Origin of the sequence: Providencia sp. PROV182 (assembly GCF_028480325.1) — a bacterium.
Classification (GTDB): Bacteria; Pseudomonadota; Gammaproteobacteria; order Enterobacterales; family Enterobacteriaceae; genus Providencia; species Providencia hangzhouensis.
Genome location: NZ_JAMPOL010000020.1, coordinates 1 through 57,671, shown reverse-complemented (window position 1 = coordinate 57,671; position 57,671 = coordinate 1). Strand labels below are relative to the sequence as shown.

General features: G+C 38.1%; 54 protein-coding genes and 4 tRNA genes. 35 read left to right on the top strand and 23 right to left on the bottom strand.

Annotation, left to right across the window (positions count from 1 at the left end; translation table 11 throughout):
• Window positions 1-526: 526 nt before the first annotated feature.
• Window positions 527-1,993, top strand: coding sequence for a dipeptide/tripeptide permease DtpA (dtpA, locus tag PR834_RS15955; protein ID WP_094961215.1), 1,467 nt, complete (start codon window positions 527-529; stop codon window positions 1,991-1,993).
• A gap of 75 nt (window positions 1,994-2,068) precedes the next feature.
• Here the strand turns inward: dtpA and glpX are convergent, their stop codons facing one another.
• On the bottom strand, window positions 2,069-3,046 hold the full coding sequence (gene glpX / locus PR834_RS15950; protein WP_377145956.1) for a class II fructose-bisphosphatase: 978 nt from the start codon (window positions 3,044-3,046) through the stop codon (window positions 2,069-2,071).
• A gap of 162 nt (window positions 3,047-3,208) precedes the next feature.
• Window positions 3,209-4,132, bottom strand: a complete 924-nt coding sequence (locus PR834_RS15945; RefSeq protein WP_272536773.1) for an AEC family transporter — start codon at window positions 4,130-4,132, stop codon at window positions 3,209-3,211.
• Window positions 4,133-4,717: 585 nt separating this feature from the next.
• Here PR834_RS15945 and PR834_RS15940 point away from each other — a divergent pair.
• The 17 genes from PR834_RS15940 (at window position 4,718) to fabV (ending at window position 20,452) form a co-directional block, all read left to right on the top strand.
• Window positions 4,718-7,591: a DUF2339 domain-containing protein gene (locus PR834_RS15940; RefSeq protein WP_272525624.1), complete on the top strand. Its 2,874-nt coding sequence runs from the start codon at window positions 4,718-4,720 to the stop codon at window positions 7,589-7,591.
• Window positions 7,588-9,075: a DUF3999 family protein gene (locus PR834_RS15935; RefSeq protein WP_272525625.1), complete on the top strand. Its 1,488-nt coding sequence runs from the start codon at window positions 7,588-7,590 to the stop codon at window positions 9,073-9,075. Before PR834_RS15940 ends, PR834_RS15935 begins: the two co-directional genes overlap by 4 nt.
• A 164-nt stretch (window positions 9,076-9,239) precedes the next feature.
• Window positions 9,240-9,512 (top strand): hypothetical protein, encoded by a 273-nt coding sequence (locus PR834_RS15930; RefSeq protein WP_148699127.1) that lies wholly within the window; start codon window positions 9,240-9,242, stop codon window positions 9,510-9,512.
• 74 nt (window positions 9,513-9,586) lie between these two features.
• Complete coding sequence (locus PR834_RS15925; protein ID WP_094961219.1) at window positions 9,587-10,000, top strand: GFA family protein; 414 nt, start codon at window positions 9,587-9,589, stop codon at window positions 9,998-10,000.
• Window positions 10,001-10,183: 183 nt separating this feature from the next.
• A complete protein-coding gene (psiE, locus tag PR834_RS15920; protein ID WP_172412229.1) occupies window positions 10,184-10,591 on the top strand; it encodes a phosphate-starvation-inducible protein PsiE in 408 nt (135 codons plus the stop codon).
• Between the two features lie 294 nt (window positions 10,592-10,885).
• On the top strand, window positions 10,886-12,439 hold the full coding sequence (locus PR834_RS15915) for an AbgT family transporter (protein ID WP_004263378.1): 1,554 nt from the start codon (window positions 10,886-10,888) through the stop codon (window positions 12,437-12,439).
• Window positions 12,440-12,502: 63 nt separating this feature from the next.
• Window positions 12,503-13,735, top strand: coding sequence for a peptidase T (pepT, locus tag PR834_RS15910; RefSeq protein WP_165880601.1), 1,233 nt, complete (start codon window positions 12,503-12,505; stop codon window positions 13,733-13,735).
• Window positions 13,736-13,930: 195 nt separating this feature from the next.
• Complete coding sequence (locus tag PR834_RS15905) at window positions 13,931-14,617, top strand: LuxR C-terminal-related transcriptional regulator (protein ID WP_262960441.1); 687 nt, start codon at window positions 13,931-13,933, stop codon at window positions 14,615-14,617.
• Window positions 14,584-16,416 (top strand): excinuclease ABC subunit UvrC, encoded by a 1,833-nt coding sequence (uvrC, locus tag PR834_RS15900; RefSeq protein ID WP_262960440.1) that lies wholly within the window; start codon window positions 14,584-14,586, stop codon window positions 16,414-16,416. The genes PR834_RS15905 and uvrC overlap by 34 nt, the downstream gene beginning before the upstream one ends.
• A gap of 57 nt (window positions 16,417-16,473) precedes the next feature.
• Window positions 16,474-17,022: a CDP-diacylglycerol--glycerol-3-phosphate 3-phosphatidyltransferase gene (pgsA, locus tag PR834_RS15895; RefSeq protein ID WP_004263394.1), complete on the top strand. Its 549-nt coding sequence runs from the start codon at window positions 16,474-16,476 to the stop codon at window positions 17,020-17,022.
• A gap of 166 nt (window positions 17,023-17,188) precedes the next feature.
• Window positions 17,189-17,264 (top strand) — tRNA-Gly (locus tag PR834_RS15890).
• Window positions 17,265-17,287: 23 nt separating this feature from the next.
• Window positions 17,288-17,361: transfer RNA gene (locus PR834_RS15885), tRNA-Cys, on the top strand.
• 7 nt (window positions 17,362-17,368) lie between these two features.
• Window positions 17,369-17,455 (top strand) — tRNA-Leu (locus PR834_RS15880).
• 126 nt (window positions 17,456-17,581) lie between these two features.
• Window positions 17,582-17,668 (top strand) — tRNA-Leu (locus tag PR834_RS15875).
• A 270-nt stretch (window positions 17,669-17,938) separates the two neighbouring features.
• A complete protein-coding gene (locus PR834_RS15870; protein ID WP_036958643.1) occupies window positions 17,939-18,091 on the top strand; it encodes a hypothetical protein in 153 nt (50 codons plus the stop codon).
• A 124-nt stretch (window positions 18,092-18,215) separates the two neighbouring features.
• On the top strand, window positions 18,216-18,776 hold the full coding sequence (locus tag PR834_RS15865) for a hypothetical protein (protein ID WP_004263412.1): 561 nt from the start codon (window positions 18,216-18,218) through the stop codon (window positions 18,774-18,776).
• A gap of 476 nt (window positions 18,777-19,252) precedes the next feature.
• The gene (fabV, locus tag PR834_RS15860; protein WP_004263421.1) at window positions 19,253-20,452 is read left to right on the top strand and encodes an enoyl-ACP reductase FabV; all 1,200 of its coding nucleotides are present in this window, start codon (window positions 19,253-19,255) and stop codon (window positions 20,450-20,452) included.
• 106 nt (window positions 20,453-20,558) lie between these two features.
• Here the strand turns inward: fabV and PR834_RS15855 are convergent, their stop codons facing one another.
• Window positions 20,559-21,116 (bottom strand): toxin-antitoxin system YwqK family antitoxin, encoded by a 558-nt coding sequence (locus PR834_RS15855; protein WP_196731601.1) that lies wholly within the window; start codon window positions 21,114-21,116, stop codon window positions 20,559-20,561.
• A 222-nt stretch (window positions 21,117-21,338) separates the two neighbouring features.
• Here PR834_RS15855 and PR834_RS15850 point away from each other — a divergent pair, with 222 nt between their 5' ends.
• Window positions 21,339-22,544, top strand: a complete 1,206-nt coding sequence (locus tag PR834_RS15850) for a nicotinamide mononucleotide deamidase-related protein YfaY (protein ID WP_272536772.1) — start codon at window positions 21,339-21,341, stop codon at window positions 22,542-22,544.
• 6 nt (window positions 22,545-22,550) lie between these two features.
• Window positions 22,551-23,324 (top strand): nucleotidyltransferase domain-containing protein, encoded by a 774-nt coding sequence (locus PR834_RS15845; RefSeq protein ID WP_181489597.1) that lies wholly within the window; start codon window positions 22,551-22,553, stop codon window positions 23,322-23,324.
• Between the two features lie 5 nt (window positions 23,325-23,329).
• On the opposite strand, the gene PR834_RS15840 is transcribed toward PR834_RS15845, so the two are convergent.
• Together PR834_RS15840 and PR834_RS15835 are read right to left on the bottom strand one after the other, a co-directional pair.
• The gene (locus PR834_RS15840) at window positions 23,330-23,761 is read right to left on the bottom strand and encodes a hypothetical protein (RefSeq protein WP_196725431.1); all 432 of its coding nucleotides are present in this window, start codon (window positions 23,759-23,761) and stop codon (window positions 23,330-23,332) included.
• A gap of 136 nt (window positions 23,762-23,897) precedes the next feature.
• On the bottom strand, window positions 23,898-24,323 hold the full coding sequence (locus PR834_RS15835; protein ID WP_004263436.1) for a universal stress protein: 426 nt from the start codon (window positions 24,321-24,323) through the stop codon (window positions 23,898-23,900).
• 334 nt (window positions 24,324-24,657) lie between these two features.
• Between PR834_RS15835 and PR834_RS15830 the strand changes: the two genes are divergently transcribed.
• On the top strand, window positions 24,658-24,864 hold the full coding sequence (locus PR834_RS15830) for a ParD-like family protein (protein ID WP_036958645.1): 207 nt from the start codon (window positions 24,658-24,660) through the stop codon (window positions 24,862-24,864).
• Complete coding sequence (map, locus tag PR834_RS15825; protein WP_004263445.1) at window positions 24,857-25,627, top strand: type I methionyl aminopeptidase; 771 nt, start codon at window positions 24,857-24,859, stop codon at window positions 25,625-25,627. Before PR834_RS15830 ends, map begins: the two co-directional genes overlap by 8 nt.
• A 68-nt stretch (window positions 25,628-25,695) precedes the next feature.
• Here the strand turns inward: map and PR834_RS15820 are convergent, their stop codons facing one another.
• The 5 genes from PR834_RS15820 to PR834_RS15800 form a co-directional block, all read right to left on the bottom strand.
• A complete protein-coding gene (locus PR834_RS15820) occupies window positions 25,696-26,127 on the bottom strand; it encodes a carboxymuconolactone decarboxylase family protein (RefSeq protein ID WP_004263450.1) in 432 nt (143 codons plus the stop codon).
• 105 nt (window positions 26,128-26,232) lie between these two features.
• Window positions 26,233-27,009, bottom strand: coding sequence for a DeoR/GlpR family DNA-binding transcription regulator (locus PR834_RS15815; RefSeq protein ID WP_036958646.1), 777 nt, complete (start codon window positions 27,007-27,009; stop codon window positions 26,233-26,235).
• Window positions 27,010-27,012: 3 nt separating this feature from the next.
• On the bottom strand, window positions 27,013-27,969 hold the full coding sequence (locus tag PR834_RS15810; protein WP_231135960.1) for a D-threonate 4-phosphate dehydrogenase: 957 nt from the start codon (window positions 27,967-27,969) through the stop codon (window positions 27,013-27,015).
• Window positions 27,970-27,985: 16 nt separating this feature from the next.
• Window positions 27,986-29,260, bottom strand: coding sequence for a D-threonate kinase (dtnK, locus tag PR834_RS15805; protein WP_004263457.1), 1,275 nt, complete (start codon window positions 29,258-29,260; stop codon window positions 27,986-27,988).
• Window positions 29,261-29,270: 10 nt separating this feature from the next.
• Window positions 29,271-30,224: a 2-keto-3-deoxygluconate permease 1 gene (locus tag PR834_RS15800; RefSeq protein WP_094961229.1), complete on the bottom strand. Its 954-nt coding sequence runs from the start codon at window positions 30,222-30,224 to the stop codon at window positions 29,271-29,273.
• Window positions 30,225-30,653: 429 nt separating this feature from the next.
• Between PR834_RS15800 and PR834_RS15795 the strand changes: the two genes are divergently transcribed.
• Window positions 30,654-31,598 (top strand): SPFH domain-containing protein, encoded by a 945-nt coding sequence (locus PR834_RS15795; protein ID WP_004263460.1) that lies wholly within the window; start codon window positions 30,654-30,656, stop codon window positions 31,596-31,598.
• Window positions 31,599-31,909: 311 nt separating this feature from the next.
• Here PR834_RS15795 and PR834_RS15790 read toward each other — a convergent pair whose 3' ends face one another.
• The 3 genes from PR834_RS15790 to PR834_RS15780 all read right to left on the bottom strand — a co-directional run bounded on the left by PR834_RS15790 (window position 31,910) and on the right by PR834_RS15780 (window position 34,666).
• Window positions 31,910-32,653, bottom strand: coding sequence for an ankyrin repeat domain-containing protein (locus tag PR834_RS15790; protein WP_172412226.1), 744 nt, complete (start codon window positions 32,651-32,653; stop codon window positions 31,910-31,912).
• Window positions 32,654-32,786: 133 nt separating this feature from the next.
• Window positions 32,787-33,995, bottom strand: coding sequence for an NAD(P)/FAD-dependent oxidoreductase (locus PR834_RS15785; protein ID WP_262960438.1), 1,209 nt, complete (start codon window positions 33,993-33,995; stop codon window positions 32,787-32,789).
• A gap of 128 nt (window positions 33,996-34,123) precedes the next feature.
• Window positions 34,124-34,666, bottom strand: a complete 543-nt coding sequence (locus tag PR834_RS15780; RefSeq protein ID WP_004263467.1) for an RrF2 family transcriptional regulator — start codon at window positions 34,664-34,666, stop codon at window positions 34,124-34,126.
• A 248-nt stretch (window positions 34,667-34,914) separates the two neighbouring features.
• Here PR834_RS15780 and PR834_RS15775 point away from each other — a divergent pair, with 248 nt between their 5' ends.
• On the top strand, window positions 34,915-35,397 hold the full coding sequence (locus PR834_RS15775; RefSeq protein ID WP_094961232.1) for a DUF523 domain-containing protein: 483 nt from the start codon (window positions 34,915-34,917) through the stop codon (window positions 35,395-35,397).
• Window positions 35,398-35,608: 211 nt separating this feature from the next.
• On the top strand, window positions 35,609-36,415 hold the full coding sequence (locus PR834_RS15770) for a bestrophin-like domain (RefSeq protein ID WP_004263474.1): 807 nt from the start codon (window positions 35,609-35,611) through the stop codon (window positions 36,413-36,415).
• A gap of 52 nt (window positions 36,416-36,467) precedes the next feature.
• Here the strand turns inward: PR834_RS15770 and PR834_RS15765 are convergent, their stop codons facing one another.
• Genes PR834_RS15765 through PR834_RS15755 form a run of 3 tightly spaced genes read right to left on the bottom strand, consistent with a single transcriptional unit; the run spans window position 36,468 to window position 38,492 of the window.
• Window positions 36,468-37,724, bottom strand: a complete 1,257-nt coding sequence (locus PR834_RS15765) for a PTS ascorbate transporter subunit IIC (protein WP_036958647.1) — start codon at window positions 37,722-37,724, stop codon at window positions 36,468-36,470.
• A gap of 11 nt (window positions 37,725-37,735) precedes the next feature.
• Window positions 37,736-38,023 (bottom strand): PTS sugar transporter subunit IIB, encoded by a 288-nt coding sequence (locus PR834_RS15760; RefSeq protein WP_004263481.1) that lies wholly within the window; start codon window positions 38,021-38,023, stop codon window positions 37,736-37,738.
• 22 nt (window positions 38,024-38,045) lie between these two features.
• A complete protein-coding gene (locus PR834_RS15755; RefSeq protein WP_004263485.1) occupies window positions 38,046-38,492 on the bottom strand; it encodes a PTS sugar transporter subunit IIA in 447 nt (148 codons plus the stop codon).
• A gap of 371 nt (window positions 38,493-38,863) precedes the next feature.
• Between PR834_RS15755 and PR834_RS15750 the strand changes: the two genes are divergently transcribed.
• Complete coding sequence (locus tag PR834_RS15750) at window positions 38,864-39,898, top strand: LacI family DNA-binding transcriptional regulator (protein ID WP_004263493.1); 1,035 nt, start codon at window positions 38,864-38,866, stop codon at window positions 39,896-39,898.
• Window positions 39,899-40,158: 260 nt separating this feature from the next.
• The gene (locus PR834_RS15745; RefSeq protein ID WP_272536771.1) at window positions 40,159-41,052 is read left to right on the top strand and encodes an endonuclease/exonuclease/phosphatase family protein; all 894 of its coding nucleotides are present in this window, start codon (window positions 40,159-40,161) and stop codon (window positions 41,050-41,052) included.
• A gap of 70 nt (window positions 41,053-41,122) precedes the next feature.
• On the opposite strand, the gene PR834_RS15740 is transcribed toward PR834_RS15745, so the two are convergent.
• The gene (locus PR834_RS15740) at window positions 41,123-41,410 is read right to left on the bottom strand and encodes a hypothetical protein (RefSeq protein WP_004263500.1); all 288 of its coding nucleotides are present in this window, start codon (window positions 41,408-41,410) and stop codon (window positions 41,123-41,125) included.
• A gap of 1,057 nt (window positions 41,411-42,467) precedes the next feature.
• On the opposite strand from PR834_RS15740, the gene PR834_RS15735 reads away from it, so the two are divergent.
• Entirely contained in the window at window positions 42,468-42,857 is a 390-nt protein-coding gene (locus PR834_RS15735; protein WP_004263505.1) for a hypothetical protein, read from the top strand.
• A 124-nt stretch (window positions 42,858-42,981) separates the two neighbouring features.
• Here PR834_RS15735 and PR834_RS15730 read toward each other — a convergent pair whose 3' ends face one another.
• Both PR834_RS15730 and PR834_RS15725 read right to left on the bottom strand, forming a co-directional pair.
• Window positions 42,982-44,610, bottom strand: a complete 1,629-nt coding sequence (locus PR834_RS15730; protein ID WP_272536770.1) for an FGGY-family carbohydrate kinase — start codon at window positions 44,608-44,610, stop codon at window positions 42,982-42,984.
• Between the two features lie 44 nt (window positions 44,611-44,654).
• On the bottom strand, window positions 44,655-45,383 hold the full coding sequence (locus PR834_RS15725) for an SDR family oxidoreductase (RefSeq protein ID WP_004263513.1): 729 nt from the start codon (window positions 45,381-45,383) through the stop codon (window positions 44,655-44,657).
• A 234-nt stretch (window positions 45,384-45,617) separates the two neighbouring features.
• Between PR834_RS15725 and PR834_RS15720 the strand changes: the two genes are divergently transcribed.
• Window positions 45,618-46,652, top strand: a complete 1,035-nt coding sequence (locus tag PR834_RS15720; protein WP_272536769.1) for a LacI family DNA-binding transcriptional regulator — start codon at window positions 45,618-45,620, stop codon at window positions 46,650-46,652.
• 48 nt (window positions 46,653-46,700) lie between these two features.
• On the opposite strand, the gene fetB is transcribed toward PR834_RS15720, so the two are convergent.
• Together fetB and fetA are read right to left on the bottom strand one after the other, a co-directional pair.
• Window positions 46,701-47,480 (bottom strand): iron efflux ABC transporter permease subunit FetB, encoded by a 780-nt coding sequence (gene fetB, locus PR834_RS15715; protein ID WP_094961238.1) that lies wholly within the window; start codon window positions 47,478-47,480, stop codon window positions 46,701-46,703.
• A 9-nt stretch (window positions 47,481-47,489) separates the two neighbouring features.
• On the bottom strand, window positions 47,490-48,143 hold the full coding sequence (gene fetA, locus PR834_RS15710) for an iron efflux ABC transporter ATP-binding subunit FetA (protein WP_112307456.1): 654 nt from the start codon (window positions 48,141-48,143) through the stop codon (window positions 47,490-47,492).
• A 466-nt stretch (window positions 48,144-48,609) separates the two neighbouring features.
• Here fetA and PR834_RS15705 point away from each other — a divergent pair, with 466 nt between their 5' ends.
• Window positions 48,610-49,371 carry an SDR family oxidoreductase gene (locus PR834_RS15705; RefSeq protein WP_272525630.1) on the top strand — a complete coding sequence of 254 codons (762 nt, stop codon included), beginning with the start codon at window positions 48,610-48,612 and terminating at the stop codon, window positions 49,369-49,371.
• A gap of 162 nt (window positions 49,372-49,533) precedes the next feature.
• Here PR834_RS15705 and tkt read toward each other — a convergent pair whose 3' ends face one another.
• Together tkt and rpiB are read right to left on the bottom strand one after the other, a co-directional pair.
• Window positions 49,534-51,543, bottom strand: coding sequence for a transketolase (tkt, locus tag PR834_RS15700; RefSeq protein ID WP_262960435.1), 2,010 nt, complete (start codon window positions 51,541-51,543; stop codon window positions 49,534-49,536).
• A 36-nt stretch (window positions 51,544-51,579) separates the two neighbouring features.
• The gene (gene rpiB, locus PR834_RS15695) at window positions 51,580-52,032 is read right to left on the bottom strand and encodes a ribose 5-phosphate isomerase B (protein ID WP_004263541.1); all 453 of its coding nucleotides are present in this window, start codon (window positions 52,030-52,032) and stop codon (window positions 51,580-51,582) included.
• 323 nt (window positions 52,033-52,355) lie between these two features.
• On the opposite strand from rpiB, the gene PR834_RS15690 reads away from it, so the two are divergent.
• From PR834_RS15690 to PR834_RS15670, 5 genes are all read left to right on the top strand, one after another.
• Window positions 52,356-53,468: an MDR/zinc-dependent alcohol dehydrogenase-like family protein gene (locus PR834_RS15690; protein WP_036958649.1), complete on the top strand. Its 1,113-nt coding sequence runs from the start codon at window positions 52,356-52,358 to the stop codon at window positions 53,466-53,468.
• Between the two features lie 129 nt (window positions 53,469-53,597).
• Window positions 53,598-54,869 carry an MFS transporter gene (locus PR834_RS15685; protein WP_004263544.1) on the top strand — a complete coding sequence of 424 codons (1,272 nt, stop codon included), beginning with the start codon at window positions 53,598-53,600 and terminating at the stop codon, window positions 54,867-54,869.
• Between the two features lie 11 nt (window positions 54,870-54,880).
• Complete coding sequence (locus PR834_RS15680) at window positions 54,881-55,882, top strand: dihydroxyacetone kinase subunit DhaK (RefSeq protein ID WP_094961242.1); 1,002 nt, start codon at window positions 54,881-54,883, stop codon at window positions 55,880-55,882.
• A gap of 10 nt (window positions 55,883-55,892) precedes the next feature.
• Window positions 55,893-56,546 carry a dihydroxyacetone kinase subunit DhaL gene (dhaL, locus tag PR834_RS15675; RefSeq protein WP_094961243.1) on the top strand — a complete coding sequence of 218 codons (654 nt, stop codon included), beginning with the start codon at window positions 55,893-55,895 and terminating at the stop codon, window positions 56,544-56,546.
• Window positions 56,547-56,705: 159 nt separating this feature from the next.
• Window positions 56,706-57,668: a sugar-binding transcriptional regulator gene (locus PR834_RS15670; RefSeq protein ID WP_004263559.1), complete on the top strand. Its 963-nt coding sequence runs from the start codon at window positions 56,706-56,708 to the stop codon at window positions 57,666-57,668.
• Window positions 57,669-57,671: the final 3 nt, after the last annotated feature.

Sequence of the window (57,671 nt, the reverse complement as noted above, 5' to 3'; positions counted from 1 at the left end):
AAGAAAAAAGTGCTCATTTGTTATGGATATTTTTAGTTTCCCATAATGCTTACAGCAATAAATCATAGGGTTATAAATAGGGCGTTATAGTTTCACTATAGAATAATATTCTTAACATTTAATAAACAAATGACTAATTAGTAATCGATAATAATTTGGCAATTTTGTAAAAAATTGAAGTAAATCACGATTAAATTCAATTCAAGTAGTAATTAATACTAGCTAATTCTTTAATTTTGGTGCATAAATAACGTATATGGCTTAATTGATTATTGGGTTCTTGGCGGGTTATCTGTCAGTTAATGTTGAATAAATAATCAAATATGCTTTAACTCATTGAATTTATGTTTGAGATCCATAAACAAGTCTACACACAGTTTTGTTTGTTTTGAGGTCAGGGAATGATACTCCTCCTACCAAAAGTGAATCTTTTCAACTTTGAATTCTTGAGATCATAACAATGCGAGAGCGCATAGAGCGTTCCGTGGTTTTTTTGCATATGTACAGGTTGTACTAGAGGTAACTTGTGTCCACAACAAATAACAAAGAGGAAGTTAGTCTTAACGCGTTTAAGCAACCTCGCTCATTCTATCTTATTTTTTCTATCGAGCTCTGGGAACGTTTTGGTTACTACGGTCTTCAAGGGATCCTTCCAATATACCTAAGCCAAGTGCTGGGTATGTCAGAAACAGAATCAATTACACTTTTCTCAGCGTTTGCAGCATTAGTTTATGGCTTTGTTGCAGTTGGCGGTTGGTTAGGGGATAAAGTCCTTGGAACAAAACGTGTCATTGTCCTTGGAACAATCACTCTGATTGCAGGGTATGCATTTGTTGCTTTCTCAGGGCATGATGTATCGATGGTCTATGTTGGTTTAGCAACCATTGCAGTTGGTAATGGTTTATTTAAAGCGAATCCATCATCACTCTTATCGACCTGCTATGAAAAAGATGACCCACGGTTAGACGGCGCATTTACCATGTATTATATGTCCGTTAATATTGGTTCATTCTTCTCAATGATTGCAACGCCATGGTTAGCAAAACATTATGGTTGGGATGTCGCGTTCTCTCTTAGTGTTGTGGGCCTGATTATCACATTGATTAACTTCTATATGTGTAAAAAATGGGTTTCTCAACATGGCTCAAAACCTGACTTTGCTCCTGTTGTTCTTTCAAGATTAGTTGCTACAGTAGCAGGGGTTATTGCATTAATCGCGATTTCTACATGGCTATTGCATAACCTCGGTATTGCTCGTACAGCATTAGCGATTATTTCTTTGGGTATTCTAGTTATCTTTATCAAAGAAACATTAGCACTGAAAGGTACGGCTCGCCGTCGAATGATTGTTGCATTAATTTTAATGCTTGAAGCGATAGTATTCTTCGTTCTTTATAGTCAAATGCCGACATCATTAAACTTTTTTGCATTACATAACGTAGAACATGAAGTTTTTGGTTTTTCTATTGAACCCGCACAATACCAAGCTCTGAATCCATTATGGATCATGATTGGAAGCCCAATTTTAGCCGCGATTTATAATAAAATGGGCGATAACTTACCAATGCCACATAAATTCGCGATTGGTATGTTGTTATGTTCTGCTGCATTCTTAGTTTTGCCATTAGGTGCAAAATTTGCAAATGAAGCGGGGATTGTTTCTGTTGAATGGCTGGTTATTTGTTACGGTTTCCAAAGTATTGGTGAGCTGATGATCTCAGGCCTTGGTCTTGCGATGGTAGCTCAGTTAGTTCCACAGCGTTTAATGGGCTTTATTATGGGCGCATGGTTCTTAACAAACTCAGCGGCCGCATTTATTGCAGGGTACGTTGCTTCAATGGCAGCAGCACCAGAAGGTGAACTTACCAGCAAAGTCGAATCTTTGGCTGTGTACAGTGACGTATTCTTGAAGATTGGTTTAGTGACTGGTGTGATTGCAATTTTGATGGTTTTAACCGCTCCGATGTTAAATCGTATGACTCTTGAGCGTTAATTTTCATCTTAAATCGCAGTAATCAAAAGGGCTAAAAAGCCCTTTTGATATATGTGACATACGGTAATAGACGTATTAATTAAAATAGCGATTATTAATCAGTTTTAGCGAGCGGTCACTACCATTGACCAAAATGGTATTTGAAATACGGCTGTACGCATCTATTGATACACCATCCATCAAGATGGTTGGTGTGATAGCTGTGGCGGCAAATATGACATCAGAAGTACTCACCATCTGGTCTAAAGATAGCACTTCACCAATTTCTAACCCCATTTGTTGACAGCGCAATATTTCTTGTGCCGCGAGTTGTTTATTTTCTTCGCTATCTCCTTTGGCTTTATCTCGCGAAATTAGTCTTGCTTGCATATCACCGCCTAAAGCACGAGCGATAGCTGCACTGATAATGCCTTCAGGAGCGCCGCCAGTTCCATACATCATATCAATGGGATGTTCAGGAAGGATAGTAAGTAATGAGGCGAGGACATCACCATCAGGGATGGTAATCACATTAGCACCAAAACTACGGATAGTTTTAATAATATGTTGATGGCGAGGTTTATCAAGTACTGCGATTGAAAGATTTGAAATGGGCTTATTAAGTGCAGAAGAAAGGAATTCTAAATTTTTTTCTAGGGGATTTGCCAGATGAACGGCCCCTTTAGCGGCAGCCCCAACAACAAGTTTTTCCATATACATATCAGGTGCTTGAAGTAGTGTTCCTGTTGGAGCCGCGGCAAGTACGGCAATGGCATTTTTTTCATTACATGCTACCATACGTGTTCCATCGATAGGATCTACCGCAATATCTAAGCCAATCGAACCTGACTTTTTGCCAACTTGTTCACCAATATATAACATGGGAGCGTCGTCGATTTCACCTTCACCAATGACAATTTTACCGTGAAAATCAATTTCATTTAGCCGATTTCTCATCGCTTCTACAGCGGCTTTATCTGCGGCGTTTTTATCTTGTTTTCCCACCCAATCGAAGGCAGCCACTGCTGCAACCTCGGTAACGGAAGCGATAGCAGAAGCTAACTCATCACTAATTTTCATTTTTTGTTCATATCCCAGATGTATAAAAGAAAAGTACTTATCACTATGATACGTTTTTTGTGATCTGTCTGGCAAATAATGGGTGATTAAATCATCAGAGAATTTGGCGCCATAATGAAATAGTCGCCTAAATATAGGCGACTATTTATTTGATAATTAAAGCATTTCGACGATAGTGATACCACCGATAATCGAAATTAAGGCAGCTAATGTACTTAATAACACGGTTCCTGCTGAGGTTTCAGTATAGGCTTGGTTGCTAATTGCCAATGCGGGAACTGCGGTCGCCGTGGGTAGTACACCAATGATAAACGCGGCTTTAAGTAAATCATCTTGTAAACCTAAGGCGAGTCCAGTGCCTAAAATGAGCGCGGCTTGAACAAAATTTTTAATAAAGACGTTAAATATAATTTCCTTACTAATTGTAAGTTTGATCCCTGAAAGGAGCAGACCAAGGAAGAATAGAGCGACTCCGCCCGCGGTTTTGCCCAATTCGTTTACCGAGTTTTGTAATATTTCAGGTAATTTAACACCTAAAATAGCTAGTATTGCGCCTAGAATAGGGAGAAAAACTAAGGGTTGAGCAATGGCTTTACCAACTGATTTTAAGATACTGTTACCTTGCCGTGATCCGCTGATCATTAATAGAGTAAATGGGATAATAATAACGGTATAAATCAGGTTACCTAATACCATAGCTATCAAGCCTGATGACCCGACAGTTGCAAGTAATACAGGTGGCCCACAGTAGGCCATATCAGGAAAAGACACCGATAATGCTTGCATAGCCGCATCTTTTTTAGTGTGGCGAAAAATAAACTTACCAAAAATAAAACCAATCACATACGTTGCAATTAGTCCTACGGCTAGCGCTAATAAATAGTCAATATTGAGTAATACTGAAGGCGGTGCTTGTGCGGCTGCAAGAAATAATGCAAACGGTAATGCTATTTTAACCACAAAGTCAGCAAAGGCTTGGGAATACTCTCGTTTGATAAATCCATATTTACCCGATAGCCAACCAACGGCTAATCCAAGAACTATGGGCCCTAAAGCGGCAAGTATAATGTGAATTAGCATTAAAAACTCTCCTGATATTTTTCGGTAGGTTTTGCTTTATAAAAATCAGTAAAATGACAGTTAATATTTTCCCTTGTGGTTACTTTTATTTAAATTAAAGAACATATGTTTTTAGCAATGTTTAATAAAGAAACTAATTAATGTAATTTTAAATAACTATAATCATTTAAGGATAGTAATTATTCAATTAATATATTGATGTTAAAGGTGTTGTATACATAACATAATAAAAATAATAGTACTAATAAAATTTTATTAGTACTATTATGAGTATCAAAAACAGAATATCAAAAAAATATAGGCGCTTAATCAATTGTTTGTTTTTTTATGAGCGAAATAGTCATTAAACGATGATTAAGGGTTTTCTTAGTTACTAAAATGACTAATGAGAGTATTAATAAATCATCAAAGAAAGGTATTGTTTCTTTTACCAGGAGTATACCTAAAGCAGGATGTAATGAATTATTTTGTAACAGTTTATTACATTTGGTTGGCAAGGGGATCAATGCTATCTACACTAGCAGTAATCACAGCCTTTATTTTCCAGATTCTAAATTGTGAATTTTTTTATGAGGAAACCTATTTGTGGACACTTGGATACTAATAGGACTTGTATTCGTTTTCCTGCTAGTGCTAGCTCCGATACTTGCTATCATTGCCATCAATCGAACAGGTCGGATGCAGTACCAAATTTCGCTGTTAAATCAGAAGGTTTCTTCATTAGAAGCCCAGCTTTTAAACGCTAAATACACGCCAAGTATATCTGTCGATAGTGTGACGTCTTCCCAATCAGGTTTAGATGAAATACAAAATACGCACATAGAGCAAGAGGGGAGCGAATCTCTTTCGGGTGTTGATGCTAAACAAGACAAACAGCAAGAAATTTCCTCAATGAGCCATGTGACTTGTCTGCCAGTTGAAAAAGAGCATGATTTATCGGATACAGAAAACTCGCCTCTCATGAGGGAACAAACTACCCATGAAAATTCCCTTAATCATCCTTTAAGTAATGAAAGTATCAATCCGAATAGGTTTGATAACACGCAAGCACAGCGAGTAGACGCAAATCGGTTTAATCAAAATAAACCTGAGACAAAGCAAAATACTGCCAGTGACGATAAATCAATATTCAATCATTTCTTTAGTTGGTTAATGAAAGGAAACCCGGTAGCTAAAATTGGTATCCTACTGTTATTCCTAGGTGTCGCATATTTGCTGAATTACAGTGTGCAAAATGAAATTATTTCACCTCAAATGCGTTTAATCTTCAGCGCAGTAGGGTGCTTAGCTTTATTAGGTACTGGCTGGTGGCTACGGAATAAAAAGGCATTATTTGGGTTGATTTTACAAGGGGGGGCAATTGGTTGCTTGTATATCACTATTTTTGCTGCCTTTAAACTGTATACGATGATGCCTTATGGGATGGCATTTGCCTTTATGTTACTTATTTGCGCGGCAAGTATTGCTTTGGCATTATTGCAACGCACAATTAGTTTAGCTGTTCTTGCATCGATAGGTGGGTATTTAGCACCTATATTGCTTTCGACTGGCGGTGGAAGCCATGTTGTTTTATTTTCTTATTATTTGATGTTATCAATTGGTATCTTAGTTATTAGTGTGTGGCAAGCTTGGCGACCTTTAAATTTAGTTGGTATGGTGATGACTTATGGTGTTGCCATTTTATGGGGGCTAGATAATTACCAGTCAGACTATTATTTATCTTGCCAACTTTTTATTATCGCTAATTTAGTGGTATTTAATGCCTTAACACAGCTATTCTCACTACGCTTTGAACATAGTAAGCAATTGGTTGTTGATAATACACTTCTATTTGTCCCTCCTTTTATCAGTATTGCACTTCAATTCTTTATTTCAGAAGGGGAAGGTTTACTGCCAGCCTTTATTTCACTGATAGTAGGTTTGTTATATCTGATTACTGGTTTACAAGTGCATAAACGCTATAAATCCGCTGGCAAGAATATGGCGTTAGCAAATATTATTATCGGTGCTGGGTTTATCACTTTAGCTATTCCATTAGCGCTAACATTTGAGTGGACCTCGATTATTTGGTCATTAGAAGGGTTGTTAATCCTCTGGTTCGGTTTACAGCAAAACCAGAAAAAAATGGCGGCTATCGGCTCGTTATTAATTGTTATTAGCGCAATCACTTTGTTAAGTGATTATCCTTATTTATATTGGAGTCGTAGTAGTACTTATATGGTTCCTGTGCTATTAATAGCCTGCTTTATGGCTGGTGGGCTTTTCCATATTCGACGTAAAGAAGACAGTAACTTTACTTTATTTAGTTATGGTTTCTTAATTATTGGTTTGGTGACTTGGTTGTGCTGGTTACCGTTATTTACTGATATTTTATCATGGAGCCGTGAGTCTGAAGGCTTTATTATTCTAGTCTTGGTTGTTATTTCAGTTTGGTTCTGGCGTTTATATGCTATCTATATTAATTGGGTACCTTTGCTACTTTGCCAGTCTATTCTATGGATTGCAGGTTATTATTATCTTGGTTTAGATTTCTTAAACGACCAAAACCCAATGGGGCGTGGTGAAGGTTCTCTCATATGGCCAGTTGTTTTAGGTAGTTCTATTTTATTTGTTATTCATGCATATAAGCTTCGTGACCGTTGGATGCAAAGAATACTCCATAGCGCCAATTTATGGCTAATTCTTGCGTTTATTGCCACTCAAGTGAATTGGTTCGTCTCCATTTTACCTTGGGGCATGCACGAAATGGGATATTTTATTTATGTCATGGCCATAACGCTAACTGTTATTGTTCTCTATTGGCTACAACAAAATAGAATGCCGCCGATGAAACGTAATGGACTGATTTATTGGTATTCGATGACTCCTGTTGCTATCGGGCTAATTATATTGTCCGGCTATGCTAATTTAGAAGATGGTAAATTGACATTTTGGAATTATATACCGCTAATCAATCCATTAGATGAAGCTGGGTTATTTAGTATCGCTACGTTAGTTTTAATACGTAAAGGGCTTTCTCAAAAAATACGTAAAGTAACAGCGGTTAACTTTTGGGTTTTACGTAGTTTGTTAGTAGTCACAATTGCACTTTCTGCTTATTGGTTTAACGGTATTTTAATTCGTGCAATAGCAGATTTTGCTGAGCTAAATTGGAACTATGACACACTTTATGATTCACGCTTAGTGCAAACTGTACTTTCTATCAGTTGGGCACTGGCTGCCTTAGTCTGTATTATTATTGCCTCTATTAAGAAAAATCGAATTTGGTGGTTTATGGGGGCTGGTATTTTTGCTTGTGTTATTGCCAAGTTATTCTTAATTGATATATACGGGCAAGGTGGTATTTCTCGTGCAATTTCTTTTATTGGTGTTGCATTATTAATTTTAATTGTTGGGTATTTTTCGCCATTACCACCAAAAGATACAAAAGGGAAAGTTGAAAAGGAGATACAACCATGAGTTTAATTAAAAATACAGGACTAGTAAGGTTCATTGCAGTCTTCTCATTGTCATTATTGTTTTCAAGTCATTTGAATGCAGAGGCAGTAGAAGAGGTTACTCCTTATAGTTTTTATCAAGGCTCAGAAATAAATGTGCTTGATTCATCGGCTCCTTTTTACTGGTTAGAGCTTCCCGTAAATGCGTATATGAACTCAGCGTACCCCAAAACGTTGCAAGATGTTCGAGTCTTTAATGGTACTGGTAATGAAATACCTTCAGTATTATTTTCAGATACGGAAAAATCCGTTTCAAATGAAAAGATCATTTTTACACCACAGCGTTTGGTCACTCAGGTTGATAGCGTTAACTCCCATGATGATGTGCGTAGAGAAAAGCAACATCTATTAGTAGAATCTATCCCTGGCAAAGTGAATAGAATTGAGTTGCCTAGTATGCAAGTTAAAGACAACGTGGCTTATCAGGCTTATTTATTAACGAAAAATCAAAGTCAAACTAAAGATACGCCAATTAAAAACCTAGTATTAGACTGGGCTAAAAGCGAGAAAGAATGGCAGGCAAAGGTATTTGTTTTTGCCAGTGACGACAAAGAAAATTGGCTAAATATAGCAACAAATCAGCCGATTATGAATTTGAAGTTAAATTCAGAAACTATTGCAAGCAATAATATTGAGTTATTAAATGGCAACTCAAAGGCATTGAATGCACCTTATCTTATGGCTGTAATAGTAAGTGGTCCAGATATTGTTATACCTGACTTATTAAAGGTCAATGCGACCTCTAGCGTGCTTAATTCAACTTATCGTCAAGAACTATTTCATTTTGAGATGACGAATGATGGTGTTTCAAAAGATCATATAATCTATCAATTACCAAGAGCACAGCCACTGAGTGAATTACAAATACAATTGCAACAATCAAACCGCGTGATCCCACTAAAAATAGAGTATTCATCTGATAGAGGTGAAAGCTGGAAATTACTCACTAACATTGTTGCATATAATCAAACAATAGATGGTGATTTAATCAGCAATCCGAGCACAGCGCTCTATGGTGAAATGGTAGGGAAAGTAAGAATCTCAGCCCTCAAAGGGAGTTGGGAAGATCAGCCACCAAGGCTAACGGGAAAACGAGATGCTTATAACCTTATTTTTAATTTGCAAGGTCCCGCTCCGTATTTACTTGTTTGGGGGAATAAACAAGCTAGTTTTGATGAATTGACCACAAGCCAGCTTGTAGGGAAACCAGATAGCGTTGATGAGTTAATGACAAATTATCCTCAGCTATTTCTTGATAATACAATCATTGAGTTGGGTGGTGTAGATAGGCTAACTATAACGGAAGTGGTTGACGGTAGTTTTAACTGGTTGACGATTACCTTATGGGTATTGTTATTTGTTGGAATATTAGTACTAATATATTTCTGCTGGTATTTGTTAAGAGAAGTCAATTCTACAGATAAGGCGAATCATGAAGAATTATAACTAGATATTGGTATTAACCAAATAGGGAATAGTACCCTATTTGGTTTCGATTTACGTCATTGACAGTTCTGACGTCTCTTTACTTAATCATGAGAACACTTACTTATAGCCTGTTTTTTCTGACAGGGATTTGCGCTAAAACAGTCATAACGGAATAGGAGATAATGATGAAAAAAACATTACTAGCTCGTATATTTATTATGATCGTTATTTTGACTGGCTTTTCAATAGCGGCTCAAGCTGCGAATAATACAGTATTAACAGAAATTATAGCGCACAATAAAGTAGCGTATGAGTATGTGTTACAAAATACAGATCAAAATGAAGCAGATATAGAGTTTGAACGGGAAGCGAAAGAACTTGATAGTTCTCAGTTGCGTAATATTGTTAACGATAAACGTTTTACTGGCCGACAATTCAGAATACATGAAAAGTAAGTCATATCTGAATTTTTTGCTGTAAACATGCGTATATTGAGTAATAAATCTACGACCTACATAAAGGAAATTCTATGCATCAAGGCCAATGTTTGTGTGGTTCTGTAAAAATCACAACAGCAAAAGATATTAGTCATGTCAGTGTATGCCATTGTGGAATGTGTCAAAAATGGAATGGCGGCCCTGGCTTTAGTGTTGATTGTGGTAACGATTTAATGGTAGAGGGGCAAGAGTCTGTGTCAATTTTTGCATCATCTCAATGGGGAGAACGTGCATTTTGTAAAAATTGTGGTTCACACCTTTTTTATCATTTACTCACACCTTCAACATATTATGCATCAGCAGCTTTATTTAAAGAGAGTAAAGATGCGCAAATGAGTATGCAAATTTACATAGATAGTAAGCCCAAATATTATAACTTTGTTGAAAGAACACCCATGTTGACAGAGAAAGATATTATGGAAATGATGTCCCCATCATCGGATTAAACTCTGTGGCTATAGATTTAATAGTAAGTAATAAGGAATGCAGTGGCAGTCGATCAGACTATATTTTTTGATTCTATTCGTTAAATTGACCTCTTATTTGTCATGCGGTCGACTTAAATTTGTTTTACAATTAAGGTAATGACTAGGTTTAGAAGTTGTTCAGAGGAATAACAAATGAATAGTATGAAAGGAATGCGTCATGCGAGTAATATCGCGTGGGTACTACAATGGATATTAAATATTGGCTTGATCTCACTCGCTGCCGTACTTGTATTCTTTTTAGCTAAAGAAACGGTGACAATGGCTTCATTAATGTTTGGTAGCTCAAAAGGGGCGACGGCCTATGAGTTGTTAGAAGGCATTGTCATTTATTTTTTATACTTTGAGTTTATTGCCTTAATAATAAAATATTTTATGTCGGGCTATCATTTCCCGTTAAGGTATTTTATCTATATTGGTATTACTGCGATTATTCGTTTAATTATCGTTGATCATAGTGACCCTATGACAACTTTGTTGCATGCAGGGGCGATTTTGGTACTAGTCGTTGCACTTTATATTGCAAATACTGAAAAATTAAAGCGTGAATAACATACATTAGTGTAATTTACTTGCATACAAAAAAAGTGTAATTATTATTCCTTTTTTTGTATGCGCAGACTCGAAGTCAAATACTTAAGTGATATACCCTGCATTTAAATCTATAAGTTAATAAAATTTAAGATATGTAATTTTTGGTAATTAAAATTAATATAAATAATTCTAATATTTTATTTTGTAACTGGTTTATCCTGTAAAAACTAATCACAAAAACATTTTACTTTTATATATAGGTTATTTACTGTTATAAAGTTTCTATTCTAATAACATAAGTAGCTTGTAAATATGACAACAAAAACACTTCCCAAGAAAAAAGGGTTCTTAAACCGTGTCGAGCGCATCGGTAATGTTATGCCTGATGTGACTATGCTGTTTGTGTACGCCCTGATTATATGTTGGTTTTTATCTTATCTGCTTTCTTTCGTAGATTTTAGTTATTACCATCCTATTTCAAAAGAAAAAATTGCTATAGTTAATATGTTTCAGTATGAGGAAATCATATTATTTATCACTGCGGCAGTTAAAAACTTCATTAATTTCCCTCCTCTTGGTATCACGATAGTGGCAACATTAGGTATTGGTATTGCTGAAAGCAGTGGTTTCATTAATACCGCATTGAAAAAAATGTTGTCGTTTATTTCACCAAGAATGTTAACGCCTACAGTGGTGTTTGTGGGGATTGTTTCTCATATTGCTTCAGATTCTGCCTATGTCATTTTAATGCCAGTTGCAGCAATGATGTTTTATGCGAGTGGTCGTCATCCATTAGCTGGGATTGCTGCTGCATTTGCAGGCTTAGCGGGGGGATTTACTGCAAGCTATACGCCATCAATTATTGACCCAATAATGCAAAGTTTTACGCAAGATGCTGCACAAATGCTAGCGCCGGGTTATAGCGTAAATGTTTTATGTAACTATTTCTTTAGTTTGGGTGGTACATTCGGGGTTATTTTTACCTGTTGGTTTATCACTGAGAAGATTGTTGAACCATGGCTAAATAAAAACTGCCCAATCAGTTCAAACGAAGTTGATACTGATTCTGAAAAAAATTTAGGTAAAATTACTGCTGCTGAGAATCGTGCTTTTCGTATTTCTGGTTTAGTACTAATTGCTTTAGGTATCGGATTATTTGCACTATTATGGCCAGAGAACTCTCCATTACGTGGGCCTGATGGTAGCTTAACTAGCCCTAAAGCACCTATCATGCAAATTGTTGTGCCTTTATTATTTATTTTCTTTGCTTTGCCAGGCATTGTTTATGGTTATATGACGAAATCTTTTACATCAACAAAAGATGTTGTCAAGGCAATGGAAAATATTACTAAGTCACTTATCCCATTTATTGTTTTTGCTTTTTTTGCTGCCCAATTTTTATATTCATTCCAACATTCTAATTTAGGCACATTATTAGCGCTTTCAGGGGCAGAGTTATTACGTACACTTGATATGCCATCTGGAATGACCGTTTTTGGCGTTATTCTATTAACGGCTATCTTAAATATTATGATTACTTCTGCGACATCAAAATGGGCAATTATGGCGCCAGTATTAGTGCCTATGCTAATGGCAGTCGGAATTTCACCTGAATTAACACAAGCGGCATTTCGTGTCAGCGACTCTGCAATGAATGTGAGCACACCGATGTTTCCGTTTTATCCGTTAATCCTGATGTATTGCCAGAAATACTATAAAAATGCAGGAATAGGAACATTGTGCTCAATGATGATCCCATTCACCGTTGGGCTATTAATTATTTTAACTTCAACATTATATTTATTCTGGGCTTTTGATATCCCAATTGGTTTCGACAGTGGTTACACATGGCATCCTGCACCATAAGTAGGGCCAATACCCTACCTATTAAATAGGTAGGGTAAATATAGTTAATGCAAGGAATATAAAATGAACGAATTAGGTAAGCAATTAGAGCAGCGTTTTTACCGCTATCTCGCTATTGAAAGCCAAAGTGACGCAGCAAGCACGGTTGTTCCAAGCACAGAAGGGCAACGTGAGCTGGCAAAATTATTAGCGCAAGAGCTTGAAAGTTATGGCTTGAAAGATGTTTATATCGATGACCATGCCATCTTATATGCAATGCGCCCAGGCAATAAGCCTTCAGCGCCAAAAATAGGTTTTGTGACTCATTTAGATACTGTTGATGTTGGGTTATCTCCCATCGTTAAGCCTCAAACCTTAAGATATGAAGGCAAAGATTTATGTTTAAATGAAAAAGAAAATATTTGGTTTAAATCAGATGAGCACCCTGAAGCTGCACCTTATATCGGTGAAGAGATTATTTTTAGTGATGGAACTAGCGTACTTGGCGCAGATAATAAAGCCGCTGTAACGGTTGTCATGGAATTAATGAATAAGCTGCAATATGCCGATTTTGATTGTGGGGATATCTATGTTGCGTTTGTACCCGACGAAGAAATTGGCCTACGCGGTTCTAAAATTATGGATTTATCCCGTTTTAACGTTGATTTTGCTTATACCATTGACTGTTGTGCTCTTGGTGAGGTTGTGTACGAAACGTTTAATGCTGCTTCTATTGAAGTTTCAATTAAAGGTATTACCGCACATCCTATGTCAGCTAAGAATGTATTATTGAATCCTATTCGTGTAGCTCATGATTTTATTGGTTGCTTTGATCGTTTTGATACCCCAGAACATACAGAGCATCGCGAAGGCTACTTTTATGTGACAGATTTAATAGCAAACCCTGATAATGCTAAAATTAAAATGGCGATCCGTGATTTTGACCGTCATAGTTTTTCAGCTCGAAAACGCTTTATAAAACAAGCGATTGAATTAATAAAAGCGCGTCATCCGCGTGCAAAAATTGAGTGCAACATTGTAGATGTGTATAGCAATATTAGCGACTCACTAGGAGATGACCGTACAGCGATTGATTTAATTTTTGATGCATTGAAAATTCAAGAGGTTGAACCTAAGGTGATCCCAATGCGCGGTGGTACGGATGGCTCTGCTTTATCAGCAAGAGGTATCTTAACCCCAAATTATTTTACTGGTGCACTTAATTTCCACTCATGTTTTGAGTTTTTACCAATCAGCTCTTTTGAGAAAAGCTACTTAGTATCAGAAACCATTTGTCGTTTAGTTGGAAAAAAATAACATATCATTTTATTCTTAATATAAAGGCCACTCAATAAGGTGGCCTTTAATTATTAATACCCATAATTCATTCATGTAAATTATAATTTAGTTATTTTTAATAAAACAAAAATAAATAAAAAAGTGTATATGACTTTTTTATTTATTCATTTATTATTTTTCACTATTAGGTTTAAAATCCAATAGGGGTATTAATTGATTAATATTATAATAATTGACGACAGTAATATTGCAATTCGTGGTTTTGAGGCTATTTTTTCACGTCAAATACGTTATAAAATTGTTGCTTCTTTTTCATCACTAGAACACGTGATTACATGGAATAGATGCCAAAAAGCAAATATGATTTTAATCAGTAGTGATAGTTTTCGTTATGACTCACTAAAAACAATCCAGACATTACGTCGAACTCAACCAGATGTTGGGATCATTATTTACAATGTAAGAAATAACCCTGCATTTTTTTTAAAAGCATTAGATATTGGCATTTTCGGTTTATTGAGTATCAATGTGACAGAAGAAGACATTATTGAAGCTATACAAATTGTAAGTGTTAAACGGAAAATTATATCGCCGGATATTGCCCAAGACCTTGCTCTACAGCGGTTAGTTTATAATAATCAACAAGATTTATATGATTTATTATCGGGGCGTGAGTTAGAAATCATGTTAATGATCACTCAGGGAATGCCTATAAAACGGGTAGCGGAGTCCCTTTCCTTAAGCCCTAAAACAGTAAATACCTATCGATATCGAATGTTTAGTAAACTTAATATCTGTAGTGATGTAGAATTAACTCATATAGCTATCAGTTATGGTTTAATCACAGCAAAACAGGGTTTACTCGAGTGTCAGAACAGTTCGAACCGAAAGCTTTCTTAAAAACAGTTACTAATCAACCTGGTGTATACCGTATGTATGACGCTGGGGAAACGGTTATATATGTAGGAAAGGCAAAGGATCTTAAGAAACGCTTAGCAAGTTATTTTCGTGAAAATGTGGGTAGCCGCAAAACAGAGCAGTTGGTAAAGCAAATCGCCTCTATTGATGTGACGGTGACTCATACTGAAACAGAAGCGCTATTACTTGAGCACAACTACATTAAGTTGTACCAGCCACGTTATAACGTATTGTTACGTGACGATAAATCTTATCCATATCTATTTTTAAGCAGTGAAACTCATCCTCGAATTTCGATGCACCGAGGGGCGAAACATGCTAAAGGCGAGTACTTCGGCCCTTTCCCGAGTTCTTATGCGGTAAGGGAAACATTAGCGTTAATGCAGAAGTTATTTCCGATACGTCAATGTGAAGATAGCATGTATCGAAATCGCTCAAGGCCTTGTTTACAATATCAAATTGGTCGTTGCTTAGGTCCCTGTGTTAAAGGGTTGGTTTCCGATGAAGACTATAATCAACAAGTGGAATATGTACGTTTATTTTTAACGGGTAAAGATAAACAAGTTTTGGCTGGTTTAGTTGACCGTATGGAAAAGGCAAGTTTAGAACTACGCTTTGAAGATGCAGCGCGTTTTAGAGATCAAATCCAAGCGGTAAGAGCTGTCACGGAAGAGCAATATGTATCTGGTGATAGCGATGACCTAGATGTTATTGGTGTTTCTTTTGAATCTGGTCTTGCTTGCGTGCATGTACTTTTTATTCGTCAAGGCAAAGTCCTTGGTAGTCGCAGTTATTTCCCTAAAATTCCAGCAGATACACAGCTTGAGGAAGTGGTTCAAACCTTCTTAGGTCAGTTTTATTTGCAAGGAAGTGAAAATAGAACTCTACCTGGCGAAATCTTATTAGATTTTGCATTAACAGAAAAAGAATTATTAGCTGAGTCTCTTTCTGAGATCGCGGGACGTAAAATTCATATTCAAAGTCAGCCACGTGGTGTGAGGGCTCGTTACTTAAAATTAGCGAGAACGAATGCATCAATTGCGCTTTCAACAAAATTAGCGCAACACTCGACGGTGCAACAACGTATGGAAGCACTAGCAAAAGTGGTTAATTTAGAAAACATCAATCGTATGGAGTGTTTTGATATTTCACATACGATGGGGGAGCAAACAGTCGCCTCTTGTGTTGTGTTTGATAAATCGGGCCCGGTGAAATCAGAGTATCGACGCTATAATATTACAGGGATCACCCCTGGAGACGATTACGCGGCTATGCATCAAGTTTTAACACGGCGTTATGGTAAACACATTGATGAAAGCAAAGTTCCTGACATTATCTTTATTGATGGGGGTAAAGGCCAATTAGGGCAGGCAAAGGAGGTGTTTAATTCACTAGAGGTTGATTGGGATAAAAAACACCCATTGCTGATTGGTGTTGCAAAGGGTAGCGACCGTAAAGCGGGGCTTGAAACCTTATTTTTAAAACCAGAAGGCGAAGGTTTTTCATTACCACCTGATTCCCCAGCTTTGCATGTAATCCAACACATCCGAGATGAATCACATAATCATGCGATTACGGGGCATCGACAACGACGAGCAAAAGTTAAAAGTACGAGTGCATTAGAGTCAATTGAGGGGGTTGGCCCGAAACGTCGGCAGATGTTGCTAAAATATATGGGCGGGTTACAACCTTTACGTAATGCAAGTATAGAAGAAATCGCAAAAGTGCCCTCGATCTCATACGCCCTTGCAGAAAAGATTTATAATGCATTGAAACAGTGAGTGTCTTAGGGCAACATATTCATAATATCCAACTTGGTCAAAAAGTTAGTGAGCGTGATGAAATTAAACATACCAACGTGGTTGACATTATTTCGCGTCATCCTAATACCGTTTTTTGTATTAGCCTTTTATCTCCCTGTTACTTGGGGGCCGTTTGCATGCGCGCTTATTTTTGTTATCGCAGCGGTAACTGATTGGTTTGATGGCTTTTTAGCAAGACTGTGGAAGCAGACTACAAAGTTTGGTGCTTTTTTAGATCCTGTTGCTGATAAAGTTATGGTTGCTACAGCGTTAGTGTTAGTCACTGAAAGTTACGATGTTTGGTATGTGACTTTGCCAGCAGCAACCATGATTGCACGTGAAATTATTATTTCTTCTTTACGTGAATGGATGGCAGAGATCGGAAAACGTAGCAGTGTGGCTGTTTCTTGGATTGGTAAATTTAAAACCACAGCTCAGATGATGTCACTGGTCGGTTTATTGTGGCGTCCAACGCCATTGATTGAAAACCTTTCAATCGCACTAATGTATGTTGCAGCTATCTTAACATTCTGGTCAATGTTCCAATATTTAAAGGCTGCATGGGGTGATTTGAGCGAAGCGTGATCGAAATGATTGAAAAAACAGCGAACGATCCAATTATTTCAATAATTGTATTGACTCGATAGGTGAAATCAGTAGAATGCAACGCATCGAACGGCAACATGGTTTACGAAAATAAATAAGTAAATCAGCCAGTTTGAAAAGCATAAGCTGAAAAGTGAAGCTTTACGCGGGAATAGCTCAGTTGGTAGAGCACGACCTTGCCAAGGTCGGGGTCGCGAGTTCGAGTCTCGTTTCCCGCTCCAAATTTCGAAAGAAATTCGGATAAGGCGCGTTAGCAAAGCGGTTATGCACCGGATTGCAAATCCGTGTAGCTCGGTTCGACTCCGGGACGCGCCTCCAAAATTTAGCCCAGGTGGTGAAATCGGTAGACACAAGGGATTTAAAATCCCTCGGCCTTTAGGCTGTGCGGGTTCAAGTCCCGCCCTGGGCACCATCTTAAAGTAATTGAACGCTATTAAGTGTTTTATTTTAAGTTAGCTAATCACAATGTGTTTTATTAAATGCATGGGTTAGTCGGGTAGATTAATAATTTATCCAATTTTTTGAGAAAGACAATTTAGCCCAGGTGGTGAAATCGGTAGACACAAGGGATTTAAAATCCCTCGGCCTTTAGGCTGTGCGGGTTCAAGTCCCGCCCTGGGCACCATCTCAATTTTAATCAGAAATGGTCAAAATTAGCAATTAACCACCTTTAGGTGGTTTTTTTGTATCTAACTCCCTTCAAATATTTAGTATCTGCTGAACTGACGTCGTTTAATTAGGTGTATTTATTCTTTATATTCAATGTGTTTCTTTTGAAATAGCATAAGTATTTTTTATTGTGTCAACTAACGCGAAATTCGTGTAAAAAACCGTAAGTCAGACCGTTCTGTTAGTGTTTTGTGTCACTATTCTGATTCTTAAAGAGGATCAGGCTATGTCTAACATGAAAACTGAAGTTGTAGTTGTACGATTAACTAAACATGAACGAGCGTTATTAGATACAGTAAAAACAAAACCGTTATTAGCAGATTGGTTGAAAGAAATTGCTATGGCAGAGGCTAAACAACAGGAGAACAAAGAAGAGTAAGGCAGCTTTAACGGTACAGAAATCAATCGAGTCATTTAATATGATGATAGAAAAGTTAATTTTTGATTAATTATTCATTTTTGATAGTATCAAATTAGATGACTTAATTGGAATTTGAGAAGTGATGATAAAAGGAATTTTGTTTACGTTAATACTCGTACTCGCTTCTGGCTGCACAACGAAAAAGCTAGATGCCCCTTATGGGTTTAAGTGGGGGCAAACCCCTGAAGATATAAAAAAATTACAGTTAAAAGGATTGCAATGTACTGAGTTTCAAGAAGGAGGTGCGTTATGTTCATCAGCAAACTCTCCTCAAATAGCAAATAAACTGTTTTTATTGATGTTTTCTCGGGAAAAAAATACTCTAATGCTCGTTTCCTCCCAAGGAAAAGATAGCCGTGACCAATCAGTCATTTTGGCTGAGTATGATGCGATTAACCAGAAAATGTTTGAAGTATATGGTTTGCCAAAGCAAACAATTGAACGCTATAAACGAAATGTTTATTTCTTAGATAAAATATCTGATGACGAAACAACACCATTTAAGCGGGTTTATGAGAAAGATGGCATGCAGATTATGGTCGGTATTGTTAGTAATGCCCATTTTCGCAAAATTCACAATAAAAAAGATATTGTTTACTCAGTGATGGTTATACATAATTTAATCCCCCCTAAGCCGCAATAAGCGGCTAGCAAATTATTTAGTACAGGTTATGGTTGTTTATTGTTTCTCTTGGTAATGGTTTTAGGCATATCCTTTACCTCTGGATGAGTTCTTTAATATCTTGCAGTATTTCCCAAATGCGTCATAGGGTTGCTCTGGGAACATGATGATACGTTCCTTAATCTCAACAGCAGATATTTAAAAAATTATATTTCAATGTCTTATATTTGCTGGGGTGATGAGTGCTATAATGACAGTCGCCTTGGCGTCACAAAAATATATGGTCATTATCCTAGAGAGAAAGCAACTAACCTTGAGCGAGAGTTAGATTTATTACGCCGTGTTATTGAAACTCTCAATGATTTAAAATAGGTAATTAGTGGGAAAGTAACCAATAAACTGGTCTGTTCACCCTATTTATTTTCACTCTGTCTTAAGTAAATGGATAATATCAGGTATATTAGACCCTGATTGTTAGCTACCAAGAAAAAATGACTATGATTATCAAACCTAAAATTCGTGGTTTTATCTGCACTACAGCTCATCCAGCAGGCTGTGAAGCCAATGTTCGTGAGCAAATTGCCTACGTGAAATCACGTGGCGAGCTGAAAAATGGCCCTAAGAAAGTTTTAGTTATTGGTGCATCCACCGGTTACGGTCTGGCTTCTCGTATCAACGCCGCATTTGGCAGCGGAGCCGCTACCATTGGTGTATTTTTTGAAAAACCAGGCAGTGAAAGTAAAACAGGTTCTGCGGGCTGGTACAATTCCGCCGGCTTTGACAAAGCAGCGAAAGAAGAAGGCCTGTATGCAAAAAGCATTAATGGTGATGCCTTTTCTGATGAATGCCGTCAAACCGTTATTGACTTGATTAAACAAGACTTAGGCCAAATTGATTTAGTGGTTTATTCACTGGCATCACCAGTGCGTAAAATGCCTGAAACAGGTGAAATTGTACGTTCAGCCTTGAAACCTATTGGTGAACCGTACAAATCTGTTGCGCTGGATACCAACAAAGATGTGTTGATTGAAGCTGTTGTTGAACCCGCCAATGAACAGGAAATCGCAGATACAGTGAAAGTCATGGGTGGCCAAGACTGGGAACTGTGGATGAATGCGTTAGATGAAGCGGGTGTTTTAGCCGATAACGCACAATCTGTGGCTTATTCTTATATTGGTACGGATTTAACATGGCCAATTTATTGGCATGGTACATTGGGTAAAGCAAAAGAAGATTTGGACCGTGCGGCTCATGCAATCAATCAAAAATTGCAAGCTAAGGGTGGGGCAGCGTATGTTGCTGTATTAAAATCTGTTGTAACACAGGCTTCCTCTGCAATTCCTGTCATGCCGTTATATATCTCTATTGTCTTTAAGATTATGAAAGAAAAAGGGATCCATGAAGGCTGTATTGAACAAATTCAACGCTTATTTGCCACTAAGTTATTCAATGACGCAGTGCCAGAGACCGATGAAAAACATCGTCTACGTTTAGATGATTGGGAATTGCGTGATGACGTACAAAACACATGCCGTGAAATTTGGCAGCAGCTTAATGATAACAACATCAATGAATTAACGGATTACCAAGGCTATAAAGCTGAGTTTCTCCGTCTGTTTGGCTTTGGCCTAAATGGTGTTGATTATGATGCTGATCTCAGCGGTGAAGTGAATTTTGAAGTGAAAGAGTTAATTTAGTTATATTCGTCTTCATTTTCAATTTATTAGAAACCCGCTACTTGCGGGTTTCTATTTTTAGCTATCTTTGTAAATCATACGCATCTGTTTTATCTTGTTAGTTGAATTATTGCAATACGGTAATTTCACCATCGCGGATGAGAGCTTTAGAAATAACCGTTCCATTTTCATCAAATTCGGTCACTATTCCAACGAGTTTTTCATTTTTAAATGTGCCCGTAATATTGGGTTTATTACTAGGTGTGTCGTGATAAATTATAAATGGCCCTGATAATTTACCTTGCAGTGTGTTGACTTCGATATCGTTACGGCCACTCTCATGGTAAGTGCGGACAGTTCCATGTACCTTGCAGTCTTTGAGTTCAATATGGGATTCAGGCTTGCCATTTTCATAGTAGGTTTTGATATATTTATCAAAACATCCTTTAGATACCCATGTTTTAAATTTTGGCTGACCATTATCGTACTCAACTTCAAATGCTCCTTCAGAAATACCTTTAGGTGCCTCTGTGGAAGGAAAGTCTATTCTTTTTAATTCACTTAAATCTCCAAATTTTGAATCTGAGTTTGAATTAGAATTTGGAGATCCTCCAAGTTGGCACCCAGAAACTAATAAAACTAAAGAAAATAATGCAACAGATCTAATTGGTTTTAGTTTGAACATGTAGCCTCTATTATTGCTGTGAAAAAATAATGGATTCAATTGCATATAAAACTATAGCCTTTTTATGACCATATAGGGTGAGAATTATCCTAAACCATTTATTTTTAATGAGTTCTGGATATTTTAAAAGGGGAACTCAGGTGAATAAAAATTGATGTTAGTCATCTTGATAATAAGGTAATTTAGTCAGTTAATGTGATTTATATAATCAGGGAGTCATAGATGTTAGTTGTTGAAATGTTGAGTACCGGCGATGAGGTTTTACACGGACAAATAATTGATACAAATGCCGCTTGGTTGGCAGACTGTTTTTTTCAACAAGGTCTTCCTTTGAGTAGCAGAATAACGGTTGGTGATAATTTAGATTGTTTAGTCGCTACTTTCCTTGAGCGTAGTTTATCTGCAGATATTCTCATTGTTAACGGCGGGCTTGGGCCAACAAGTGATGATTTAAGCGCCTTGGCGGCGGCTAAAGCTGCGGGAGTTCCATTAGTTGAACATTCTCAGTGGGTTGAAGTCATGGAGCGTTATTTTATTGCCAGAGGGCGGGTTATGCCTGAAACGAATCGTAAACAAGCACTACTCCCTGAAAATGCTGAATTAATTGATAACCCTGTAGGAACGGCTTGTGGCTTTTCTTTAGTCTTGAATGATTGTCTGATTTTTTTTACTCCTGGTGTTCCTTCTGAATTTAAGGTTATGGTGAATGAGCAAATTTTGCCAAGGTTACGAGCACATTTTACATTGCCAGAGCCACCAGTTTGTTTACGCCTAACCAGTTTTGGCCGTAGTGAAAGTAGTCTTGCGAAGCAATTTGATAGCTTACCTTTACCTGAAAACTGTGTTTTAGGCTATCGTTCTTCAATGCCTATTATTGAATTAAAGCTAACGGGACCTGCGTCACAAAAAGAATTGATGGAAAGAGATTGGCAATTAGTGAAGCAAGGAGTAGGGGACAACTTGATATTTGAAGGGACAGAAGGTTTAGCGCAAAAAATTGGCAAATCCCTAAGAGAAAGGAAATTACAAATAATAGTCAGTGAACAATTTAGCGCAGGGCTGTTAAGTTGGACATTAGATTCAGCGGGGATCGCTATTTCTTCCAGTCAAATTTTGCCATCTGACGTGGAACAAACATTGAAAATTTTAGCGCAAAGAGCTCAAAATATAGCAATTAATCATCCTCTATCTATTGGTTTAGTGGTTGGCGAATATAATGAGCAATATTTAAACGTTGCTCTATCAACACCAGATATGTGTTATGCGCAGAGAATTCATTATTTACCAAATAATCATTCACAGAAAGAAAAACAAGAAGTCAGTGTAATGTTAATATTAGATATGTTGTCTCGTTGGTTAAATGGTCGCGAGGTTATTGGCTACTATGAATGGTTAGTACAAACAGAAACACTTATTTTTGAGAGTTAGGTGGTTATGAAGTTAAAAGATTATAAGTATATTTCTGTTCCTGAAGAGAGGCCGTTTCAACCAGAATTTCAGTCAATAATAACAGAATCTATTTATTGGCTGAGTTGCATATTAAAAGACAAGCTCCATAGCATTTATGTGTATGGTAGTGTTGCAAAAGGCTGTGCGAAGCCACAGCAATCAGATTTGGATCTATGCATTGTATTATGTGGTGCCCTTACTCAATTAGAAACAACCAGATTGAATGAAATACAAGTTCAATTAACAGTTAATCACATTGAGGTAAGCAAAATTGATTTTGATATTGGTATTCTTACGGATGTGATGAGTGAGGTTAATCTATATAGTTGGGGATATTGGATTAAGCATCATTGCCGTTGCATTTATGGAGATGACTTAGCAACACATTTTAGCCAATTTGTTCCTTCGCGAGAAATAGCAGAAGCAGTTAATGGCGATTTTGTTAATGTATTGAATGGTTATATCGACCAAATTAATCATTGTCATGATGACTCTGAGCTAAAGTTATTATATCGGGCGGCATCGAGAAAGCTCATTCGTTCCACTAATATATTACGTTGGAAAAATGATAGTGACTGGCCAGAAACATTATTTGAATATATACAAAAATTCGTTCAATATTATCCAGAACGACAAAATGAAATAAATTATTTTTTACGTCAAAGTATAGAGCCTTTTGCTGATGAGGAATTTTTGAAATATTTAGCCCAGTTTATCAGCTGGTTGGATGTTGAGCATTCTAATGTTGTTAATAAATGAGCCAATTATGGCTCATCCGGTTGTAGTGCATCAATGATATAATTAATACTTGAAACGCCACTCTTACAAGCTTTGTTTTTTAAAACAGTCGGAGTTTTATCAATGGCCATTTTTACTGAAGATAATTGTTCGGTGTAGGTTTGTGCTCCAATAATCTCTGGATTATTATGTAAGTATTCAATAACTCCATCGACTTTTTGATAAAACTGGTCACACGAGTCGCCATCCGTTTCTAAGATTTTTAGTTCATTAAGAGAATTTGGAATAAGTTGTTTCGTATGCTGTTGTACTTGCTCGATATACTTTCCTGACTTTGCTTGCTCAACTATAGTCATCACCTGATTTTTCATATGTAAAAACGAGTAGATAACTGTAATTAAAGCGATAGCTAAAATTATATTGATACTAATACTGATCCAGAGTAAGTGTTTTTTCATTACATTCCTTGAGTGAAAAATAAATCTGCAATAGATAGATAGCTTAGTCGAGTGAATAATCCATGTATGTAAGATTAACACGAAAAAACAAGGTAACCCAATAATAGGCTACCTAGATTACTATAATTAATAGCGGCTATCGGACAGTCAAAACAGAAATTTTTGAATTTTGAATAACCATTGATGCTGTTGAACCTAAAAAGTATGTGGACATACCTGGGCGCCTTGACCCGATAACGATTAAATCAGCAGAAATTTCCTCTGCAACACGTAAGATTTCATCTCTTGGTGTCCCCATTAAAACTTGAGCACTGTATTTATCATTTGGAATATTAAATTCTTTAATTATTTCAGCGAGCTGCTTCGTGACGTTTTCTTGTTCACTATCCGCTTTTTCAGCAAAACCAAATCCCATTGTGGTATAGAAAGGAACAGTAGGAATAATTGCCAAAAAATGAATATGTGCTTTTTCATATTCAGCAAGGTATTGAATATGGGCCATAACTAAATGTGCTAAGCTTTTTTCTGTTATATCAATAGGAACTAAAATTTTATTATACATGTTTTTCTCCAGCTTTTATTTATTGAGCTCATGTTGTAATCGGATCATTAGTTTATTAATAGTACGGCAGTTAAACCAGCACATGGCCGAGTTAATCAAAATAATGCTAATTTACGTATAATCATTACATTCTTCGGAATTTATGATAGCGGATCAACGATTCAAATACTTTGACGGCGGAATCAACTTAATCAACTTAATCAACTTAAAGTAGTATTTATGGGCTGTTTTTCATGCGCTTTGTGCTATACAAAACGTGAATGCTTTGAATCATCATCTTCCTGTTATATGATCTATACATGATTTGTATACACATCATATTGTTGAGGTTGCTTTGGGTATCGTAAAAATTTCAGATGAATTGCATGATTATCTGCGCCATGCGAGCCAGGTTATGTCCCGTTCGATTAATTCACAGGCAGAGTTTTGGATTAAAATTGGTATGCAAGCTGAACTAAACCCGAATAAGACATTTACTATGTTAGTCAATGAAATGTTAGAAAAAGAGTCAATTGAATTAAAAGGAAAAGTTCATGAATAATATTACAATTAAAACAGCAGAAGAAATTGAACTGATGCGTGAGTCTGGACGACTTTTGGCTAGCGTTTTTAAGATGTTGGATTCATTTATTGTACCGGGTATTTCCACAATGGAGATTAATGATAAAGTTGAAAGCTATATCGTTAATGAATTACAAGCAAGGCCTGCTAGTAAAGGGCAATATGGCTACCAATATGTTTTGAATACATCGTTGAATGAAGTCGTTTGTCATGGTGTTCCAAAAACAGATGAAATTTTAAAAGCAAAAGACATCATTAACGTTGATATTACGCTAGAGAAAAATGGCTTTATCGCTGATTCAAGTAAAATGTATGTAATGCCAGAAGCTTCACCACTAGCACGTAAATTAGTTAAAGATACTTATGCTGCTATGTGGGAAGGAATAAAACAAGTTAAACCGGGTGCGACATTGGGTGATATTGGTTCCGCTATTCAACATTATGCGGAATCTAAAGGTTACAGTGTCGTACGCGAATATTGTGGGCATGGTATTGGCCGTGAAATGCATGAAGATCCGCAAGTTCTTCATTACGGCGTACGAGGGAAAGGGGTTGAATTAAAAGAAGGAATGACATTTACGATAGAGCCAATGATTAACCAGGGTGGGATGAAAATTAAAACAAAGAAAGATGGTTGGACGGTCGTAACAAGAGATAAAAAATTATCTGCTCAATCTGAACATACGGTATTAGTTACTAAAGATGGGTATGAAGTTTTAACATTACGTGATGAAGAAAAATAGTGTTAAAAGTAGAATTTACAAGCTTGCTGCCATAAAGGTAGCAAGCTTTTTTTTTATACAAATTTTTACTATTGTCTCAGTGCTATTGCTATACGGTTAAAGGCACTCATTAAACCAATAGCGATAGTTAAATCAGAAATTTGTTCATCAGAAAAATGGTGTTTTAATTCATTAAAGAGAGCATCTGATGTACCACTGGTAGCTATATTAACGACAGCTTCGGTCCAAGCTAATGCAGCGCGCTCTAATGAATTAAAATGATGACTAACCTGCCAGCCAGCGAGTGTGTCTATTTTTTTGTTACTGACACCATTTGAACGTAATGAGCTTGCATGCATATCTAGGCAAAATGCACAGCCATTGATTTGTGAAACTCTTAAATAAACAAGCTCTATTAGTTCTTTACCTAACCCGCTTTTATCCAATGCATTTTTGCATTCAATAAGCCCTTTATACGCTTCAGGTGATAAATTGTTATAAGCTAATCTCAGTTCGCTCATGGGGGTTCCTTACATATTTTGTTGTCAGATGAAATGTAATGTTTGGTGCGGTTTGGTTGGAAGGTTGAGCTACTTTATTTTATAAAGAAATCAAGTTCAATAGCATTAAGTGGCATTTGTGGAAACCAATATTAGATTAGTACGACAAGAATCTATAAATTTTTGCTGAATATCGAGTGGAAGTTGGTTATCTGTAATAATATCTGTCAATTCGTCTATTTGAGCGACACGAAATAATGACCATTTACCGTATTTACTACTATCAGCAAGCATAACAGAGCGTGTAGCATTTGTTATTAGGTCACGTTTTAGACCTGCTTTTTCTTCTGTTGGTGTTGTAATTCCTTTTTCTAAACTCCAAGAGTTACAACTAATGAATGCGATATCAGGATAAATGCTACGTAATAAAACACGCCCATGCTCACCAATACAAGATTGGCTACTATCGTCAATTCTTCCACCAACAATTGTGACTTCAATTTGTTTGAATTCAGAAAGAAAAAGGGCAATATGGAGGTCAGAGGTGATAACACGCAGGGGCATATGAGTGAGCTCTCGCGCTAGCTCAAGCATGGTTGTTCCTGCATCAAGTAGAACCGTGCTACCTGGTTCAATTAAACGGGCTGCCGCTTTCGCAATAGCCCGTTTCTCTCTTAGATTACGCTGGTTTTTTTCGGACGTAGTGGGCTGAACAGGAATGAAACGGTTTAGGGTTACACCGCCATGCGTGCGAGAGATAACCCCAGTTTCATCAAGTTTAATGAGATCACGCCGGATAGTGGCCGCTGACACGGATAATGCTTGTACTAGTTCTTCAACAGTGACGAGGTTATGCTGTTTAAGATACTCAAGTATTAAATCTAATCTATCCATTGTGCTCATTAGTTATACTACATTCATCGCAAGTTTAAGTGAGATGGCCATACTTTCAGGATTTGCTTTACCCGTCCAAGCAATATCAAATGCGGTTCCGTGATCGGCTGAAGTGCGCAAGAACGGAAGGCCCGCAGTGATATTAACACCATCATAAAAACCTAATAATTTCAAAGGAATATGACCCTGGTCGTGATACATGGCAACAACCATATCATATTGCCCTTGATAGGCTTGTAAAAATACAGTATCTGGAGGACAAGGGCCATAAATATTAATACCTTCAGACCTTACCTGTTCTATAGCTGGTTGTAAATATACGATTTCTTCATCACCAAATAAACCATTTTCCCCAGCATGAGGATTAACGCCTGCGATCGCAATACGTGGTTTTTCATAGCCAACACGTTTTAAAAAGTCTGATGCGATACGAGACACGGTTATGATACGCTCGCTATTTAATGTATCTAAAAATTTACGCAATGCAATATGTGTTGTGACATGGATGACTTTTAATTTTTCGGTATAAAGCACCATGGCATAATCTTTGGTATTGGTTAGCTGGGCAAGTAGTTCAGTGTGACCTGGGTAGTTGTGCCCGGCAAGGTGCAATGCTTCTTTATTTAAAGGTGCAGTGGCAATCGCTTTCACTTCACCTGCGAGAGCTAGTTCAGTCGCACGTTTAATACAACGAAATGCTAAGTCACCAGCTTGAGCTTGGACCTTCCCCGCAATAAGTGCGCTAGGGTCGGCTAGGGGTTCATCAATAATATTGATGGTATCCGCTGAAAATTGAGCTTCTTTGATATTTTGTATCACATTGATTTTTATCTGAGGAACTACCCCTGATTTAATTAATCGCTGCATTGTTGATGCACAACCGATAACAACGGCAGAGGCTCCTGCCAGTTCACCTTCTGCAAGGGATTTGACGATAATTTCTGGGCCAATACCTGCAGGATCTCCCATGGTAATAGCAACAACATTATTTTTCACAATAAATTTCCTCAATATATTTGATGGCTTCGCATAAAGTGGTTATTTGACCAAACCCTCCCGCTTTGGTGATCACGGGTAAGTCATCAATTTCACTGTCAATAAAAGTGCCGCAAGGTATACATGGCAGCACCTCAGATTGAATTCGATAACCTTTTGCTCCCAAAGTATTGGCAACCGCAATCGCAATATCTCCACCTGTTAAAAAAAGTCCCCCGATGCTGGCAACAGACAGCGTATTTAAGGTCAGCAAACTAATAAAGTCGCTGATATTTTTCCCCAATTCATTACGAGTCATACCGTAGGTATTGCATAGGTCATCAATATGATGCCTATCTTGCACATCTCGGCTGGTTCGTATGATGGTGTGTTTTTGTTGGTTTAATGTTTGACTAATTTCTTTGATGAGCGCAGCCATGTAGTTATCTTGTGTAGTGGCTGCAAGTACTTGTGTGACATCAACATCAATGACACTGGCATCACAATGTGTTTGTGCATAGTTTACCTGTTCAATTGTTGCGCTGCTCATTGAGCCAGCGACAATAAATAACGGTAGCCCTTGCTTTTTATCCATGAAAATATTCTCAGGCAATGCATTTGCAAAGCCCGCAGCTCCAACGAGTAGGCAAGGTTGATCTATTGAAAATACGGCTTCAGCAATTAGTGCTAAATCTTCATCATTTTCAGCGTCCGTGACGATGATACTGCCTTGCGTTGGCGCTTGTGCTTGTAACCATGTTGCGAATCGCCCTGAACGTATTTGGTCTAGATTCACTTCAATAACGGGCAGGGTAGTCTGCTGATGGAGAATAGTTTGGATACGTGATGAAACTATTGGTGTTTTAGGGTCAGAAGCAAATTCAGTTTCAATAAGTGCTTTTCCATGAACGAGACATTCACCATTTAACGTTACACGTCCTGCCGCAGGAATAGCTGCGGCAACAATAGCAAGTTTTAAGCCTGTTTCTGACATAATTGTCTCTATTTCTGCCCCGATATTACCGCGAAATGTTGAGTCAATTTTTTTATAAATGACAGGTTTATCCTTCTGAGATAAAAAAGGTTTCAGGCTATTTCGTAGGTTTTCTGAAGCAACTTGTGCATTTAATGCACGACTTTCTGTATTAAGCACAACGACATCAGCAAACCAAGAATGTTTTTGTGTATTATCAAGAAGTATCTCTGTGCGCGCATGCTTTTTAGCAAATTGAACACCGGTATCATTTGCCCCTGTAAAGTCATCCGCAATAACTAATAGTTTCATAAATAACTCCTTACTCTTCAGTTTGTTGGGGTTGTCTTGCTTGTTGGCGTTTAGCAACCCAAGAGGTCAGGATAGGGGTTAGAATAGCGGTGGTGATCACGGATGCAGCAATCAAAGGAGCAGCAGAAAGCGCGATAGCCTCTAAGGATGGGTCGGCTTGTGCGATAGCGAGTGGTGTTGCTACAGCATTTCCTGCGGTACTTGAGGCAGCAGCGCCTGCGATACCTGAGCCTCCTACTAGACGGTCTGCTCGAATATTAAACCAGCCGCCAACAAACGTAGTCAGCACACCGAGCAAGATACCTGCGAGTCCACCTTGTAATAGCATTTCTAAGTTGATCCCTGCGCCTAGTGCAAAAGCGAAGAAAGGAATTAATATTGGCCCACCTTTTGTTAGAAAATCGCGCATATGTGGGTCTAGATTTCCTAAGATCATGCCAACAATTAACGGAACAAGAACTGCAACTAATGCCATTAAAGGGATATTTGCCATACCAGCTGCGCCTAGCGCAATCATGGTAAAGAAAGGCCCATCATTAAGAGATAAAATTGAGATAGCACCAACGTCTCGTTTATTACCAAACTCCCCAACTAAAGCGGCATATAAGCCACCATTTGAATTGCTCATTGCTGCAATAATTGCAACACCAGTTAAACCAAAAATCCCTTCCATTCCAAAGAGATAATCGACGCCTAGACCAAGAGCAATCGCAACGACTAGTTTTGTTAAGGTAATTGTACCTCCTTGTAATAAAGCTTGTGGCGCCGCTTTAAAACTAATTCCTGCACCCATACAAAGCAAGAATGCACCAATAAGAGCAGGGGCACCATTTTTAAACAGTGATGTTGTAAAGCCACCGATTTCGAGGGCTTGAGGAGCAAAGGTGTTGATTAGGGCACCGAGTACTAATGGCACAACCATCATGCCACCAGGTATACGTTCAATCGATTTTTTTATTTGCATGGTTTTCTCCGCCATGATTTATTTTAGTCATTATGATTATATTTAATCAATTAAAAACAACAGTGATCAAGATCGCAATAATTCCATTTACCATTAATTGAAATTATACTCTAACTTTCATCACTAACTTGGCTTAAAATAATGATAATTTGGCTTTTTGATGGAGTGGATGTTATTTAAACTGATCGAGAGAGTGATTATAAATAATCATACCTGTGTTTTATGATTGAAAATAAGCACTAATAATTTAAAAGGATAAAACTAGGTTTATAACAAAATTATCTGTAATGGCTCAGCGATTCATTTTTACCAAAATAGAAACAGCAGATTTAGTGCTTTTAAATTTAGGATTATTAGACTTGTAGTTAGAAAATAAGTGGTGACAATAAGGCGCTTTATTATAATTATTAATTTGATAGGGATTAACTCATGCAATTTAAATCAATGATTAAATTGGTTGTCGGTGCTGCATTACTTCTAGTTATTGGTCTCGTAGGGATCAATTCATATACTATTGTACAAGATGGCTCGGTTAAGGTGGGGACATTTTTAGGAAAAGTCGACCCAGTTGCTTATGATGCAGGTTTACATTTTCCAATTAATCCGTTTACAACATTTGATACGTACTCAACAAAAGATATTCGAGTATCACTAAAAGAGCTAAGAGTACCTTCGCAAGATAAATTAAAATCTATTGTTGATATTACGGTAATGCTTCAGTTTGATGGTGCGAAAGCTCCTGTATTACGTATTAATGGTGGTACAGAAAGCGAAGCTTTAGATAAATATGTACGCCAAAAGCTGATCTCAACGATTTTAGAATTTGGTAAAGATGTTGCTAATGCACAAGATCTTTATACTGCAGATACACAAAGAAAATTACAAGAATCTATTCGTGATGCTATTCAAGGGTATGCTTCCCCTTATGGCTATACAATAAAAGAAATCATGATCCAAGATATTACTTTGCCTGAGGTTGTACAGGAGCAAGTGGTTAATACCAAAATGCGCCAAGAGCAAATCAACCAAGCAAAAGCAGAGGCAGAAAAAGAGCGTGAATTAGCTCAGAAAAAGGTTGTTATTGCTGAAGCGGAAAGAGAGTCTGCTGAACAACAAGCCATCGCCAGAGAACGTAACGCACAAGCAAGTTCATTTGCGATGCGCCAAGAAGCAGATGCAAAATTGTATGCTGCTCAGAAAGAAGCTGAAGCGAATGCGATATTACAACGTACTATTACCCGTGAAATGATCAATTGGAAACAGTTAGAGATTGAGCAGATTAAAGCTCATAAATATAAAGGTGAGGTACCTAATATTGTTGTTGGTGCAGATTACGATGGTAAAATGATTATGGATATGCGTAATAGCCAGTAATATTAATTTAAAAGAATTACCACAGTTAAAACTCGTTCTATTAAGCTTGAGGTGACCACATAAGGTTATGCACTTTTAGTCAACGGGTTATAAGGCCTGATTTCGATATTGAACCGGAATCAGGCCATTCAATTTATGGAAGGGTACGCTCAATACTCTCTTTTTATTATGCTAAGTGATACAATATCTTTTTTAGAATATTCACTTAAATGCATAGGAATGTTAACAATACATACTTTTCTTGAGCTACTGAAAATAATTTTTACATGATTGACGCAAAATTTTCTGTTATTACCCTATATTTCTATAAATCAATCACAAGATGGTTTACCAGTACGATGATTTAGAGCTCCATTATCAATAAGGAATTTTTGCATTTCTGGAAGATTATTCTTACATGCATAAGTTAATGCACTTTGGTCATAAGAAAACATGGTTACATCATCAGTCGTTGTGCTCCGGTTAATATCTGCTCCTTGCGATAATAAATATTTAACCGTTTCCATTCTATTATTACTCGCGGCTATCATGACTAATGTCTCACCATCACTTTCAATTTGTTGATTATTCAAATCAACTTCATTTTTCATTAGATGATGGATTTTTTTTACAACATTGACATTATTACCGAGTACCGCGGATTTTAGTACGTTATATACGTCACCTGTATCGGTTGCCCAAAGATTAGCATTCTGCGAGATAAGATAATCAACCATTGCTTCATCGCCAATAAAGGCCGCCCATCCAAGAGCCGTTTGGTCTAAGCTACCAGTGTCTTTGGCTTCTATATCTTGCCCCTCAGTAACCATCTGTTTTACTTTATCTAAATCTCCCTGCTTTACGGCATCAAACCATTCGGCATTGGCGCCCTCGCTAGGACTTTCATAGAAGACTCTCCAAGGTAAGCGTTCTTTATTCGCTAGTTCGAGCATAGTAGTATAATCTGTTTTAAAATGCCTATATTTTAAAGGATTATTATTATTAATAACTTGGGCCTGAGATACAGCCCCAAAAGTAATTAATGAAAAGGCAAATATAACTTTTTTAATATGCATATTGAAACCTTATTAATATTTAGTTATGTATTAGTATTAAAAAATAAACGATACAAAGCAATACAAATCATACTCATTGTATTTTTATGTGGTTACTCTGATTTATTTGAATATATTAATTTTTATCTTTATCTCAAGGAACGATGACATAATCCGGAGCAGCGATAGCAAATAACTCATTTTTTTCTAACTCAGGTGGATATATCCACTTGGTATTAATTTCTTGCTTTATCTTTTTTCCTTCCTGTTTAATATGATGTATTTTCCTATGCCAACCTTCGGTATAAAGAGCACCCCAAGCCCCTAAATCAAGGCAAGTTACATATTTAAGTTGACTATAAGGGTGTAATGGAAGACCTAATAGCTCAGCTGCTGCATTATACCCTGCAACACGGCCTAAGCTTAGAGCATGTTGGCAAGTCATTAAATTATGATTTCCTTGATTATCTGTGGGAGCTTTGACAGTATCTCCTGCTACAAAAACATTTGAGACAGCTTGTGCGTGTAAATAATTATCCGAGATAATCCTATTACTAGCGTCACGTTCACCACGAATCTGTTCTGTTAGAAAACTCGCTTTTACTCCTGTCGCCAATACGACAGTATTTGACTCTATGTATTCACCATTTGACAGAGTAACTTCATCATGACTTATTGCTTTGACGCGTAATCCTGCACGCAATTCAACGCCGCATTCAGTTAGAGCTTGTTGAATTACAGGTGAAATTTCGGCTCCCATTCCTGCTCCCACAGTGGATTCTGAGTCAATTATAAATACTCGGCCCTCTGTTGTTTCACCAAGAATTGCTTTTAGTCGGGCTGGCATTTCAGCAGCACTTTCTAAGCCTGTTAATCCTCCACCGACGACAACAACGGTGTTTCTAGCTAAAGTTTCCGGTTTGTTCTTTAGTGTTTGTAAATGTGTTTCAAGACGATGTGCAGTTTCTAATGAATCAACATCAAAGCCATACCTATCAAATCCAGGAACGGGAGGTACATTTAATTGGCTACCAGTTGCCAGAATAAAGCGCTCATAGACTAACGTAGTTTGGTTGCCATTAGCTAAATTAACGGTTAATAACTTTGCATCTGTATCGATATTCTGGATTTCACCTGCAATATATTCAACACCGACGGCAGCTAGCTGCTTTGAAATATCAGGGGATATATTATCCAGCTTTGCTTCATATAAACGCGGCCGTATAGTGAGATTCGGTCTTGGTGAAATTAAAATAACTTTGATGCTATTTTCTTTATTTTCTTGTGAAATTACCCGCATTGCTGAAATAGCTGCCCAGAAGCCAGCAAAACCAGATCCTGCAATAACAATTTTAGCTGTCATTATTGAATTCCTTTGGAGTTTAACTTTAAATGCTCAGTTGCAAATTTTAAATAATAAAAAACCGCACCAGTGAAGATGTTATTAAAATTAGGTACAAACGATATAATTTATGGTTATCGGATTATATGTTATGTTTTACCACGACCTCCTTTGCTCGAACGCACTGTTCTAGCTTCAATTTTTTGATCCATCCATGAGTTTACATCTCTATAAAAACTATTAGGGGCGATTTGACATAGACGCTGCGCCACATCAGCGAGGGTTTGGTTAGCTAATACATCTCTCATGGCATTTTCGGCTTGAAGAATGACTTTATGTACGGAGCAGGTACCTGAAATGGCCCATTGTGGTAGACCATTTTCTTCGAAAACAGCACAGCGGCGTCGTATTTCCTGGCACTCGAAAAGCGGTTTATAACCTTCTATAGCATCAATTATAGATAGAAATGTGATTTTTTCAGGGGGTAATGCTAATCGATATCCACCTCTAATTCCCTCATTCGAACTCACGATCCCTGCTTTTTCTAACCGAGGTAAAATTTTTGCTAGAAAACTTGGAGAGATGCCTTGTAGCTCTGCAAGTTCTCTACTGCTAAGAGAGCGTTCGGGATTATCAACAAACCAAAGTAGACAATGGATACCATATTCAACACTGACAGTAATGTGTGCCATTTATTTAAATTTCCTAAGCATCTATTTATAAACAAGGACAATACAGGTCTCCGTTTTAATTGTCAATAAACTAAGATAAGTTTAGTCCGCGTTATGGGTGTAAACAGCCACAAGTTACAGATCTATGAAGCTGTAAGCGTTTTTATTTGTTCTACGAGCACTATTAGCGCGAAGTATTTTGTAAACTTATTGTCTAATATAACCATGAAAAATACCTTAAAAAGTCAGGTCTATTAATAGGATTAGTTATGATTGCAGTAAGCGCTTGTTTGTTAGGGTATTGTGTAAGGTATGATGGGAAGCATCAATTATATACTCCTTTGAAAAAACTCTATGAGGATGGTCTGGCCATCAGTATTTGTCCTGAAGTTTTTGGCGGGTTACCAACACCGAGAGCATCTGCAGAAATAATGGGGGGAAATGGTGATGATGTACTCGCTGGGCGAGCTAGTGTGGTCGGAAGCGATAATATCGATGTCACTCAAGAATTTATTCGTGGTGCGTATATTGCTTTAGAAAAAATTCAATTAATGAATGTGAGATTAGTTGTACTCAAAAGTAATAGCCCCTCGTGCGGTAGTCAGCATATCTATAATGGTCAGTTTGATGGCACTTTAAAAGTCGGTATGGGTGTCTGTGCTGCACTATTTAAACGGCACCATATTGATATATTGGATGAGAACTCACCTGATTTAATCATGAAAATTAGGGGTTATTTCGAAAAAATGTAATGAAAATATATTTTGATAATCAACTTAAGGTAAATATAGTGAGTGAATTCTGTATTAGGGGGGTTGTGCTTTATTGTTAGCTAATTGGATGTCGTATTATGATGCCTGATTGTTGTTATTATCTGAAATTTAGCAAAAAAATAGTACTGTCTAGATAATTGCATTGCAGTTGTGTTATATCATCAGGAAATAAATTTCATGAGTTTATACGATGTTTAATATTTCTGAGTTGATCAATGATTCTCCAATCGATTCCATTCTTTTATTTGTTATCACATTTATCTTGTTAGTTATTTCTGCCTACGTTGGTAAATATATTTTTAAGCGTAAATCAGCCCACGAAGAAGCGACGGATGATGAAGCTAAAATTATTTTAGGGGCGATTTTATCTTTATTGGGTTTATTGATAGGGTTTGTTTTATCAATTTCGATTAATGGCTATAACAACCGTCAGCAAACAGAAGAAAATGAAGCTATTGCTATTGGTACGGCATATCAGAGAGCACAGTTATTGAGCACTGATGATAGAGGAAAAGCCTCTCAGCTTATTCAACAATACTTGGAAGCTCGGATTGAGTTTTTTAAGTCAGGTATCAGTGACGAAAATAACCAATGGCGGATGACTTCTTTGGAAAAGCAGAGTCAATTATGGGAAATCGCGGTAAAAGAAGCAAGTCAAACACCAAACCCTATTGTGGCTTCTGTACTCAGTGCATTTAGCGACCTTTATCTTTCTCAACAAAAAACGATGGCAAGTTGGCGACACCAAATTCCAAATGCAACTTGGTTTTTACTGATCTTTTTTGCTATCTGTTCAAATATTCTTATTGGTTACAATATACGCGGGACAAAAGGGAAAAATTGGTTGATACTCATATTGCCGTCATTAACCACGTTGGCTCTATTTATGATTGCAGAAATTGATGTTCCTGGTGAAGGTATGATCCACGTAACACCTGATGATTTAATTTTATTACAGGAATTCTTATTTAGGGATGGTGCTTGGTTGGGAAAGTAGGGGCGTTGTAAAAAAACTCCCCACTAGCAAATTTGCCATGGGGAGTTCTGTTTTAGCGGACGATAATGCCTAATAAAATTCCGATTGCGCCAAAGTCAGCGTCACTGAATGTAGTATTAGCAATACCAATATCCCCAAGAACAGGTAATAGGAATACTGGTAGGAAGGTAATAAGCAGCCCTTGAGCAAATGCACCCAAGATAGCTCCACGACGACCGCCTGTTGCATTACCAAAAACACCGGCAGCAGCACCTACGAAGAAATGCGGTACAACGCCTGGAATAATAACCGTCATATTTAATGCATACAGAACGAACATTCCCAAAACACCGGCAGCGAAACTACTTAAAAATCCGACTAATACGGCGTTTGGTGCATATGGGAATACCACTGGGCAGTCTAAAGCAGGCTTCGCATTAGGGACTAATTTGTCTGAGATACCTTTAAACGCAGGGACGATTTCTGCAATAACCATACGTACACCTTGCAGAATAATGTATACGCCTGCAGCAAATGTAATGGATTGCATTAATGAGAACATGAACCAATTCTTACCACCACTGACTTCGCGAACGAAATCACCGCCTGCGAATAAGCATGTAATGATAAAAATAATGAACATGGTGAAAGAGATAGCGACAGGTGTATCTCTTAAAAATAGTAAGCTTTTCGGGACATTCATGTCTTCTGTTGAATGTTCTTTATTACCGAATTTGCTTCCAATGAACCCTGCTAGGACATAAGAAATCGTTGAAAAATGCCCAATCGCAACATCATCTGAACCTGTCACTTTTTTCATGTAAGGGTGGGCAATTGCTGGGAAAAATACCATACAAAAGCCAACAATCAGTGAGCCAACAGTGACTAATAGAGTTCCTTCCATTCCAGCGGTAGCTAAGATAACTGCTATCATCATGGACATGAATAACGTATGGTGCCCAGTGAGGAATATAAATTTCCATGGTGTTAAGCGAGCAATCAAGATATTGATTAGCATCGCAAAGAACATAATCATTGCCATTTCACGACCGAAGCTTTTTTGTGCAATAGAAACAATAGCTTCGTTATTTGGTACCACACCATTAATACCAAAAGCATGTTGGAAAATAGCGGAAAAATCACCTAAAGAGCTGACAACTAAGCCAGCACCAGCGCCTAAGATCACAAAACCCATTATGGTTTTAATGGTGCCTTTAATGCATTCAGTGACGGGTTTTTTCTGTGCGATCAAACCAATAAGTGCGATTAGACCAACAAGAATGGCTGGTTCAGATAAAACATCCTGCATCAGAAAACGAAAAAATGACATAGTGCCTCCGCTTACATCGCGCCGAGTTTTTGTAAAGCAATGGTGAGACGTTCTTTCATTGCAACTTTATCAATCATATTTTCGAGAGCAACGATTTCGCCACCAACTTGTTGAGCGACTAATTGTTCAGCAATATCGCTTGTACCAACAAAGATATCACTCACAGTGCCTTTTGCTGAGCCTAGATCAACATGGTCAACATCTGCATTAACTTGCAAATCTTTTAAGATATTTTTGATGCTCATTTCCATCATCAAACTAGTACCTAAACCATTTCCACAAACAACAGTAATTTTCATAATGTTTACCTTAATATTTAGCTTATTCGTATTTAGCGATGATTTTTAGAATGTCATCTACGTTTTCTGATTGCATGATGTTATCTACATCGTCTTGATTATCAAATAGTTCTGCGAGTTTCGCGATAGCACCAATATGGCTATTGCTATCAGTGGCTGCTAGTACAATTAATAATTTGATTGGGTCATTGCCATCGGAGCCAAATTCAACACCTTGTTTGATAACGGTTAACCCAAGAGATAATTGGTTTACTCCGTCTTCTGGACGTGCATGCGGCATGGCAATACCTGGGCCTAATACATAGTAAGGGCCGATTTTTTCGTGTGATTGAATTATTGCATCAATATATCTTGGCTCGATGAACTTATTATTAATTAATGGATTACAGGCGATTTTTATCGCTTCTTGCCAATTATTGGCACTGTCGACGACTTGAATGACGTTAGGGGTCAGTAATGTCGTTAGCATCGGGTTGCTCCTGGTAGAGTGAAATTATTATCTTTGTAATGGTTGAATGAATAGTAGTGTTCTATGGTAGCGCTATCTAGTTGAATCTTTCATTTTCGTGATAGCGCTATCATTTTAAAAAAATATAGCGAGCAAATATGAAATGAACACACTTCTCAGCTGATTAACAAATTCAACCTGTGGTAAGTTAACTAGGACTGGTGATATTGACTGTTTCTTTAGATTTAATAGAACCATATTGGCTATTTTTAGCGCATTTAATCTAGAACATGAGAAAAAGCAAAAAACATGCTTGATTCGAATGAAAATTGACCATCAAAGATCAATAACCTTAGGGTTAATAATCAGTTTAGGCTAAGTAAAAGTATTACATGCAAAAAATACGAAAAAGAAAAAATACAGGGCGAGTCACGTTGCAGGACGTCGCAAAATTCGCAGGCGTTGGGTCCATGACGGTATCTAGGGCTTTGCGTACACCCGAATTAGTGTCTGATAAGTTACGTGAAAAAATTAATGCTGCTGTTGAAGAACTTGGTTATATACCTAATTCCGCAGCAGGTATTTTAGCGTCAGGCCAAAGCCGTACCGTTGCTGTTTTAATTCCGTCTTTGCGTGATAATGCCAGTTCAGTTTTTCTGCAATCTTTACAAGAAGCACTGAACAAAAATAGTTATCAAGTTGTTATTGGTAGCCATGATTACCAGCAAAAAAAAGAGTCTGAGGTTTTATCGACATTATTGCAGAGTAACCCCGCAGCTTTGATTGTTTTTGGGGCGATAAACTCAGAAAGCGTTTCGAATTATTTGAAGAATTTAGATATCCCTGTAGTCAGTGTTGCGGGGGAATCTAATCATCCAGTCACGTTGAACATAAAAAGTAACGTTGGAGATGCGGTTAATTTTTTAACCAACTATATGTTACAAAAAGGGTATAAGAAGATAGGTTATATTGGTGCTCAAATGGACAGTAAAATGCAAAGTCAGCAATTAAGTGGCTGGAACCGAGCGATGCTGGCGTATAACCAAAGTGCAGATCAAAGTATTACAACTCCGTATGTCGCAACGATGGATTTTGGTCGTCAGGCAATTAGTGAGATGTTGACCCGCCAACCTGAGCTTGAAGCTGTGATTTGCAGTCATGAAATGATTGCACTTGGTGTCATTTTTGAGTGCCAAAGACGTTTAATTCAGATACCAAAAATGTTAGCAATTGCTTGTGTTGAAGGTACTTCAAATTGTGATCATATCCATCCGTCACTGACATCTGTGCGAATTGATTACAGTAAAATGGCACGAGAAACAGCGAAAAGGCTACAAAAATGGCTTGCAGATGTCGATTGTGACTTTGTTGAACGTAAAGAAGGGGTTGTTTTCCCATATAAATTTGAAGCAAGACAAAGTGCGTGAAATATAATTTATCGTATGTTGATCTCGTTTTCTTGAATTTATTGCTTATCCTTAAGTGAATAGGAGTGCGATAGCTCTCTATTTTGACGGTCAAAAAGATGTTTTTTTTTCTCTCGAAATAAGATTGTAGACTGGGTCACTATATCTTTTTTATTCTCTGTTAATGTATGAAAACTGCAAGTTAACGGGGGTTAGCTCCGCGAGAATTTTATTAAATACTTGCACTATTCTGTTGTATTAGTCATTAACAGGGGAAAACAATGAAATTACTAAAAACAGTTATTTCCACCACAATTCTAGTTTCTTGTGGTGCGATGGCAACAATGTCGGGTTCCGAAATTCTGAAAGTACAGGATGGAGGAACTCCGAATAAAGTTTACACTTCGAACAAGCCGACCATTAAAGTCGCAACGTATAACATTGGTAAAAATGAGTTGTCACCAGATGTCAGTAATCTTGATGAGCTAAATAAGGCGATTGCGAAAATAGATGCTGACGTGATTGTTTTAACTGAAATTGATAATAAAACCGCTCGCAGTAAAAAAGTTCACCAGCTAGAAGAAATAGCTAAAGCCAATAAGATGGATTTTGCTTTTGGTAAGGCATTAGATTTTGATGGTGGAGAGTACGGTGTAGGAATTTTATCAAAATATAAAATTGATAAATCTAAAGTAATTAATTTACCTTCTGGTGATGCAGAACAACGGGTTGTATTAATATCTCAAATATCAAAGCCAGGTTTTGATGCACCAATTATTGTGATGGGAACACATCTGGATTGGCAGAAAGATCCAACCATTCGCATTGGGCAAGTGCGCCATATTTTAGATGCGAGTATTGGGGATACAGATACGGGGTTTGATAATATTGCGGCCTCAATAAAAATATTAGCGGGAGATTTCAATTCAACAGCTAATGAACAGCCTATCCAAGAAATTCGTTATATGTGGACCCCAGTTGAGCTTAAAGGTGTTGATTATCGTAGTTGGCCAGCGGTAAACCCAGCCATAGACATCGACCATATTTTTACATTTAAAGGGCAAGTTTGGGATGTGAAAAAAATGGAAATTCCAACGGATAGTAAAGAGTTTCAATGGTCAAGTGTTAGCGACCACCTACCTATAATTGCTGAATTAGAGCTACAAGAGCAATAAACACTTAACAGAGAAATTTTCGATAAAAGGCCTAATTTGGTTTGTAGGCCTTTCCAACTGTAATGTTAAGTTAATTGCCTAGTATTTTTTTCCTTTCAATATAGCGTTTTTCAGCTATTTCTAAATAATACTCAACTGTTGAGTATATCTGCTGCCGCTGTTCTGCTAATTGTTGTGATGTATCTAATATTGCGCTCGTCTGCTGTTTAAATACAGTAAGAAAATTTTGAATGCTGTCGAAGTGACCTACGACGTTAGCATAGTAAAACTGGTATACATAAGATTCCTGAGAGTGGCTTAGATCTACGTTATTTCTGATGTTATTAGTTGCAAGTAATAGTAATTGAGTATTTGTCATGGTTAACCCTTTTTCTTTGGAAAGCAATGCTACATGAGATAAAAAAAATATTTTGTCAAATTTAGCCGGATAATTTTATGTATTGGTTAAATGCATCAATTATCCTAGGAATATTCTGTAATTTTGATTGGTCAGATATATCAAAAATTGTGTAAAAGAAGAGATATAGAGGCATTCAATGGTAAATTACAATATGCATATAGTTAAATATTCTTATGTTTCTTAAGGTGGGTTGATGGTTTTAACTATTTTTTATCATATGGTTAACGTCGTTTTAATCAATTTATTTGTTATTTTTGTTTTATTAATCAATTGATTAGGTTGCGTTGCATTTTAACGGGTACTATAAAATTGCTAATTTAGCCTGAAATAAAGATACTCGTTAACGATATGCTAAAAATTAAGCTAAGAGATGATGCAAATTAATATGTTATTTCGTAGTGAATTGAATTTTAGGTATTTTTTGTTTTTATAATATCTAAATAAGCTAGATGAATTTTAATTGAAAATAACGGATTTATTATTAATTAATTCTATTTTACGCTTATATTGAGTGAAAATACTCATTAAGTGGGTTAATTAACATTTAGACATGACTATTATTGAATTGAATTGTTTTATTACATATTTTTGTTTATTTTTGTTAAGTTATGATAAACAGTTAAGGCTTATTATTGTTTCTGTTTTTGGGTAATTGAAACTATTTTAGTTAAAAAAATACAAATTGAAACAGTTAATGTTTCGAGTACTATTTATATTCTTAGTTTAATACTGGTATACTTACTCATTAGGTGTGTAAAATAAAGTATAAATACGAATAGCCCATATCAATCTAATTGTACTTATTCGCTTTGTTGGTAGCAGTTATCTGGGGTAATAATTAGAAAAACAAGTTATCTAATAAGGTATTCTTATATAGATAAGGTTGGTTGTTATTAAAATAATTATTATTTATTTACAATTGGCTGAAGATAACTGCTTAAGTATATTTTGGGGCGAAATTATTAGGTCATTTTGGTCAATTGGCTTGTTATTGAATAAATGAGAGCTTAGTAATATGAATATCATAAAGTTGCTCACAATTTTATTGTTAACTGGGGGCTCTTTTATCTTAGGTGTGACATTGAACTATACCCCTACACCTGATCTTGTGAAAATGGCTAAGAGTAGCGTTGAAGACTATTTATCTTATCCAGAATCTGCTTCATTTAAAAATGTGAAATATAATTTTATTCGCCAAACTGCGGATAAAGGGGATTTAGGTTATGTATGTGGCGAAGTGTTTCGAGTTAAGAATGCAAGGCTAGAAGGCTATAAAAAATTCATTGTGAAAGCTTACAGTGATAAACAAGGGAAGGTCTCCTTGTCTATTCCAATGGTCGAGGGAGATTACGATTTGGTACCAAAGGAAATGGTCGATTCGTTATGGACAAGATATTGCTTCTAAAAGTGAGCTATAGCGCAGGTTTTTCTATTAAATTAAGCTCGATAAGCAAAACGAATTCTATTAAAGAAAGCCGGTTTACGGCTTTCTTTAGTCCAAATATTACTTGAGTGTCATATCAACGTGATTAACCTTTTAATTCTCTAGCACATTGTTGCAAATGCAAGAAAGAGGCGAATCTTGTATCATGGCGGTTTTTATATGCTTCATTGGTTTGGTAGGTTAAGTCGATAGCACTAAATTGGTCCATAGCTTGCGAGACATCTTCACAGACTTTCCCTGCAACGGCACCAAGGATAGCAGAACCTAGCAATACTGGTTCACTGGCTTGTGTTGAAATCACAGGAACGCCACAAGCATCAGCAAGTAGCTGGCGGATCAACGGGTGCTGTCCTGCACCGCCACTAACAACAATATTTTCAATAGCAGCACCAGATTTTGCTTGTGCTTCAATGATTTGTCGTAATCCATAGCCAATTCCACACAGACCAGCAACATAGAAAGAAAGTAAATTTTCCATGCTGTTATTCATAGTTAATCCAGCAATGACAGCTCTGGCATGAGGGTCAGCAAAAGGTGCTCGATTCCCTAAAAATTCAGGAACCACATGTATTTTTTCAGCTAGTTCAACAGACTGTGATGGTGACGATGATTTTTCTAATACTAAATCCGCTAACATCACAGGCAAGGGTTTACCTTGCTCTTTTGCCGTAAGTTTTGCTTGTACTGAAGCGGGATGTAAGGAAAGTAACTGGTCAATTGCAGCACCAGCCGCACTTTGGCCTCCTTCATTTAGCCACATGCCCGGTACCATTGCACTGAAATACGGACCCCATACACCCGGTATAAATACGGGTTCTTTAGTCGTTGTCATCGTGCATGAAGATGTGCCAAATACGTATGCCATATTAGCGGTTGCATCACCATTTACGCCAACGGTACCAATACCGCCTGCATGAGCATCTATCATGCCTGCAGCGACAGGTGTCCCTGCTAGTAATCCCATTTGTTGGGCTGCGGTTTCCGTTAAGCCTTCACCACAAGGCGTTCCTGGTTCTACAATAAGCTGACCAATACGTGCGAAGTTTTCATCGGCAAGTTCAGATAGACCAATCTGTTGAAAGTAGCCTGCATCCCAACGTTTTTCATGGGCAAGATATGTCCACTTACAGGTGACTGTGCAAGTTGAGCGAGCTAAGGAGTTAGTTGATTTCCAAGTTAAAAAATCGGCTAAATCAAAAAATTGCCATGCGTTATCATAGGATTGACGTAAATTTTCTTTTAGCCATAAAATCTTAGGCGTTTCCATTTCGGGCGAAATCTTACCGCCAACATAGTTTAGAACAGGGTGCTTTAATTGATTAATGCGCTCAGCTTGTTCTGTTGCACGGTGATCCATCCAAACAATAATATTGCGCTCAGGGTCATTCGATGGGCTAACCGTAATAGGATGTTTATCTGAACCAATGACAACCAGTGAGCAGGTTGCATCAAAGCCAATACCTGCAACTTGTTGTGGTTTTACTGTTGATGATGCTATCGCTTGCTTGACACAATAACAAACCGCTTCCCAAATTTCGTTACTTGATTGCTCAGCGAAATTGGCGTTATCACGGAAGAGCGTAATATCGCGTTTGGCAGATGCTAACATATTGCCGGACATATCAAAAACCCCGGCGCGTGCACTGCCTGTGCCAACATCGATACCAATAACGACTTTATCGTTATCTTTTAATCGTGCATGTGAATTATTCATTTTCCCTCCAAGGTGCTAACTGCAATGAATTGCGAGGTGACAAGTTAGAGATCAACACTGTTTGGCACAATAACAAGGTCACGAATAGTGACATTGCGTGGGCGAGTTAGCATAAATAATACGGCTTCAGCGACTTCAATCGGTTGCATTAAGCTACCATTTGCCAGAGCTTCTTCCATTTTTTCTTTCGGCCAATCATCGAGTAAGGCTGTCACTACAGGGCCAGGTAATACCGCACCAACACGGATACCATGTTCAGAAACTTGGCGGCGAGTTGAATGGACGAAGGCTTGGACAGCAAATTTTGATGCGGTGTAAATTGGCTCCCAGATCACTGGGACTACACCTGCAATTGAGCTGGTGAATAATACATCACCTGATTTTTGGGCAATAAAATGAGGTAGCACTGCGCGAACACAACGGAAGGCCGCATTAATGTTTAAGTTTAAAACTTTATCCCATACATCTGGGTCACCCTCAGCAACAGGGCCGCCAATATAAGCACCGGCATTAGCATGGAAAATATCTAAGCCGCCTGCTTTTTGTAAGATGGCATCTAACATTCCATCAACTTGTTCTGGCTTCATTAAATCGACTACTAATGGAATCGCATTTTCACCTAGTTCCTCAACAAGTTGGTTTAATCGCTCTTCAGCACGGTCAATTAGAACGACTTTTGCACCCGCCTTGATCAGTGTACGTGCGCATTCAAGCCCGATACCTGAGGCAGCTCCGGTAATTGCTGCGACTTTGTTCTCAATAGAAATAGCCATAATTTACTCCAATCGGATATTTTAGCGAAATGTAAGAATGAAAAGCGTCTGAAATTAATGGAATAGCAATGAGTCACAACGATGGATAGGTGGCTACATGCGATGGATTGATAGTATTTATTTTGCAGTTTATCAACTCATACATCATCAATTCCAATTTTGCTCAATCGATGTAGCAGTATTGCGACTTTTCGACTTTGGTGTCAAGCTAGTAAAAAATGGAGATAAGAATCTGTGACAAAGATCAGACAAAATAAGAAAACAACGATCTATGACCTTGCCGAATTAGCTGGAGTTTCAGCTAGTGCAGTGAGTGCAATACTCAACGGTAATTGGCAAAAAAGGCGAATTAGCGCACAACTTGCGGAAAAAGTGATCCGCATCGCCGAAGAACAAAATTATGCAGTTAACAAGCAAGCCAGCTTATTGCGCAGTAATAAATCCAAAATAATTGGTATGTTGGTTCCGAAGTATGACAACCGCTATTTTGGTTCGATTGTCGAGCATTTTGAAGAAATGGCGCGTGAAAGGGGACTGTTTCCTATTATTACTTGTACGCGGCGTGACCCAAAGTTAGAAATAGAAGCTGCACGCGCAATGATTTCTTATCAGGTTGATTGGTTGATTTCAACAGGGGCAACGAACCCAGATAAAATTACTGAAATTTGCCAAGCTTCGGGGGTTTCGACCTTAAATTTAGACTTACCGGGCTCGTTGGCGCCTTCGGTTATTTCAAATAACTATCTTGGCGCAAAAAATTTAACCCAACGTATTTTAAGCAAAAATAAGTCTCAAACATCAATAAATGAAGCCTTAATTTTTATTGGTGGTCGTGAACATGACCACAATACACGTGAACGTATTCGTGGGTTTATTGATGCGCATAATGAAAAAGGTATCACGGTTCCACAAGAAAATATTTTGGCTTGTGGTTATGCCCCCGAAAAAGCTGAAAGAGCACTCTCACAGTTTTTTGAACAGAATAATGATGATCCACAGAAAATAGTGAAATGCGGTTTGTTTATTAATTCAACTATTTCATTAGAAGGGGTTATTGATTGGTTAGGTAAAAAGGGCTATATCGGTTCACGGCAACCCCACTTAGGCTGTTTTGACTGGGATCCTTTTGTTGCACTTTTAGGTAATGACATCGAAATGGTTAAACAGGATGTGCCAACGATGTTAAATCATATTTTTAAGTTGATAGATAATGAAAATAGCAAAGCACAATTAATTGAAGTGTTACCTGTGGGGGTGGTTAAAGAGTGATATTAAGAAAGTGCCACTTATCGTTGATGACCAATAAGCGGCGGAAGGTTATTGTTTATTCAGAGTTGTAACCAATAATTGGTGGCGTTGGTTATAGAATTTTGTATAGGTCATATACCCAGCCAGTATGGTTGAAAGGCTTGCTGTACCTAACAACATAAAAGTCACCATAATCTGGTATTTAACAGCTTGTAATGGGTCAACTCCAGCGAAAATCAACCCAGACATCATGCCCGGTAAGCTGACAATTCCCACTGTTTTGGCAGAATCTACCGTTGGGATCAATGATGCTCGGATACTGTCACGAATAATAGCAGCGGAAGCAACTTTGGGCGTTGCCCCTAAACTAAGCATTTCTTGAATTTGTTGTTGCTGGCTTGAAAACCGTTGACCAAGGTTATTAAAGCATAACCCTACCGCAATCATGGCGTTACCCGCAATCATTCCAGTAATAGGAATTACCTGCATAGGCGTAAATGCGATGGCATTGGTTAATATCAGAATTAACAATGTAAGAAATGTGCCAGAGGTAATGGCAATTAATGCAGTAACATAAATTTTATCAATATATTTGCTTCTTTTCTTAGCGTTCCACGCAGCATTGACACAAATAAACATTACCAATGCAATCGTGAGCAATTCGTGATCAACATTAAAAATATATTTTAGAATGTAGCCAGCGATCAATAGTTGAATAATCGCTCGGCAAGTACTCCAGATAATATCTTTTTCAAGGGATAGTTTTTCTTTATGGCTAATAAAAATAGCCACGAGGACTAACAGGATTGAAAAGGTTAAGGATTCATTGGAAATAGTTGGTTGATGCACAGTGATATCCTATGATTCGTTGTGATGAACAGGAAGGGTGATAACTTCATTGGTATGAGCGATTTCATCTTGGTCATGAGTTACCCATAGCACGCCTATTTTTTTGTCACTCGTTAAATGATGGATAAATTCATTCACTATAATTTTGTTTTCTTCATCAAGGGCACTGGTGATTTCATCTAATAGCAAGACTTGCGGAAGAAATTGTAAGTTTCTAATAAGAGAAATACGCTGTTTTTCTCCTCCAGAGAGTTCATTGATCCCTTTATCCAAAATAGATTCATGTAGAGAAAATTGGTGCAAATCACTGATGACTTTGTCTTTATTAAATGGCAACTTTCGAATTTGATAGGGAAAAACGAGGTTGTCATACACAGTTTGCCCAAATAAAGTGGGCGTTTGAGTACAGTAAGAAACCTGCTGACGATAAGTTTCTGGGAGGATGGTATTGATATCTTTCCCTTGAAACTTAATCGTTCCTTGAGTAGGTGAAATTAACGAGGCCACTATTTTTAATAAGGTACTTTTACCGCAGCCGGAAGGACCCGTAATCAGTTTAAAGTCGCCTGCCTGTAAGTTAATCTGCACATTATCAAGAATTGTTTTTTGCTCAATGCTATAGCCAATGTTACTAAGTTGTAATAGCAAGTTGCTTTGTTCCATATTATCAATGACCTATAAATTAAGTGCGCAGCATTTAGTGTAAATGATATTCATTCAATATCTTACTCAATAATACAGCGCTGATATTGTTCAATATCAATTTAGATATAACTAATATTATGCGCCAATTAATTGAAAAATTATAGGGGAAGAAAAAATACACTTCTAATGAAGTAGGACAACGTAGATGAGTTCTAGGAAAGATTTGTACAGTTGAAAATAAAGCACAAATATTCATTCAAATTATTATTTTGAACATATGTGCATTCAGAATTTAGGATGGTATTTAATTTGAGAGATATCTCTTTTTTTTACATAAATAATATAGAGTTTAACTAGTGATAATATTATATTAATAATACCAAGTAATCTAATCTGCACTTAATATTTTGTTGTCTCTCTAAGGCAACACTATATTTATTTCATCTATATATTAAATATCACATCATGACATTAAGGAATTAAAATGAAAAAATTTAGTGGCTATAACACCAACTTTTCACTTGATGGCAAGGTCGCTTTAATTACAGGGGGAGCTGCAGGCATTGGGTTGGCGATTGCTCAACTGTTTGTTGAAAAAGGGGCTAAAATTGCCTTAATTGATAAGTCAGATAAAGTAGTGAAAATTGCGGAGAAATTAAAAAATTCAATTGGTATTCAATGTGATATAACAAATTCTGAGGCGGTTTCTCAGATGGTAAAACAGGTTGTTGAGCATTATGGTACATTAGATATTGTCGTCAATAGTGCTGGAATTGTAGCGCTTGCTCCCGCTGAAAATTTAAGTGAGTCAGACTGGGATTTAACCATGAACGTGAATTTAAAAGGGACTTTTTTGGTTTGCCAAGCTGCAGGTAATATCATGATTAATAATGGAAAAGGGAAGATTATTAATATGGCATCACAAGCAGGCGTGATTGCCTTAGACCAACATGCCGCCTATTGTGCGAGTAAAGCAGCGATTATTGGTTTAACCCAAGTATTAGCACTTGAATGGAGCCCTAAAGGGATACAAACCAACGCCATTTCACCAACTATTGTGATGACAGAACTGGGCAAAAAAGCGTGGGAAGGTGAAAAAGGTGATGAAATGAAAGAAAAAATTCCTGCAAGGCGTTTTGCGGAACCGTCTGAAATTGCCGCATGTGCATTATTTTTGGCCAGTGATGCATCCGATATGATCACCGGACATAATTTGGTTATTGATGGTGGCTACAGTATCCAATAGTGATATTTAATAATGAATAAAGTGAGTATTAGTAGCGACTCGCTTTATTTATTATTGATGATTTTATTTAAATAAAAAATAAGCCAAATAATATAGGTGTTATTTGGCTTGTAATAGAAAATTACAAAGTAGGATAACAGATATTAATTATTGCTATATCAATTAATCATTAGGTTTTAATAATGAAAGCGACATAGTAATAAGCTTTTCTACGGTGAAACCAAAATATTCAAATAATTGGTTTGCAGGAGCTGACTCCCCAAAGCTATTCATTCCCATGACCAATCCATCAATTCCTACATATTTACGCCAGTAATCACTGATACTGGCTTCGATAGCAATACGGTGCCGAACGTGATTGGGTAAAACGCGCTGTTGGTACTCTAAGGGTTGTTGGTCAAAGGTATCTGTTGAAGGCATCGAAATAACATTCACATTAAACCCTTGTTCAGTCAGTTGTTTCCAAGCTTCAACCGCTAATGTGACTTCAGAGCCTGTGGCAATTAATAGTAATTCAGGGTTTTCACTATTACTGCGCAAAATATATCCACCATATGCAATATTGGCGAGTTGTTCAGTTGTTCGCGAATATTGTATTAGGTTTTGCCGCGATAATATCAAGGCGGTTGGCGTATGTTTCGCTAAGATAGCTTGTTGCCAAGCCACCGCTGTTTCTACTTGGCAACAAGGGCGCCAGACTGACAAATTAGGTGTTGCACGTAGTGAAACAAGTTGCTCAACAGGTTGGTGCGTTGGGCCATCTTCACCTAATCCAATGGAATCGTGAGTATAAATGAGTATTTGGGGTAATTTCATTAATGCGGCCATTCTCACGGCATTTTGCGCATATTCAGAGAACATCAAAAAAGTTGCTGTGTAAGGGCGAAAACCGCCGTGTAATGCAATTCCATTAGCAATGGCGGTCATACCAAACTCTCTGACGCCATAGTGAATATAGTTGCCTGAAGGCTGTTCATTAATTGGCAGTGACCCAGACCAATAGGTGAGGTTGCTTGGGGCTAAGTCTGCGGAACCACCGATTAATTCAGATAAAACAGGGCCAATAATATTGAGTGTATTTTGTGACGCTTTACGTGTAGCTATCGTTGCAGGGTTTTCATTTAATTGTTGAATGAAGTTATCAATGATATCTGTAAATTCTTCAGGAAGTTGATTGGATAATCGCTGCGTTAGCTGCTCGGCAAGTTCTGGGTATTGTTTGGCATATTCTCGTAATGCTTGCTCCCAACGTAATTGCTGTTCAGCACCATGTTCTAGGGCATTCCAAGGCTGGTATATTTCATCAGGAATAACAAAAGGAGGGTATTCCCAGCCGAGTTGTTGACGAGTCAGCGCTATTTCGTCTTGCCCTAATGGAGCACCATGAGAATCGGCTGTCCCGGCTTTATTGGGAGACCCATAACCAATAGTGGTTCTGCAAATAATGAGGGTTGGTTTCGAGGTTTGTTGGCGAGCTTGTTCAATGGCCGCTTTGATTGCAGGCCGAGAATGTCCATCGACTTGGCGAATAACATGCCAGCCATAAGCTTCAAAACGCTTTGCGGTATTATCAGTAAACCAACCTTGAGTATTACCATCAATAGAAATACGGTTATCATCATAAAAGGCAATGAGTTTATTGAGTTTTAGCGTTCCTGCTAATGAACACACCTCATGGGAGATCCCCTCCATTAAGCAGCCATCACCTAAAAATGTGTAGGTATAGTGGTCGACAACGGGGAAACCAGAGCGATTAAACGTAGCTGCTAGGGTTTTTTCTGCTATTGCCATACCAACCGCATTGGCGATGCCTTGTCCCAGCGGGCCTGTCGTGGTTTCAATGCCAGGAGTATAGCCTAATTCAGGATGACCCGGTGTTTTGGAATGGAGCTGGCGGAACTGTTTTAAATCATCGATAGATAAATCATAGCCCGTTAAATGGAGCAAGCTATAGAGCAGCATCGATGCATGGCCGTTTGATAAGACGAAGCGGTCACGATTAGGCCAATTCGGGTCAGCAGGGTTGTGCTGTAAGTAATCTCGCCATAGGACTTCGGCAATATCAGCCATTCCCATTGGGGCGCCGGGGTGGCCTGAGTTGGCTTGCTGTACGGCATCTATTGAAAGAAATCGAATGGCATTGGCTAATTTATTTTGTGGTTGAGTGGACATTACAAAGCTCCCAAAGTAAAAGCGCCTAAAGTAAAACTAACGTTCCCCATTTTCATACTCACTGATTCGAGCCACTTTCGGCGCTGACCGTCCCCCTTCATAATGGGAAGCCAGCCATGTGTCGACAATGGTTTTAGCCAGTTCAGGGCCAATTACACGGGCACCAAAGGTAATAATTTGTGCATCATTACTTTTTTGTGCTCGTTCAGCGGAGTATGTGTCATGGCACAGTGCTGCTCGAATGCCTGTGACTTTATTAGCAACAATGGACATACCAATTCCGGTACCACAAATTAAAATACCGCGCTGGTGTTTACCTTGTACGATTGCAGTTGCAACAGCGTGGGCAACATCAGGATACATTTCATCTGCAACCCCAGTATTTAAGCAGTAATCAGTCACTTCAATGTTTAATTCTGCTAAGTGAGCCTTAATCAAATCTTTCATTTCAAATGCAGCGTCATCTGCACCAATAGCAATAGATAGCATGATAGAGATCCTTATTGTTGAACAAAAGTTCATTAACCAATCAAATGTACTATTTAGAAAATAGGATCTTATGAACAAATAATCAATAGGTGAACATATGTTTTTATTTTTGTGATGATGAATTCTGTGATCTACAGCTTCAAATTTAATTTTTTTTGCCAAAAATGTAAAAAACAGGCGTTTTAAGGCGATTTTATAAGAATGTTTGCACTGAATCACACTTTGACAATCTGACTATGGGCAAGGATGAAGAAAAGAAGGTATGGTTAATTTGTATCTTCATTGAACTTATGTTCATTTTACAAACCGCCGAGGATAGAACTATGTGTGAACACTGTGATTCAAAAGCAACGATGAGCGAAAGCATTCCAGAAAAAATGAAAGCCGTGGTTGCTTATGCACCAAAAGACTACCGTTTAGAAACTGTCGATGTCCCTAAAATTAGTGAAGAAGAAATTTTGGTTCGCGTAGAAGCTTGTGGTATCTGCGCGGGTGATGTGAAGGCTTTTGAAGGTGCGCCAAGCTTTTGGGGGGATGCAGAGCAGCCCGCTTATATCAAGGCACCGATGATCCCAGGGCATGAATTTATTGGCCATGTCGTAGGCTTTGGTTCAAAAGTTGAAGGTTTTGCATTAGGTGACCGTGTTATTTCTGAGCAAATCGTACCTTGCTGGGAATGCCGTTTCTGTAAACGCGGTGAATACTGGATGTGTGAGAAGCATGACTTGTATGGTTTCCAAAACAACGTGAACGGCGGTATGGCGCAATATATGAAGTTCACCAAAGAGGCCATTAACTACCATGTACCTGTTGAGATGCCAATTGAAGACGCTATTTTAATTGAACCTTACGCCTGTTCTTTACATGCGGTGCAGCGTGCCAATGTCAAATTGGGTGATGTCGTCGTGCTTTCGGGGGCGGGAACATTAGGCCTAGGCATGATTGGAGCAATTAAAAAATCCGGTGCAGGCAAGTTAGTCGTTCTAGATTTATTTGATAAACGTCTTGAATTAGCAAAAGAATTTGGTGCTGATATCGTATTAAACCCTAAACGTGATGATGTAGACAAAATTGTCAAAGAGATGACTGAAGGTTATGGCTGTGACATTTACATTGAAGCGACTGGGGCCCCTAAATCGGTAGAGCAAGGTCTTAAGATGATCCGTAAATTAGGTACTTTTGTTGAGTTTTCTGTATTTAAAGACCCTGTGACCGTGGATTGGAGCATTATCAGTGACCGCAAAGAACTGGATTTATTAGGTTCTCACCTTGGCCCATATTGCTACCCGTTAGTGATTGAAGGCATTGGTAATGGTGATTTCCCAACTAAAGGGGTGGTGACGGATATCTTACCTTTAGATAAATTTGCGGAAGGTTTTTCGATGATGGCGAAAGGTGACCCGCACATTAAAGTGGTTCTCGACCCAAACCTGTAGTGCTGTAGTGGGTTGAAAAAAATACGAAATTAAAAATATAACGATAAAAATTGGACCTGAATAAATGTCACCCTACCAAGGCTTGTTATTCAGGTCCTAACCCAGCGAACAAGCACTGAGGTCAACAATATGATAATCAATAAACTGTCTAAAGTAACGGGGTTTTCACCAAAGTTACTACTTGGCTATTTTGGCGTCCTGATCTTTATGATGGGGGAAGGGCTTGAACAAGGCTGGTTGTCGCCTTTTATTATTAGCCGTGGAATGAGTATTGAAGAGTCTTCATTACTGTTTAGTGTGTATGGTTTTTTTGCTGCTGTCGCCGCGTGGTTATCCGGTGTGTTGGCTGAAATTTATACTGCTCGTCGTGTGATGATTTTTGGTTTTGTGATGTTTGTGATTGGCTCGGTTATTTTCTTATCTGTTGGTTTACCGAGTAACAGCCTGTCTATCATGATCCCAACCTATGCGTTGCGTGGTTTTGGTTATCCAATGTTTGCCTACGGCTTCTTAGTTTGGGTGGCCTATGAGGCGCCAATTAAAAAATTGGGCTCTGCTGTCGGGATCTTCTGGTTTGTTTATAGTGGCGGACTCGGTGTTTTAGGGGTGATGTATTCGAGTTATGCGCTGCCAATTTTAGGTGAAATGGCAACGTTATGGAGTGGACTAATTTTTGTCACTATCGGGGCATTTATTGCTATCGCGCTTAACCGCAACAAAGCGGGAGATACACCGGACTCACCGAAAGAAAAAGTTTCACTTAGCTATGTGTTTAAAGGGATCACGATTGCGTTTGAAAACCCAAAAATTGGTTTAGGTGGCATTGTTCGTACTATTAATACCTCTGCAGCGTATGGTTTTGTGATCTTCATGCCAATGTTTCTTGCCGACTTTGGTTTTTCCCGCACAGAATGGTTACATATCTACGCAGCACTTTGGACAGTAAACATCGCTTTTAATCTGATCTTTGGCGTTGTCAGTGACCGTATCGGTTGGCGCAATATTGTGATTTGGTTTGGTTGTGTCGGCTGTATGGTTTGTACCTTAATGTTTTATTACGTGCCTTATTATTTTGGGCACAATTATACCCTGATGATGATAGCCGCTGGCTTATTTGGTGCATGCCTCGCTGGATACGTACCACTTTCAGCCATCATGCCGAGTTTAGCGCCTGAAAATAAAGGTGCAGCAATGTCAGTCCTTAATTTAGGGGCAGGGTTAAGCACTTTTGTCGGTCCTGCATTAGTTGGGCTCTTTATTAGTAGTGTAGGTGCTTTTGGCGTGATTTGGATTTTCTCGGGGCTCTATTTATTTAGTGCGATATTGATGAAATTTATTACTGTGCCGGCGGAATTACTTGAAAAGTCGGCAGAGATGCAGCTAACACCAGAAAATAAGTAAATGAGGGAATTATGAATAGAATCATTAATGAACCTGATCTTGTTGTTGAAGATGCCATTCAAGGCTATTTGAAAGCGCACCCTGAATATTTTGCGCAGACTGATAATGCGCGCGTATTAAAATACCCAAAAGCACCAATACAAGGGAAAGTGGGCATTGTTACTGGTGGTGGCTCCGGCCATGAACCTGCATTTTTAGGCTATGTGGGCGAAAACATGTTAGATGCGGTGGCAATTGGTGAAATTTTCTCCTCGCCAACCGCTGGGGCATTTTTAGATGCGTTCAAAGCCGCAGACAGTGGGGCGGGCGTTGCTTGTTTATATGGTAATTATGCAGGCGATAACATGAACGTCAAAATGGCGATGAAAAAAGCTGAAAAAGCGGGTATGAAAGTTAAAACCGTGGTTGCTACCGATGACGTCGCTTCAGCCCCTGCGAGCGAGAAAGAAAAGCGCCGTGGTGTCGCGGGTGAAATACTCATGTGGAAAGTGGGTTCTGCCGCAGCAAGTAAAGGCTATGATTTAGACGGCGTGATTAATGCGGCACAAAAAGCGATTAATAACTGCCATTCTATTGGTGTTGGGCTAACGTCTTGTACCATTCCAGCGGTGGGTCATCCAAATTTTCATATTGAAGATGGGATGATGGAGCTCGGTATTGGCCACCATGGTGAGCCAGGCATTGAAATCATGCCAATCCAGTCTGCAGCGCAAATGGCACAAACTATGTTAACGCCAATCTTAGATGATATGCAGGCAAAACAAGGTGATGAAGTCGTCGTATTGGTTTCAGGATTAGGTGCCACACCCGTAATGGAATTGTATATCTATTATGCAGAGGTTGAAAAACAACTCAGCGAAAAAGGCGTGCGTATTGTTCGTAACTATGTTGGTAACTATTTTACGTCATTAGAAATGATGGGGGTAACGCTGACATTAATGAAAGTGGATGATGAATTGAAAGCATTGATGGATGTCCCTGCATATTCATTGGGTCTAACACAGGTCAAATAAGGAGACAACTATGCAAGTTATTTCAACGGGCAACGGCAAGGAAATTACCCTTGATTTAGTGAACATTATTGTTTCTAACCGTGAATACCTCAGCGAAATTGATGGAGCAATAGGGGATGGAGACCATGGCATCAATATGGCAAAAGGTTTTAATCTATGCGCTAAAGCAATCGCAGACCGTGAATTATCACTCAGTGAAGGCTTTGAAGAGATTTCTGATGCCTTGATGGAAGGTATTGGCGGTTCAATGGGGCCACTTTATGGCAGTTTCTTTATGGGAATGTCAGACAGCATTTCAGGGAAAAATGAGTTATCGCAACAAGATTTTCTTGCTATGTTGAAAAATGGGCTATCCGAACTGCAAGACATCAGCAGTGCAACAGTGGGTGACAAGTGCCTAATGGATACATTGATCCCTGCGGTTAATGCCTTTGAAGAGGCAACAAAAGCAGGAAAACACTTTAAACAAGCGCTTGATGCGATGCAGGCCGCTGCAGTTGCAGGCCGTGATTCCACGGTAGATTTAGTGGCTAAAATTGGCCGTGCAAGCCGCCTTGGTGAGCGTTCAAGAGGCGTATTAGATGCAGGCGCGACTTCTTGTTGTTTATTATTATGCCAATTAGCGCAAAGTGTTGAAAAACAGAGCGCATTAACCAATGCATAATTGTTTTATATAACTCTTTTCGTGGATATATAGTCAAAAACCATTGCTATATATCCATTCTCTTTTATAACTCACTTATTAATTGCCACTAGAAACGCTATACTAAAACCTTATCATCCTTGTTGCGATTAACACCAATAAAGAGGAAACCACTATCTTATGGATAGATCACAAACATCTTCCGAAATCGAGCTACTGACTGAAATTGCGATAGCTTATTATCGCGATGAAATTACTCAGGAAGAGATCGCCAATAAGTTTGGTATATCGCGAATTAAGGTGGGGCGCTTACTTAAGCGAGCAAAAGAAGAAGGTATTGTTGAGATCAATGTTCGCTATCATCCTATTTTTAGCACTCAGCTAGAGCAACAGCTACTTTCTCGTTTTCCGATTTCCCGTGCGTTGATTGCCCTCGATCATCCCGATGAAGAAGAACAACGCTATCAAGTTGGCACACTTGTCGCTAATTATTTATCGACAACATTACGTGACAATATGATAGTCACCGTCGGTCAGGGGCGAAATGTCGCGGTGGTAGCCGATAGCGGCGGGGCCGTTCCTGAAAAAGATTGCCGTTTTATTTGCGGAATCGGCGGAACACACCGGCCTGGCGACTCTATCAATGCGGACCATATCAGCCGTCGCTTAGCGAAGAAATTTGGCGGAACCAGTGAAACCCTATACGCCCCTGCTTATGTTGAAAATAACGAATTAAAGCAATCTTTTATGAAAAATGGGACCATTAAGGAAACCTTAGATCGCGCCCGTAAAGCGGATATTGCCTTAATTGGTATTGGCGATATGAATGAAGATAGCTATATGGTCAAACTAGGCTGGTTTACACCGCGTGAAATTGTTGATGCGAGTTTGAATCAAGGGGTGATTGGCGATATCGCGGGTTATGATTTTTTTAATGCGCAAGGGCAACATGTTGATACGGTGATGAATGACCGAGTAATTGGCCTAAGCATAGAAGAACTCAAGAAAATTCCTTGTGTAATAGCGATTGCTTCCGAATCCTCCAAGGCCATGGCTATCATGGGGGCGCTGCGTACGGGGGCGATTGATATTATTGCAACGAGTGCGAGTAATGTGCGGACGATTTTGAAGATGTCCCAATAGCTC

Coding starts and splice junctions, on each gene's coding strand:
- PR834_RS15945 (WP_272536773.1), bottom strand. CDS start 4,132: ATGCTAATTCACATTATACTTGCCGCTTTAGGGCCCATAGTTCTTGGA.
- PR834_RS15935 (WP_272525625.1), top strand. CDS start 7,588: ATGAGTTTAATTAAAAATACAGGACTAGTAAGGTTCATTGCAGTCTTC.
- PR834_RS15930 (WP_148699127.1), top strand. CDS start 9,240: ATGATGAAAAAAACATTACTAGCTCGTATATTTATTATGATCGTTATT.
- PR834_RS15925 (WP_094961219.1), top strand. CDS start 9,587: ATGCATCAAGGCCAATGTTTGTGTGGTTCTGTAAAAATCACAACAGCA.
- psiE (WP_172412229.1), top strand. CDS start 10,184: ATGAAAGGAATGCGTCATGCGAGTAATATCGCGTGGGTACTACAATGG.
- PR834_RS15915 (WP_004263378.1), top strand. CDS start 10,886: ATGACAACAAAAACACTTCCCAAGAAAAAAGGGTTCTTAAACCGTGTC.
- pepT (WP_165880601.1), top strand. CDS start 12,503: ATGAACGAATTAGGTAAGCAATTAGAGCAGCGTTTTTACCGCTATCTC.
- pgsA (WP_004263394.1), top strand. CDS start 16,474: ATGAAATTAAACATACCAACGTGGTTGACATTATTTCGCGTCATCCTA.
- PR834_RS15870 (WP_036958643.1), top strand. CDS start 17,939: ATGTCTAACATGAAAACTGAAGTTGTAGTTGTACGATTAACTAAACAT.
- PR834_RS15865 (WP_004263412.1), top strand. CDS start 18,216: ATGATAAAAGGAATTTTGTTTACGTTAATACTCGTACTCGCTTCTGGC.
- fabV (WP_004263421.1), top strand. CDS start 19,253: ATGATTATCAAACCTAAAATTCGTGGTTTTATCTGCACTACAGCTCAT.
- PR834_RS15855 (WP_196731601.1), bottom strand. CDS start 21,116: ATGTTCAAACTAAAACCAATTAGATCTGTTGCATTATTTTCTTTAGTT.
- PR834_RS15850 (WP_272536772.1), top strand. CDS start 21,339: ATGTTAGTTGTTGAAATGTTGAGTACCGGCGATGAGGTTTTACACGGA.
- PR834_RS15845 (WP_181489597.1), top strand. CDS start 22,551: ATGAAGTTAAAAGATTATAAGTATATTTCTGTTCCTGAAGAGAGGCCG.
- PR834_RS15840 (WP_196725431.1), bottom strand. CDS start 23,761: ATGAAAAAACACTTACTCTGGATCAGTATTAGTATCAATATAATTTTA.
- PR834_RS15835 (WP_004263436.1), bottom strand. CDS start 24,323: ATGTATAATAAAATTTTAGTTCCTATTGATATAACAGAAAAAAGCTTA.
- map (WP_004263445.1), top strand. CDS start 24,857: ATGAATAATATTACAATTAAAACAGCAGAAGAAATTGAACTGATGCGT.
- PR834_RS15820 (WP_004263450.1), bottom strand. CDS start 26,127: ATGAGCGAACTGAGATTAGCTTATAACAATTTATCACCTGAAGCGTAT.
- PR834_RS15815 (WP_036958646.1), bottom strand. CDS start 27,009: ATGAGCACAATGGATAGATTAGATTTAATACTTGAGTATCTTAAACAG.
- PR834_RS15810 (WP_231135960.1), bottom strand. CDS start 27,969: ATGGGAGATCCTGCAGGTATTGGCCCAGAAATTATCGTCAAATCCCTT.
- dtnK (WP_004263457.1), bottom strand. CDS start 29,260: ATGAAACTATTAGTTATTGCGGATGACTTTACAGGGGCAAATGATACC.
- PR834_RS15800 (WP_094961229.1), bottom strand. CDS start 30,224: ATGCAAATAAAAAAATCGATTGAACGTATACCTGGTGGCATGATGGTT.
- PR834_RS15795 (WP_004263460.1), top strand. CDS start 30,654: ATGCAATTTAAATCAATGATTAAATTGGTTGTCGGTGCTGCATTACTT.
- PR834_RS15790 (WP_172412226.1), bottom strand. CDS start 32,653: ATGCATATTAAAAAAGTTATATTTGCCTTTTCATTAATTACTTTTGGG.
- PR834_RS15785 (WP_262960438.1), bottom strand. CDS start 33,995: ATGACAGCTAAAATTGTTATTGCAGGATCTGGTTTTGCTGGCTTCTGG.
- PR834_RS15780 (WP_004263467.1), bottom strand. CDS start 34,666: ATGGCACACATTACTGTCAGTGTTGAATATGGTATCCATTGTCTACTT.
- PR834_RS15775 (WP_094961232.1), top strand. CDS start 34,915: ATGATTGCAGTAAGCGCTTGTTTGTTAGGGTATTGTGTAAGGTATGAT.
- PR834_RS15770 (WP_004263474.1), top strand. CDS start 35,609: ATGTTTAATATTTCTGAGTTGATCAATGATTCTCCAATCGATTCCATT.
- PR834_RS15765 (WP_036958647.1), bottom strand. CDS start 37,724: ATGTCATTTTTTCGTTTTCTGATGCAGGATGTTTTATCTGAACCAGCC.
- PR834_RS15760 (WP_004263481.1), bottom strand. CDS start 38,023: ATGAAAATTACTGTTGTTTGTGGAAATGGTTTAGGTACTAGTTTGATG.
- PR834_RS15755 (WP_004263485.1), bottom strand. CDS start 38,492: ATGCTAACGACATTACTGACCCCTAACGTCATTCAAGTCGTCGACAGT.
- PR834_RS15750 (WP_004263493.1), top strand. CDS start 38,864: ATGCAAAAAATACGAAAAAGAAAAAATACAGGGCGAGTCACGTTGCAG.
- PR834_RS15745 (WP_272536771.1), top strand. CDS start 40,159: ATGAAATTACTAAAAACAGTTATTTCCACCACAATTCTAGTTTCTTGT.
- PR834_RS15740 (WP_004263500.1), bottom strand. CDS start 41,410: ATGACAAATACTCAATTACTATTACTTGCAACTAATAACATCAGAAAT.
- PR834_RS15735 (WP_004263505.1), top strand. CDS start 42,468: ATGAATATCATAAAGTTGCTCACAATTTTATTGTTAACTGGGGGCTCT.
- PR834_RS15730 (WP_272536770.1), bottom strand. CDS start 44,610: ATGAATAATTCACATGCACGATTAAAAGATAACGATAAAGTCGTTATT.
- PR834_RS15725 (WP_004263513.1), bottom strand. CDS start 45,383: ATGGCTATTTCTATTGAGAACAAAGTCGCAGCAATTACCGGAGCTGCC.
- fetA (WP_112307456.1), bottom strand. CDS start 48,143: ATGGAACAAAGCAACTTGCTATTACAACTTAGTAACATTGGCTATAGC.
- PR834_RS15705 (WP_272525630.1), top strand. CDS start 48,610: ATGAAAAAATTTAGTGGCTATAACACCAACTTTTCACTTGATGGCAAG.
- tkt (WP_262960435.1), bottom strand. CDS start 51,543: ATGTCCACTCAACCACAAAATAAATTAGCCAATGCCATTCGATTTCTT.
- rpiB (WP_004263541.1), bottom strand. CDS start 52,032: ATGCTATCTATTGCTATTGGTGCAGATGACGCTGCATTTGAAATGAAA.
- PR834_RS15690 (WP_036958649.1), top strand. CDS start 52,356: ATGTGTGAACACTGTGATTCAAAAGCAACGATGAGCGAAAGCATTCCA.
- PR834_RS15685 (WP_004263544.1), top strand. CDS start 53,598: ATGATAATCAATAAACTGTCTAAAGTAACGGGGTTTTCACCAAAGTTA.
- PR834_RS15680 (WP_094961242.1), top strand. CDS start 54,881: ATGAATAGAATCATTAATGAACCTGATCTTGTTGTTGAAGATGCCATT.
- dhaL (WP_094961243.1), top strand. CDS start 55,893: ATGCAAGTTATTTCAACGGGCAACGGCAAGGAAATTACCCTTGATTTA.
- PR834_RS15670 (WP_004263559.1), top strand. CDS start 56,706: ATGGATAGATCACAAACATCTTCCGAAATCGAGCTACTGACTGAAATT.